This is a genomic window from Thiohalorhabdus sp. Cl-TMA, assembly GCF_041821045.1.
GTDB lineage: Bacteria > Pseudomonadota > Gammaproteobacteria > Thiohalorhabdales > Thiohalorhabdaceae > Thiohalorhabdus > Thiohalorhabdus methylotropha.
Map to the genome: position 1 here is coordinate 111,607 of NZ_JBGUAW010000011.1, position 43,124 is coordinate 154,730.

Below are 43,124 nucleotides of genomic sequence, written 5' to 3' on the forward strand. Positions count from 1 at the left end.
CGATCGCGGTGAGCGCCGTGGCAATGAACAGCGCGTTGCCGAGGCCCCAGAGGGCGCGGAAGCCGATGACCCCGCCGATGGTGCCCTGCACCCCGGCGAGGCCGGCGCCGGCGATGATTATGACGAGTCCGAGCAGCAGGGTCCGCTTGACCCCGAGCCGGCTGGAAACCACCCCGGTAACCAGCATGGACACGCCCATCACCGCCATGTAGCCGGTGAAGAGCAGCGCCGTCTGGGAGGGCGAGGCCCCCAGGGAGTGGGCAATGGATTTCAGGATCGGGTCCACCAGGCCGATGCCCATGAAGGCGATGATACAGGCGAAGGCCACCGCGAGTACGGCCCGGGGCTGGCGCCACAAGGTCACTTTTCCTCCTGTTCATCCGTGCCATGCGGAACCGGGCCGGCCGCATGGAGCAGATTGGTGAGTGTGTCCAGCGCCGCGCGGATCTGCAGGCGCTCATCCTCGGGGAGCTTCTCGATCAGCGGGGTTATGACCGCGGCCCGGGCCGCGCGCACGTCATCGAGCAGCCCCCGGCCCCGAGCGGTAAGGGAGATACGCACGGCCCGGGCGTCGTGCGGGTCCGTTCGCCGGTAGACCAGGCCGGCAGCCTCCAGCCGCCGAACCTGGGTGGTCATGGTCGGCTGGCTGCAATGGTCGGCTTGCGCCAGGTCGCCGATGCGGGCTGACTGGAGGGCATCGATCTGGGCCAGCAGCCTGGCCTGCGCCACCGGAAGCGCCAGGTCCGCGTTGCGGGTGGCCCAGCGGTTGAGGCGGGCGATAACGCTCAGCAGCTCCGCGCCCAGCGAGGGATCCGTGCTGTTGTCTTGGGGAGGCATGGCGTCAATTTACATTTATTTTCTATATAAAAAAAACCGGCAATGCTTTCGGGGGGTCACCCGGACCGGACACCAATGGTAGGGTTCCCGCCGAAACGAATTCGGGGACAGGGCTTCCATGGAGATCCGGATACCGGGCAAACAATGGGTGGCGGGCGCGGCAAGGCGCTCTGGACACCGACTGCCGGCGGCGCTGGCGGTTCTTGCGGTCCTCGGCCCCGGGTGCGGCACGGAGGTGACGGAGGACGAGGAGACGGAATCCGTCACCCCCGTGGCGCTCGTTACCCATGAAACCGATCTGGCGGACTACACCGAGCAGGCGGTCAATGCGCTACCCAGGGAGGACTCGGAGGGCTACCGCCCCCCGGATGCCGGGGAGCAGGCCGCCTGGGTGGAGGCGGTGGCTCGCTTCGGGGAGGGGAGCATCAAGGACGCCGAGCGTTACCTGCGCGACCGGCTGCCCGCCTACCGGGCCGCCTGGATCGAGGTCCCGGGGGCGGAGCGCTACGCGGTCCTGGAGCCCCGGGATGCGGCTGACCCGGGCTGGGGCCGCGTGGTCGCCGACCCCGACGGGGAGCGCCCCCTGGTGCTGGAGGTCCCGCACCCCGATTTCGACCTCCATACCGCCGCGGAGGGGACCACCCTGTTCACGGAGACCGACGCCCGGTTCCTGCTGCTGGCCGGCACCCACCGCTGCGCCAACGGTGCCGCCAGTACGTGCGACGGGAAGACTGGGGTCTGCACCGATGACGACAGCTCGGAAGCCTTCCGGGTTTCGGACATGGCCCACACCGTGGATACCCCCTTCGACCTCGCCCACCGCACCCTGATGCAGGGGGCCTCTGGGCGCATCGCGGTGAGCCTGCACGGCAACGGCCGCTCAAATAGCTGCGGGGGCCTGTTCCTGAGCGGCGGCATAACGGGCTCCGCGCCACCGCTTGTCGACGACATCGCCGCGGCCATTCCGGGCACCAGCGGCCTGTCCGTGGACACGGAGGATTCGGCGGCTTCTTGTTCCCTGGTGGGATCCACCAACGTCCAGGGGCGATTCACCAACGGCGCCGACGCGCCCTGCACCCGGAAGGCCGATACCGCCTCGGGGCGGTTCGTGCACGCCGAACAGAGCCTGGAGATGCGGGAGGACCACGCGGCGGTGCTCGCCGACGCCCTGAAGGCGGCGGTACCGCGCCGATAGGAACGAGCCTCCCCCGGCCCACCGCGCGGGGCAGCAAGCCCGGAGCCCGGGGAAGCGTCGGGATTCCCGACGACTCAGGACAGATGGGCCTCGGGTCCGCGTGGCGGATCGCCCTCGCGGGCCAGGGCCGCGCTCTCCTCGTCGGTGTAGAGGCGGGATCGGGTGAGGAAGCGCACGCCTTCGGGAGCCTCCAGGGAGAACCCGCTGCCGCGGCCGGTCACCACGTCGATGATCAGGTGGGTATGCTGCCAGTACTCGAACTGCGGGCCGCTGATGTAGAAGGGCTCCCCGGCCACCTCGCCGAGCAGGACGTCCTGCTCCCCCACCTTGAAATCGCCCCGGGGAAAGCACATGGGGGCGCTGCCGTCGCAGCAGCCGCCGGATTGGTGGAACAGCAGGGGGCCGTGCATCTCGCGCAGCTGATGGATGAGCTGTTCGGCGGCCTCGGTAGCCGTTACCCGTTGTACCGTCATGGCCGTTTCCTCCTTCAAGGAGCGGGGGCGGCACCCGCCGCCCCCGCTAACCGCTGGTTGGGCCCGTGCGGTCTAGAACAGGCCCAGCGCCTTGCTGGAATAGCTCACCAGCAGGTTCTTGGTCTGCTGATAGTGGTCGAGCATCATCTGGTGGTTCTCCCGGCCGATGCCCGACTGCTTATACCCACCGAAGGCGGCGTGGGCCGGATACTGGTGGTAGCAGTTGGTCCACACGCGGCCAGCCTGGATGCCCCGTCCCATACGGTAGGCGGTGTTCATGTCGCGGGTCCAGACACCGGCGCCCAGCCCGTACAGGGTATCGTTGGAGATCTCCAGGGCGTCGTCCATGTCCTTGAAGCTGGTCACGGAGACCACCGGGCCGAAGATCTCCTCCTGGAAGATCCGCATCCGGTTGTTGCCCTCGAAGATGGTCGGCCGCACGTAGAAGCCGCCGGCCAGATCGCCCTCGCCCTCGAAGGGCTCGCCGCCGGCCAGCACTTTGGCGCCTTCCTCCTTGCCGATGGCCAGGTAGGACAGGATCTTCTCCTGCTGGTCGCGGGAGGCCTGGGCCCCCACCTGGGTATCCGTGTCCAGGGGGTTGCCCTGCTTCAGCGCCTGCGTACGGGCCACGGCGCCTTCCATGAACTGGTCGTAGAAGCGCTCCTGCACCAGTCCCCGGGACGGGCAGGTACAGACCTCGCCCTGGTTGAGGGCGAACATGGCAAAGCCTTCCAGGGACTTGTCGGCGAAATCGTCCTGCTCGGAGAAGCAGTCGGAGAAGAAGACGTTGGGCGACTTGCCGCCCAGCTCCAGGGTGACCGGGATCAGGTTCTCCGAGGCCGACTGCATGATCAGGCGCCCGGTGGTGGTCTCGCCGGTGAAGGCCAGCTTGGCCACGCGCGGGCTGGTGGCCAGGGGCTTGCCCGCCTCGGCGCCGAAGCCGTTCACCACGTTGACCACGCCGGCCGGCAGCAGGTCCTGGAGCATCTCCATGAGGAGGAGAATGGAGGCGGGCGTCTGCTCGGCCGGCTTCAGCACCACGCAGTTACCGGCGGCCAGCGCCGGAGCCAGCTTCCAGGTGGCCATCAGGATCGGGAAGTTCCAGGGGATGATCTGCCCCACTACCCCGAGCGGCTCCTTGAAGTGGTAGGCCACGGTGTCGTTGTCCAGCTCGCTGATGCCGCCTTCCTGGGCGCGGATGGCGCCGGCGAAATAGCGATAGTGGTCGATGGCCAGGGGAATGTCGGCGGCCAGGCACTCGCGCACGGGCTTGCCGTTATCCCAGGTCTCCGCCACCGCCAGCTGCTCCAGATTCGCTTCCATGCGGTCGGCGATGCGGTTTAGCAGGTTGGCCCGCTCGGCGGGGGAGGTGATGCTCCAGGACGCCTTGGCGGCGTGGGCGGCATCCAGGGCCCGCTCGACGTCATCGGCGGTGGAGCGCGGAATCTCGCAGAAGGTCTGCCCGGTTACCGGGGTGGGGTTGCCGAAATAGTTGCCCTTCGCCGGCGCCACCCACTCGCCGCCGATGAAGTTCTCGTAGCGGCTCTTGTAGGAAACGACGGCATCGGCCGATCCAGGTGCCGAGTAGAGCATGGCTTCTCCTCCTTGGTATTTCAGCTATGATGGGGACTTCCGGAACAACCGGGGCAAGAAGCGTTCCAAAGCTTTCGGAACCCGGGAACAACGATCCAATCTCCTGATTTTTCGGGCCCTGAGAAAGCACCCTGCATTCGGTTTGCCGACCGAAGGGCCGCCATGCCGCTTCCAGGTGTTGCAAATTGCGATAGCGGCGTTGCGGCACGCGACAGCCGGAAGGAGAGAGGCCATGGGAACGCTGAACGGTACCTACGGTTCGGGTCGGAAACCCTTTCGGAAACGGGACGAGACCGCCGGCCTCGAACCGGTTATCGAGCGTTCCTGGCGGCGCTGCGCGGCGGACGGGCTGGATATGGCGGGCCGGGCCGACGACGCGGTGTACGGCGGCACCGAGCTGAAGCAGCGGCGGGAGCGGCAGGAGCACCTGGTGGCTTACGCCCTTCCGGAGCTGGAGAACATCCGCCAGCAGATCGCCCACACCAACAGCACCGTGATCCTCACCGACGCCGAAGGCGTTCTGCTCCAGCGCCTGGGTGACGCGGAGTTCCACCGCCGGGCCGAGACGGTGGCCCTCCAGCCCGGCGCCTGCTGGAACGAGAGCGCGCGCGGCACCAACGCCATCGGTACCGCCATCACCGAGCGCCTTCCGGTGAACGTGCACCGCGGCGAGCACTACCTGGAATGCAACGCCTTCCTCACCTGCGCCGCCTCACCCATTCTGGATCCCGCCGGCTCGCTCATCGGGATTCTGGACATCTCCGGGGACCAGGATGCCCGGCAGATGCACAGCCTCGGTCTGGTGCAGATGTCCACCACCATGATCGAGAACCGTCTCCTGGAGGAGCACTTCGACGAGGCCCTTTACCTCTATTTTCACCCGCGTCCGGAATTCCTCGGCACCCTGGGCCAGGGCATCGCCGCCTTCGCCGGTGACGGCCGACTCCTGGCCACCAATACCTGCGCCCGGCGGCTCCTCGACCTGACGAGCACCATCCACGGATGTACGGGCTTCGAGGACCTGTTCGGCGTGCCCCTCGAGTGGATATTCCGGTGCCCGGGCGAAACGGGGCCGAACCTGGAGACCCCTTCCGGAATCCGCCTCCACACCCGGACCCGTCTCCGCCAGCCCCATGCCCGACCGACTCCCATTCCCTCGCCCCTTCCCACCACCGGCCGCATCGAGCACGGCGATCCGACCGTGGCCACCGCGGCGGAGCGCGCCCATCGCGTACTGACCCGGGATATCCCCGTTCTGATCGAGGGAGAGACCGGGACCGGCAAGGAGCATCTGGCCCGCATGCTGCACGACTACGGACCCCGCGCCGACGGCGCCTTCGTGGCCATCAACTGTGCCGCCCTGCCGGAATCGCTCATCGAATCGGAGCTGTTCGGCTACGTGCCGGGGGCGTTCACGGGGGCCAAGCGCGAGGGGCAGACCGGCAAGCTGGTGGAGGCGGACGGCGGGACGCTCTTCCTGGACGAGATCGGCGACATGCCCCTTCCCCTGCAGAGCCGTCTGCTGCGCGTTCTGCAGGACAAGCAGGTGGTTCCCGTGGGGGGCAACCAGCCCCGGCCCGTGTCGTTCTCCCTGGTCAGCGCCACCCACCGCGATCTGCGTGCACTGGTGGCGGCGGGCGAGTTCCGCTCCGACCTTTACTACCGGCTGAACGGTCTCCAGGTGGAGATGCCGCCCCTTCGCAGGCGCCGCGACCTCTCCCGGCTCATCCACGCGCTACTGGCGGAGGAGGATCCCGAGGCCCGCATCTGCCCGGAAGCCCTGGAGCTGATGCTCGGCCATCCGTGGCCGGGCAACTGCCGGCAGCTCTCCTTCGTGCTGCGTACCGCGCTGGCCCTGCGCGACGACGCCGAGCCGCTGGAACCGCGGCATCTGCCCGGTGATTTCCACAAGGATCTGACCGGCAGGGACGAGGAGTGCGGCAGCAGCCTGCAGGCCGTAACCGATCAGGTCATCCGGGAAGCGGTGGAGGCAAACGGCGGCAATGTCAGCGCCGCCGCGCGCGCCCTGGGCATCAACCGCAGCACCATCTACCGGCGGCTGCAGCGCTGATCCGGAAGCACCGAATATCCGACCCGGGCTGGCGGGGAAGGGAGGAAAAAGCCGGCGGCCCGGGCGCACCCGGGCCGCTGGCGAACGGCCTCAGACGAACAGCGGAAGGGCCTTGAGGATGGTGTTGTAGATGCCGTAGGCCAGTGGAACCAGCACCACCGTCCAATACAGGATCAGCTTTCCCGTGGCCGGATTCACCATTTCCGACGTGGACGCCTGCTGCTTCGGCTGCTCGGTGGCAGTCGTGCTCATGGCGACACTCCTTGCTTTCGCGGATTTGCCTGCGAAGCCGGCTCACTCGTAGGCCAGCTCGCCCTCTTCCATCAGGTGCTTGTTGTGCATGGCGCCGATGGCCAGATTGCACAGCAGTCCCACGCCCAGCAGTCCGGCCATGATGTACATGGTCAGCATGTAAGACTCCGAGGGAGCCACGCCGGACTGGATCTGGAACTCGCGCAGGTAGTTGATGAGCACCGGGCCGAGGACGCCGGCCACCGACCAGGCGGTGAGCAGGCGGCCGTGGATGGCGCCCACGTGCGCCGTGCCGAACAGATCCCGGAGATAGGCAGGAACCGTGGCGAAGCCGCCCCCGTACATGCTGATGATGATCAGGTAGGCGAGCACGAACAGGCTGGCCACACCCCAGGAGGCCACCGTGGGCACCAGGGCGTACAGGGCGATGCCGAGCAGGAAGAACGCCGTGTAGGTGTTCTTGCGGCCGATGTAGTCGGACAGGCTCGCCCAGAAGAAGCGGCCGGCCATGTTGAAGATGCTCAGCAGGCCCACGAAGCCCGCCGCGGCCGAGGCCGAAATGCCCACCATTTCCTGGCTCATGACCGAGGCCTGGCCGAGCACGCCGATGCCCGCCGTTACGTTCAGGCAGAGCACCGCCCAGACCAGCCAGAACTGCGGGGTCTTCAGCGCTTGGTTCACATGGACGTGGCCATCGGTCTGCAGCTTGCCGCTGGCCGCGGTGCTCGGATCGTAGCCCGCCGGCGCCCAGCCCTCCCGCGGAACGCGCACGATCAGGGCGCCGAACATCATCAGCAGGAAGTAGAAGATACCCATGGTGGCGAAGGTGGCGCCCACGCCTACCGTTTCGGGTCCGGAATAGAAGCTCATGAGATTCACCGCCAGCGGCGAGCCGATCATGGCGCCTCCGCCGAAGCCCATGATCGCCATGCCGGTGGCCATGCCGGGCTTGTCCGGGAACCATCGCATGAGCGTTTTCACGGGTGAGATGTAGGCGAAGCCTAGGCCGATTCCGCCGAATACCCCGTAGCCCAGATACACCAGCCAGACCGAGTGAGCCCATACCCCCACGGCGGACAGCAGGAAGCCGCCTCCCCAGGCCAGGGCAGCGACCACCATCCCCTTGCGCGGGCCGACCCGCTCCAGCCAGCGACCCCCGAAGGCGGCGGTCACACCGAGCACGGCGATGGCGATACTGAAGATCCAGCCGAGCGTCGTAAGCTTCCAGTCTCCCGGGGCGGACTCCGTAACGCCCAGGATTCGGGTCATGGGCTCGTTGAAGACACTGAAGGCGTACACCTGACCGATGGACAGGTGGATCGCAAGCGCCGCGGGTGGGATAAGCCACCGGTTGAAGCCCGGCTCGGCAACAATCTGCTCCTTATCGAGGAAACCGCTCATGTGGCACCTCCTGGTCGCGCGGATTTCCCGGGCATGGCCGTTCGGCCGCCCGGACGCGGGTTGAATCAGTACCACGCACCGCTCGGAGCCGCTTCGGCGGCGAAAACGGGCGCGCGGTACCGGACGAGCGGACAGCGTCTGTCCGCGGATGCGAAGTCCCGTTGCAACCGACCCGGAAACGGCGGAGTGCACTGGCTTCCAAGGCCGAATCCGCTCCGGCACAACGCTTCAAGAGGCATAGCGAGGGAATTGCGAGCCAGCGCCCGGACCCTGGGAGAGGAACGAACAACAACGCGGTATGGGTCCCGTGAAAGAGGGCGCTTCCCCTTTTTCAAAGACAGTCCAGTTCGGCGCGAATGTCTTCCGCTGGACCTACTCTGCCCCTTTTTCTACTGGATACGCGCAGGCATAGAGCCATAAATATTAGACTTAACGAATATGGTTATATTTATTTAAGCACTCCCCTTTTTGTCCTTATTTATTAGTACCTCCATTTGCATAAATATCCCGTTTAAACGCATGGGTCAACCGCAGGCTTTCCTGCCACCTCCTCGCATTACCCCCTGTAAAACCGCTTGGCTCCCTGTGGCCCGCCTCTGCTCAATAGGCGGCCACCCGCCAATTTTCCCCAACCTCTTCATGGACGGGTGTCCTCCATGGGTACTTTGTGCGCTCTCTCTAAACTGGACCGCCGGTAGCGGGCTTCATGCCCGCTCTCCCAGGGGAATCAGCCAGCAATTGCGGCATAGAGGCGCCTGTCCACCGACAAAGCGGACCGGAACCGCCCCCCGTACTCGGCTCCGGTTTCGACAGTCGGGGGGAGGCCACCTTTCGGGCGGCGGGGAATTCGGATTCCGTCGGAGACGGAAACCGCAGTGGCGCTTTCACGGAGGGGGATAATGGCTCGCCGCGTCTGCTTTTCACGCGGCTTCCCGGACAAGGTGTGCATGGGAGCGCAATTTCCGCCGAACCATTCACATGCGCGCGAAGGCGTGATCAGGAGGCTTCCATAAAAGCACTGACCTGGACGGCACCCATGACGTTCGGGTGGAGAACGTCGCCGACCCTGAGATTCGGGATGCCCGCAATGCCATCGTCAAGGTCTCGGCCACGGCCATCTGCGGGTTCGACCTGCACCTGTACAACGGCCTCATGCCCGCCATGGAACCGGGCAACGTACTGGGCCACGAGCTCATGGGCGAGGTGGTGGAGACCGGCTCGGAGGTGGGCGGTTTGCGGCGGGGCGACCGGGTGGTCGTGCCCTTCACCATCGCCTGCGGCGAGTGCTTCTTCTGCAACAACCGGCTGTATTCCCTGTGCGACAGCAGTAATCCGAACGCTTCCGACTCCGCCGGTGTCATCGGCCATTCACCGGCCGCCCTGTTCGGGTATTCCCACCTGCTTGGCGGTATTGCCGGCGGCCAGGTCGAGTACGTGCGCGTACCCTTTGCCGACGTGGGGCCGTTGAAAGTGGACAGCGGCTTCTCCGACGAGCAGCTGCTGTTCCTTTCCGATATCTATCCCACGGGCTATATGGCGGCGGCCAACGCGGAGATCGAGCCGGGCGACGCCGTCGCGGTCTGGGGATGCGGTCCGGTGGGTCAGTTCACACCATCCGCAGCGCCTGGATGCTGGGGGCCGGTCGCGTGGTGGCCATGGACCGGGTTCCGGAGCGGCTGAAGCTTGCCCGGGACCAAGCCGGCGCGGAGGTGATCAATTTCGAGGAGGAGAACGTCTATCAGGCCCTGCAGGAGCGCACGCGCGGCCGCGGCCCCGACTGCTGCATCGATGCGGTGGGCGCCGAGGCCCACGGCGCGGGCGATCCGGAAGCCATCGAGCGGGCTCCGGATGCGAGCGAGGTGAACCACCCACAGGCCTTCAACGAGATGGTCCTGTGCTGCCGCAAGGGCGGCCGGCTGTCGGTGCCCGGGTGTAACACCAACATGGTAGACGGCGTGGCCCTGAACGGGGTGATGAACAAATCCCTGTCCCTGAAGACCGGGCAGACGCACATGCAGGCCTACATGCCGGCCCTTCTGCGCACCATCGAGCAGGACCTGATCGACCCGTCCTTCATCATCACGCACCGCCACCGGCTGGAGGAAGCTCCGGAAGCCTACGCCGACTTCAACGCCAAGCGGGACGGCTGCATCAAGGTGGTGATGACGCCCTGACCGGCCGGGCACCTAGAAGCCGGGGACGCTTTTCCCCTCGGGGGTGCTCAGACGGTATCCGGCCTTCAGGACCACGGTCCCGCCGGCGGGAATGGTCCGCTCCCAGGCATGGATTCCCCGACGGGAATCCACATCCGATCGGTCAGGCTCCTCGGGGAACCAGGGCTCCACGGTGATCTCCTCGTCGCGCGGTACGGGAACGCGAAAGCGCACGGAGCCCTCCAGGGGCCGCTGGTGGCGGTTGGTGAGCTCGATGCGGTAATGGCGGGTACGGACGCTCCGCTTGCTGATGAGCCCGTCCTCCCCCGCCAGGTCGGTGACGGGGCGGAAGGCCACCTCGAAGCGCGGATCGATTCCGAAGGCCAGATGGCGCGCATCGCCCGGTGCCCACGCCGACCAGCGCCCCCGGCCCACGAAGGACCCGTCGCGGTAGCGGCTCACCCGCCCAGGGGGCAGGGCACCCTGGCCGTTCCAGGTCACGCGGGCGGTCATCCAGGCCCGTTCGCTCCGCTGGGGAACCACGCGGACGGCCATCTCGGAGGCGAGCTGGCGACGGCCCAGGACCACGGTCCGGGGCTGGTTGGCGCCCGGCACGGTGACCGCCCCCGAAACCCGGTAGGTGGGGGTGAACGCCCCGTGCACGGTCCGGGACCGCGCCTCCTTCCCACCCGAAATCGGGGGGGCCGCCTCCCTGGCCCGCGCGCCGTCCGCTTTCCCGGCCAGGGGGCGGGGCTGCCCGAAGTCCACCCACCAGATGGGAAGCTCCGGGTAGGAGCCCGAAACCGGGGCGACCGTGGCCAGGGCGAGGCGGATGCCGGACCAGTCCTTGCCGGTGCGCTGCCGGACCCGCGCCTTGCGCACCAGCTGCACGGCACCGCCGTTCGTATCGAGATGGGCCTCGTATTCGGGCCGCCATTCCGCCCCGCGCACCCGGTAGCGCAGGGAGAGCTCCGCCCGGGTGGCCGCATCCGCCTCCAATCCGATACGAATACGGATACGGGCCTTCTCCCCCTGCCCCAGCTGCTCCAGGGAGTCGCGCACCGCCTCGATCTCCGCCTGCAGGCGCTCCTGCTCGCGCCGGGCCTCCCGCATCACTTTCCGCGCCTGCCGGGCGCCTTCGCCGATGCGCCGCCACAGCTCCGGCCATCGCTCGGCGGCCCCGCCGCCGGTCAGGGCGGACCCGGCGCCTTCCCGCTCAGGCAGCTCCGCCAGTCCCTCCACGAAGGTCAGCTGGGTCCGGGCCGTCTCCATCCGGTCGGTAACGGCGACCCGGTCGGCCTGCAGGCGCTCGAGCTTGGCCCGCAGCTGCCGCTCGCGCTCCCGGGGCGGCCCGCTCACCGGCTGGCGGTCCACCTCCACGGTGCCCACCCGGACCGCCGCCTGAGCCCCGGAAACCTCTGCCCGTACGGAGCTTCGAACAAGCTGCGCGGGCAGATCGCCGACCACCAGCTCCCGGGCGCCGGCCTGGAGGTCCACTTCCGCGGAGCGGTGGATCCGGGCCTGGTCATTGGGGTACACGGTTACTGCGCGGATTGCGGTATCGAGGGGGGTGACCGCCCGGACGGATCCGCCGGAGAGCGCGGGAATTCCCCAGGCGATGGCGAGCATCACGAGACGGAGGCGCATACGCATCCTTCCTTTCGGGAAACGGGACCCTGACTGCCCGCGACCATAGCATGAATCCCATGGGCGCCCGTCGGTCCCTGCGTCCCCAATGCGCGTATCCGCCCCTGCCGTGCCGCCGCCGGGAACGGGCCAGACGGCCCGTCCCCGTTCTGTTGTCTTCTCACCCGCCCGGCGGCGATAATGGGCAGGCTGAAGCGCGTTGCCCATGCCGGAGCGACGCGATCGTCGCCCCGTTCACCACAGGAGGTTCATATGGCGAGTGGTTGGGCAAAGGAAGGCGCCGTCCAGCAGCAGATCGATGACAGCATCAACGACGAGCTGCAACGGGTTCGCAGCCAGCTCCCGCAGGGCGAGAGCCTGATGCACTGCGAGGAGTGCGGCGACGAGATCCCGCAGGCACGCCGGGAGGCCATCAAGGGCGTGCGCCTGTGCGTCACCTGCCAAAGCGAGCAGGACGCCGAACAGAAGCCGTACAGCTATTACAATCGGCGCGGCAGCAAAGACAGCCAGCTTCGGTGAGAATCAGGCTCGCCTGGGAGGCATGGCCTCCGGCTACTGCGTCCCTCCGCCGGAGCCTCCGCCCTGCGGTTCACCCTGCCGCTGCTGACCGGGCGATTTGCCATCCTTGGGCTGGATCCCCAGGGCGAACAGCGTCGGGTTATCGAGATTCCCGGTGGGCTTGATGCCCATATCCTCCTGGAACTGCACCAGCGCGGAAGAGGTCTTCTTGCCCATCTTCCCGTCCACTTGGCCAACGCTGTAGCCCTCGTCATTCAAGGCCTGCTGGACCTTCCGGACCACCTCCGGGCCCAGCTTTTCCTTCTGGTACCCCATCTGCTCCCATTTCTTCTTGGTCTTATCGGGAGCGGGGCCCTGACCCTGCATACCGGCCATCGCCGGCCCACCGGCCAGCAACGCCGCAGTGGCCAGTACGGTAACGAGCTTGTTCCCTTTCATGACGCTTACCCTCATCGGAAATGAAATTTCCCGATATGAATAATATGCCCCGATTTGTTCCACAATGCGGTTTCAACCCAACCTTAACAGGGAAACCGTGAACAATTCCGGTAAGCGCCTGAAAATATTGAAACAACCGCCATTTTACCGCAACCAAACCCATAGTTTTCGGTATTTAAAGGAAAAAACGAGGAACCTCTCGGAGGTTTCCCATGCCCGCCACCGGCATCTAGAAGTCCCACCGCTCCGGGGGCATCGACCGCAGATGGACCTGGTGCGCTAGCCGGATCATGGGCCGCACCAGCAACTGGGCGCTCCCCAACACGAACAGCCAGATCCCCGTGTCCTGCCAGGTGTGCCAGAAGAATGCGATGCTACCCAGCAGAAACCACAACCCGATCAGGAAGTCGTTGAGAATGCTGGCCGCCTGATACCGCTGCCGGATGATGAGCTCTTCCCGGCCCATGCGGATCACCAGCTGCTCGTCGCCGTCATTTCTGTCAACGCGCTCAATATGCTCGCGAGTCACCGCAGATCTCCATTGCCCTGCCCACGTGAAATGCCCCGGATACCGTGGGCACTGCCCGTTATTCCGGTGTATCGCGCAGAATCGTGCAGATCACGGATCGGCGCGTCCGCGGGCCGTCGAATTCGCAAAGGAACAGGCCCTGCCAAGTGGACAGACCGAGCCGCCCTTCCATGAGAGGGATGGTCTCGGAGGGCCCCACCAGTCCGGATTTCAGGTGTGCATCCCCGTTGCCGTCCTGGGCGTCGTGCTCCCATACCCCGCACGGGGCCAACTCCCGGAGAAGATGCACCACGTCGCGGGGCACGCTCCGGTCCCAGTTCTCCTGGATCATGATCCCCGCAGTGGCGCCCTGCACATAGACGGAAACCAGCCCGTCGGCCACACCGGAACCTCTTACCGCATCCTCCACCTGCGGCGTGATGTCCACCAGTTCTTCCCGCTCGTGCGTGGCCACCTCCAGGGTCCGGCGCATGGTCCACCTCCTCCGCATTGGCTCCCGGGCCCGACAGGATAGCAAGCGGCCCAGTCGCCGGAACCCGTCACGGCAGTCAATCCCCCGCCAGCTCGCGGTCCAGCTCCCGCTGCGCCTGGCGAGCCCGGAACTCCTCGTACAGCGCGGCCTCCCGGGCGGGCTCCAGGTGCTTGCCGCTAGCCTCCAGCAGATCGGTGAACAGACCCTTAAGGCGCTCCGGATCCATGCCGACCATGGCGCATAGATACTGCCCGTCCTCGCCGAGAACCACATAGCGGAGCTTCCGGATCTCGGAGCCCATCAGGTACGTCTCGGTCACCTGCCGGGACACGGATTCGAAAGTGCCTCCGGCCACGGTGCCGCCGCGGGCCTGGACCTGGCGCCGATAGGCCTTGTCCATGGCCTGAATCTTGACCCGGATCTGCTTGGCGAGATTGGCCCGGGCGAGGGCCACGGCCTCGGCCTTGTCCAGGCTGAGCTCGCCGCTCGCGCGGGTACACTCCGTGGCCGCCATGCCGCCTTTCACCTCCGGATCCACCACCCAGTCGGGTACCTGAGGTCCACCGCCGTCCGCGTGCAGGGCGGTTTCCGTTTTCTCCGCCGTGCCGCAGCCGGCAAGGCCGGCCAGAACGGTCCATGCCAGACACGTCCACAACGCATTCCGCCGCTTACTCATCGCCACCGCCTTTCCGCTCCCATGTTCGGGTTCGGGATACTCGGGATTTTCTTCCATTGTGGCGGGGGACCAACCGAACCGAACCTCCCGGCGCCGGGGAAGTTGACTCCTGTCAGATCCGCCGGTGGGGCACTAGCGGGTGAGTGTCCCGCTGTCCCGGGAAGGGGCGGATTCCGGCGGCGTCTCTTGCAGCGATTGGTGGATGGCGCGCCGGGTGTCCTCCAGCGCGGCCTGGCTGACGGTGAAGAGCCGCTGACGGGGCTGGTCGAGGTCGACGATGAGCAGCATAACCGCCGCGAAGGCCACCACCAGGGCAGTGGTGGCCGGAAGGTTGCGGGTGCCGCCCAGGCCGAATTGATAGCCCATGACGCCCATGGACAGGAAGGCCACCAGATACAGCGTCCACAGCAGGCTCGGCGGCACGCGGTTGCGCAGGGCTACGGTGACACGCTCCTCGTGCAGATCGATGGTTTCGTTCAGCGCATCTATGAACAGACCCACCGGCTCCGAGCGCGGCCGCTGGGCCGCCATCCGGTCCGCGATCTCCCACAGGGCGGTCTGGATTGCCACCGGCCGCTTGAGCCCCTCCTGAAGGGTCTCCCTCCGCTGAGCCGCCTCCAGGCGGACATCCACGTACTCGGCGAGCAGAAGGCGTGCCCGGCGCCGCTCCGGCGGGGACAGGAAATCCGTGCGCAGGAACGTGGTGCCGATGGCATTGGCCTCCTCCAGCACCAGCTGCTTGCGGGTCATGAAACGGTTTTCGGCGATACTGAAGCTGATAGCAAGAAGAAACCCCAGCAGCGCCAGAATGGCTGCCAGAGCCGTACCTGCCTGGGACTTGGCCTCCGGGTCCGCCTTACCCCTGCGCCGACGGCCGAGGAAATGGCCCGCCTCCACCATGGCCAGGAAAAGCAAGATGGTGCCGATATAAAAGACCCACCAGAAATACTCCGCGGCCAGCACCCAATCCATTATTCACGCTCCCGTTTGCAGGCACGCGGGTACGTAGAAGCATCAAACGGCACCCGACCCGATGGGTTCCAAACTAGGGCGGCGGATAGGGTGGGGTAAATGCGGAATAACGGAAGGCGCTTATGAAATAGCCCCAAAAGGAGAGTGACACAGACTTCCCGGGTGCAACCTTTCGGTCGGACCCCGGAAAAACCGAGATACGCCTAGCAAGTGCAAGGCAGCCCCGGGCGCTACTATTTCAAGAATAGAAACTTCCTGATAATTCCTATACATATAAACTATAAAGGAGACAAAAATGAAAAGATTTAACGACCAGAACCTGAAGATCGCTGAAATCCGTATGGAGAAAGGCAGCCGCGCCGCCCGGCAGATTGCCGCTCAATCAAGGCTCTCCAAGGGGGTCATGCTGAGCAGGGCCGGTGAAATTTTTGAAAAATACAAGGACAGCGTACCGGTATCCAGCCTGTTCATCCTATCCAGGGCAAACCTGGATTTCGGGAATTATTCCGAGGCGATCTACTACGCAACCCGGGCCTCGAAACTCTCCGAAAACAGAATGTTCCGACCCGAAGCCCTGCGGTTCAAGGCCCAGGCCCTGTTTTATTAAAATAAGGAAAACGAAACTGCCACCCGGCGGGCCCTCCGCCGCTCCATAAAGGAATCCGAAAAGATTCAGGGCCCCCTCGGGGCCCGGTTAACCGTCGGGACCTATGCGGAATGGATCATCATGGAATCCATACGCGGCAACTGCTCGAAAGGGGAGGAAATACTCCAGAAGCTGCGCAGCAGGATCGCCCGGCTGAAAAACCCCGAGCCATTGAAAGTACTGGCCCGATCCCGCTTGCAACAGGGTCCTTACAAGCGCAACCCCTGTGAATTGAATATGTAGCTCTTATTCTGAATGCGCTCCCCGGAGGCTTCGGGCTACCGGGCACTCGAAACCGCCCGGTACCGCTCCGGTGGCATACTCCTGTTGGGGTCAAACCCGGCCGGTGCTACGGTCGGAGCATGTGCATTCCCGCCTGGGGGAAGCCCCCGGTGCAACCACACGGAGAATGGCCCATGGCCCAGGAAGCGGACGCGGAGAACCAGGCGGTGGTCGACGAGGCCCCGGCCCTGGCCGAGAACATCACGGAGCACCTGCAGGCGGCCCTGAGCTCGGTGACGGAAACCCTCGGCATCGGCATGCAGCAATGGAGCGCCGGCGACGACGAGGTGATCCTCGGGGTCCTTACCCGGTACACCGAGTTCGTGGCCCATTCCAAGGGCTTCCGGCCCGGCGGCAATTTCCACGCCGGCCTCCTCTACCACACCTTCGAGCGGGCCTTCTATGACGACGGCACCCTGATCCAGCAGGTGGAGGACTACATGAACCGGGAGGAGCGCCCCGAGCACTTCGAGAAGGGGCTCAACCTCGGGGAGGCTACCGTTCGCACCATCCTCCGGAACAAGGAGGAATCCGTGGAGGCTCCCGTCCGCTCCGCCTTCACCAGCAACATGACGGAATACTTCCAGGCCCGGGCCTGAGCCGGTCCGCTTCCGCCCGGGTCCGGGATACCCGTTTCCAGGCGGTTCTTCATCAGCCAGCGAGATACGGATGGACCGATTCCTTCAGGCCGCTTTGGAAGAGGCGGAGAAAGGCTACCGCGAAGGCGGGATTCCCAACGGCGCGGTGCTCGTGCGCGGGGGCCGTACTGCTCTATGGCATTCCCAGGGTGGTGATTGGCGAGAACCGGACCTTCCTCGGCGAGGAGGAGCTGCTTCGCGCCCGGGGCGTGACGGTGAGGGTGGCGCAGGACGCCGCTCCCGCGCTCTGGAACGAGGATATCGGGGGATAAGGGGGCCGGTTGCGGCGACTCGGGGACTCAGCCCACTCCTTGCTCCAGCCCGGGCATCCAGGGCAGATCGGTCACGCCGGGGTCGTAGCCGAGCTGCATCATCAGGGTGGTGACCTGGCCCCGGTGATGGGTCTGATGATTGAACACGTGCGCCGCCAGAATCCAGGCCGGACGCGATCGCGTCGCCCCGTCGATCCCACTGGTCCAGGACACCTCCCCGCGCAGCCACGCCGCATCCACCCCCTCGGCCCACGCCAGGATCTCGCCATCCAGCGCCTCGCGCGCCGTCCGCAGCGCCCGGAAGTCCGAGAACTGCTCGTCGGCCGCCCCGCCTTCGGGTCTCGGCCGGTCCGTGAAGCGGCTCATCCAGACGCCGTCACCCCACAGCAGGTGATTCAGCGTGCCGTGGATGGAGCCGAAGAACGCGCCCAGGTCCCGCCGCCGGTCGGCCTCCGGAATCTCCGTGCAACGCTCGTAGATCCGCTCGTTCATCCAGCGGTTGTAGCGCGCCATGGTCAGGCAGTATTCCCGGTCGATCACGGCGGGCTCCTCCATGGGTGCGGTGCGGCGACTCGAATCAGGTACCGCAGAAGGTCTGCGTCACCACCTCTTCCGGACTCGGCGGCTCGGCCAGGTGGGCGTAATCCGGGTGGTCGGCGTAGGGCTCGGTAAGCACCGTGAGCAGATCATCGATGGGCCGGAGGTCCCCCTCGTTCATGGCCGCCTCGATGGCCTGTTCCACCCGGTGATTGCGCGGTATATAGGCGGGATTCACCGACCGCATGTCGACGCGCCGGGAGGCGTCGTCCCTTTCCTCGGCGGCAAGGCGCTCGCGCCAAGTGCGGGCCCAGGCATCGAAGTCCGATGGATCCTCGAACAGCGCGCGCACGGCCTCGTCAGCCCCGTCCGGTTCCCGTTTCAGGTCGGCGAGACGGCGGAAGGTCAGGGTGAAGTCGGCCCGCTGCTTGGCCATGCGCCCGAGCAGATCCAGGGCCAGGTCCGCGTCGCCCTCGCGCTCCTCCGCCAGACCCAGCTTGCGGCGTAGGCCGGCGTGGTAGCGGGCGTTCAGCCGCTCCTCGAAGGGATCGAGCACCTCGTGGGCGGCGGCCAGCGCGGTATCGGCATCGTCCGAGATCAGCGGCAGCAGGGTCTCGGCGAAGCGCGCCAGATCCCAGTGGCCGATCCGCGGCTGCTGGTCATAGGCATAGCGGCCATGGCGATCGATGGAGCTGAAGACCGTGGCCGGGTGGTAGTCGTCCATGAAGGCGCAGGGGCCGTAGTCCAGGGTCTCGCCGGCGACGGAGATGTTGTCCGTGTTCATCACGCCGTGGATGAAGCCCACCAGCAGCCAGTCGGCGATGAGGTCGGCGGTGCGGTCGGCAACGGCGCCGATTAGCGCCTTGTAGGGCTGCCCCGCCTCCGCCAGCTCCGGATAGTGGCGCTCGATGACGTAATCGGCGAGCGCCCGCACCGTTTCCAGTTCGCCGCGCCGGAAGAAGTACTCGAAGGTCCCCACCCGCACGTGGCTGGCCGCCACCCGCGCGATCACACCGCCCGGCTCCATCCGCTGGCGCAGCACCGGGTCGCCGGTGGACACCATGGCCAGCGCGCGAGTGGTGGAAACGCCGAGGGCGGCCATGCCCTCGCTCACCAGATACTCCCGGATCACCGGGCCCAGGGAAGCCCGTCCGTCACCGGCGCGGGAAAACGGGGTCTGGCCGGCACCCTTGAGCTGAATGTCGCGCCGTACGCCGTCGCAATCCATCACCTCGCCCAGCAGCACCGCCCGGCCGTCACCGAGCTGGGGCACGAAATTGCCGAACTGGTGCCCGGCATAGGCAAGCGCCAGGGGCGCGGCACCTTCGGGCACATGATTACCGGCAAGCACGGCCACCCCGTCCGAAGCACCCAGGGCTTCGGGATCCAGCCCCAGATGCCGGGCCAGCTCTACATTGAGGCGCACCAGCTGTGGCGCGGAGACCTCGGTGGGCGCCACCCGCGCGTAGCAGGCCTCCGGAAGACGCAGGTAGCTGTTTTCGAGGGTCAGCGGCTCGGCGATCGGCGTTTCGGCTTCGTTCAACGTTATTACCTGTCCCCAGCGCCGCCGGAAGGTGGGCCGGGCGAAATTCCGAGTGTATCGGTGAGGAAATTTCGGGGATTGTGCGGGTTCGGTGCGGCGGGTTCAACGGGGACCTGTCGCCGGGCCCGGAGGGGTGGCCTTCGGCCCAAGACCCCGGGAGGGCCTACGGCGGCACATGCCAGGTCGTACTTGACAGGCCACAAGCCGGTCAAATTTCGATAGGGTGTCGCTCCGCCACCCCACCTCAGCCGGAGGACGCTATGCGCCACAACATCGCCCACGCCCTCGTCCAGGATCAGGACATCAACTTCGCGGTGGTATCCGTGGTGGATGCCGCCATCTCCGAGCCCGTCCAGGCCCAGAAGCTCATCGAGACCTTGCAGGCCGCCTACGGCTGCCCCGTGGTCCTGATGGGCGAGGAGAACCACCAGCTTTTCGGCCGCCAGGACATCGTGGACTTTCTCAACCAGTTCGAGCCCGCCCAGCTTCCCTGGGAGGAAACCCAGATCGATATCCCGGACCCATCCCGGGGCGAGGCGTAATCCCAGTTCGAGTTGAAGCATCGTCCCTCTAAGAGCGTCTCCTATTAGTATTAGGAGTCAGGTCTTGTTTTTTGCACATTCACTGGCATCTCGCCGGGATCAGTGAAGCAAAAAGCAAGACCTGACCCCTTTCGCTCGTTTGCATTCCCCATGCAGCCCGGAGAGACCACGAGGCCCCTGCTGGAATCCAGCCCAGAGAACCGGTAACCTCCCGGACGGCCCGGATTTTCCGCGGGCGACCCGAATACGAGGGCGCGGGTTGGCACCAGACGCCAGGACTTTTCATCGGTGGAGACGGCGTGGGGCGCTGCACGGTGCCGTGGTCGTCCTGCTGCTGGTCCTGGTGCCGGGCTGCGGTTTCCGGGACTACGAGCCCAAACCTCTCTCGACCGACGCGTTCCCGGCGCAATTTCGCACCCGCGATCTGGATTCGCAGGAGCTACGGCGCTACCTCGAGCGGGTCGGCTACGCCGAGCCCGGTCAGCCGATCAGGGAGTGGGGCCTGACCGGGCTCACCCTGGCGGGCTTCTACTACAGCCCCGAGCTGGCCGTCGCCGAGGCCGACTGGCATCTGCGCCGGGCGGGAGAGATCACCGCCGGCCAGCGCCCCAACCCCTCCCTGAGCTTCCCGGCGGAATACCACACCGACCCCAGCGGGGACGAGGGCTCCCCCTGGGTATTCGGCTCGGTGGTCGACGTATTGTTCGAGGCGCCCGGCAAGCGCGATGCCCGCCGTGACCGCGCCGACGCCCTGAGCCTTGCCGGCCGCATCGAGCTCGAGCACGCCGCCTGGCGGCTGCACAGCCGCGTGCGCCAGGCGCTAATCGAGCTACGCGCCGCCCGCCGGCGCCGGGACCTGCTGCGGGAGGAAGCGGAGCTGAACGAGAAGACCCTTCGGCTCCTCGAAGAGCGGGCCCGGGCCGGGCAGGTCAGCACCTTCCGGGTCACCACCCTGCGCATGGACCGGGCGCGCACCCGCATGGAGCTGGCCCGCCAGCGGGGGCGGATCGCCGAGGCGCGTCACGCCCTCGCCGAGGCGGTGGCCGTGCCGGAGGAGAAGCTCCGCGAAGTCAGCCTCGCCTTTCCCGAGGTGCAACCGGGGCCCGGCGGGCAGCTGGACATGGAGCGATTGCGCGGCTTGGCACTGCGCCGCCGCTACGACATCCGCCGGGCGGTGGCCGAGTACGCCGCCCGGGAAGCGGCCCTGCGCCGCGAGATCCGCGCCCAGTATCCCGATCTCAGCCTCTCCCCGGGGCTGCTGTTCGACCAGTCGGAGCTGGTCTGGATGCTGGGGGCCTCGTGGACGGTTCCCCTGTTCAACCGCAACGAGGGCCCCATCGCCGAGGCGCTGGCGCGCCGCCGCCTCGCGCGCAAGCGCTTCCTGAAGCTGCAGACGCGGGTCCTGCAGAAGCTGGCCGAGCGCCGTGACCGCTATCGGGCGCGGAATTCGGCGCTGTCGGAGGCGCGCTCGCTGCTGCGGGACGCCCGGGAGCGCCAGACCAGCCGCCGCAAGCAGTACAAGGCGGGCTACCTGGACCGCCTGGCACTGCTGCGCGGCCGCCGTGAGCTGGTCCGGGCCCGGCGCACCGTGGCCGAGGCGGAGACGGCACGCCGGCTCGCCCTCGCGGGCGTGCGCGACGCCCTGCAGCGGCCCCTGTCCGGGCGCCTCGCGCTCGACCGGGCACTGCAGCCCCTGATCGAAGAGACCGGAGCGGACCCATGAAGCGCCTGCTCGGCACCGCCGCCCTTCTTCTGCTGCTCGCCGCTGCGGGCTTCCTGGCGGCCCAGGCCCTGGCACCCGGCGCCGGCGGCCTGCGCTCCGGGCTCATCGCCCTACTGGGCGGGTCGCCCCGGGAAACGGTTACCGCGGAAGGCGGGGGCGAAGATGAGGCGGAGGAGGAGCCTGGCGGCCGCCGCCTGGTGGTGCGCGACGGCGCCGTGGCGGTACGGCTGAGCACGGAAGCGCAGGAGCGCGGCGCCCTCCGCACCCGGGCCCTCGAAGCGCGCGACCGCCCCCTGGAGACGGTGGCCTACGGCCGGGTGGTGGACATCGCGCCGCTGGTGGATCTGCGCGGCCGCTATCGGCAGACCCGCACCGAACTGCAGGCGGCGGAGGCCCGACGCCGGGAAGCGGCCGCCGACTACCGGCGGCTGGAGTCCCTCAGCGAAGGCGCCGGCAACATCTCCCGGCGCCAGCTCCAGAGCGCCCGCACCCGGCTGGCCGAGGCCCGTGCCAAGTTGGACGGGCTGCGCCGCCGCCTCGCCGGCCTGCGCACCCAAGCCGAGCTGCGCTGGGGCCCGCTTCTGGCAGAGACGGCCCTGACCGGCGGGGAGCGCTTCAGGGCCCTGGTGGAACGGCAGCAGGTACTGATCCGGCTGACCCTGCCCCCCGCGCAACGGCTCCCGGAGGGGACGCGCTCCGTACCCGTGCATCCCGGCGGGGAGCGGGCAGCGGCGCGCTCCGCCACGCTGGTGGGCCCGGCCACGGAGGTGACGCCCGGCCTGCCGGGGGAGACCTATTACCTGCGAACCGGGGCCGGCGGTCTGCGCACCGGCATGCCCGTCCAGGCCTGGGTGCCCCAGGGCGGTTCCGGGCTCCGCGGCGTCCGGGTGCCGGCCGAAGCCGTGGTCTGGTACGGCGGCAGCCCCTGGGTCTACCGCCGCGCCGGCAAGGAGCTGTTCGTACGGCGCCCGCTGCGGGGCGAGGCGCAGGGCGGCTCCTGGTTCGTCACCAAGGGCCTGCAGGCGGGCGACCGGGTGGTCACCGCCGGCGCCCAGATGCTGCTTTCCGAAGAGCTCCGGGCGCAGATCCCGGAAGAGGACGGGGACGACTGATGGCCGCCCCGGGGACCTCCTAGCCCATGCTGGCCCGGACCGTCCGCTTCTCGCTGCGGTTCCGCGGAGCCATCCTGGCCCTCGCCGCGATCCTCATGGCCTACGGCGGCTACCAGCTGTCGCGGGCCGGCCTTGACGTATTCCCGGAGTTCGCCCCCAAGCGCGTGGTCATCCAGACGGAGGCCTCGGGGCTGTCCGCCAAGCAGGTGGAAGCCCTGGTGACCCAGCCCATCGAGCAGGCGCTTTCCGGCGTGATCGGCCTGGAGCGGCTGACCTCCGAGTCTATCCAGGGCCTGTCGGTGGTGACCGCCGTATTCGAGCAGAGCACCGACATCTACCGCGACCGCCAGCTCGTGGGCGAGCGCCTGGCCGGGATCACGGAGCGCCTGCCGCCGGGCGTCGGCCAGCCCACGCCCATGCCCCTGTCGTCCTCCTCGGCCACCGTGCTCACCATCGGCGTCACCTCCGAGCGCAAGGACCTGATGGCCCTGCGCGACATGGTGGACTGGACCCTCGTGCCCCAGCTTCTGGGCGTGGACGGCGTGGCGGACGTGAACGTCTTCGGCGGCACGGTCCGCCAGCTCCAGGTGCAGCTCCGCCCCGAGGCGCTGCGCCGCTACGGGCTCGGCATCGACCAAGTGGCGGCCGCCGCCGGCAAGGCGAGCGGCATCCACGGCACCGGCTTCGTCGCCACCCCGAACCAGCGCCTTACCCTGCAGGTGACCGGCCAGCCGGCCTCCCCCGAGCGGCTCGAGCAGGTGGTAATCGAGCGCCGCGGCAGCGTACCCGTCACGCTCGGCGACGTCGCCGACGTGGCCTACGGCGCCGCCCCCCCCATCGGTGCCGCCCAGATCATGGGCGACGACGGCATTGTCATGATGGTCATCGGCCAGTACGGCGCCAACACCCTCAACGTTTCCCGCCGCGTGGAAAAGGTCCTGGAACGCTTCGACCCCATCCTGGCCTCGAAGGGCGTGGAGCTCTATCCGGACCTGTTCCGCCCCGCGGACTACATTTACGCCTCCCTGGACAACATCCTGCATCACCTCCTGATCGGCGGCGCGCTGGTGGTGCTGGTGCTGCTGTTGGTGCTGTTCGATGTCCGCACCGCCCTCATCTCCGCCCTCGCCATCCCGCTGTCGCTGCTGGCGGCGACCATGGTGCTGCTGGAGGCGGGCGTGAACATCAACATCATGGTGCTGGGCGGTCTGGCCATCGCCCTGGGCGAGGTGGCCGACGACGCCATCATCGACACCGAGAACATCTACCGACGATTGCGCGAGAACCGCCAGGCCGGCTGGCCGCGATCCGCCTTCGAGGTGGTCTATCGGGCCTCCATGGAGGTGCGCGGCTCGGTGGTCTACGCCAGCTTCATCGTGGCCCTGGTGTTTGTGCCGCTGCTCACCCTTGGTGGGGTGGCGGGCCGCCTGTTCTCGCCGCTCGGGGTCGCCTACATCCTGGCCATCCTGGCCTCCCTGGCGGTGGCGCTGACGGTGACCCCGGCGCTGTGCTACCTGCTGTTGGCCCGCTCCGGGCTGAGCGACCGCGACCCGCCGCTGATCCGGGCCGTGCAGCCGGCCTACGCCAAGGCGCTCCGCGGCATCTCCCGGGCGCCGCTGCTCGCCTTCGGGCTCACCGTGGCCCTGTGCGGCGCGGGCCTGGCGGTGCTGCCGGGGCTGGGCGGGCAGTTCCTGCCCAACCTGCGCGAGGGGCACTACATCGTCCACACCACCGCCAAGCCGGGCACCTCCCTGCAGGAATCGCTGCGCATGGGCAGGCAGCTCACCGAGGCGTTCCTGGACGTGCCCGGCGTGGTCTCGGTGTCGCAGTGGGCCGGGCGCGCCGAGCGGGGCGCGGATACCTACGGCAGCCACTACAGCGAGTTCGAGGTGGACCTGGAGCCCATGTCGGGCAGCGAGCAGGAGCGGGTCCTGCAGGAGCTGCGGTCGATCCTGGCGGATTTCCCCGGGATCCGCTTCGAGGCCAACACCTTCCTCCTGGAGCGCGTGGGCGAGACCATCGCCGGCTACGCCTCGCCGGTGGTGGTTAACATCTACGGCCACGACCTCGACTACCTCGACCGCAAGGCCAACCAGGTGGCGTCCATGATCCGGGAGATGGAGGGCGCCACCGACGTCCAGGTGCGCTCCCCGCCGGGCACGCCCATGCTCCGCGTGCGCCTGCGCCTCGGGCAGCTCAAGCGCCTCGGCGTGCGGCCCGACGACGCCGTCCAGGCCCTGCGCACCGCCTACGAGGGCCGGGTGGTGGGGCGCATCGCCCGCGACAACCGCCTGCACGATGTCTCCGTGGTGCTCGGCGAGGAGGCGCGCGGCCGGGTCTCGGAGGTGGGCCGGCTGCCGGTGCGCAACGCCGAGGGCCAGCTGATCCCGCTGGAGCGCATCGCCCACATCCGCCAGAGCGGCGGCCGGTACAACGTGCTACACCGCGGCGGCCAGCGCCTGCAGACGGTCACCGCCAACGTCGCCGGCGCCGACGCGGTGTCGTTCATGCAGCGCATCCGCGAGCGCCTGCACGAGGAGGTGGACTTTCGCACCAGCGTCTACCCGGAGATCACCGGCCCCGCGGTGGAGCAGGCGCGCGCCCGCCAGGACCTGATCCTGCATTCCCTGCTCGCCGGCGCCGGCATCCTGGTGCTGATCTTCGTGGCCCTGGGCAGCCTGCGCCACACGGCCCTGGTGCTGGTGAACCTGCCCTTCTCCCTGGTAGGCGGGGTTGCCGCCGTCCTGATCACCGGCGGCACGCTGTCGGTGGGCGCGCTGGTGGGCTTCGTGACCCTGTTCGGGATCACCGTGCGCAACTCCATCATGCTGGTGGCCCACTACCAGCACCTGGTGACCCGGGAGGACCAGCCCTGGAACCGGGCGACGGCCATCCGCGGCGCCCAGGAACGCCTGCCGTCCATCCTCATGACCGCGCTGGTGACCGCACTGGCCATGCTCCCCATCGCCGTGAACAGCGACAACCCGGGCCGCGAGATCATGGGCCCCATGGCCGCCATCATCATCGGCGGCCTGGCCTCCTCCACCGTGCTCAACCTGCTGATCCTGCCCAGCCTGATGCTGCGCTTCGGGCGCTTCCGGAAGGAGGATGAAGAAGATCTGGCGGAAGCCTGATAGAGCCCGTAACGACAAGAAATAAGGCAGAAAGACTGGGGCCAGGTCTTGCTTTTTGCTTGTTCGTATCCGCTAGAAGCAAAAAACAAGACCTGGCCCCAATACCCATGACCCCAAGGCCCTCGTTAAACCCCTTGATTCCAAGCCCTCTTGGACACCGCGGCTTCGACCCCTGGCAGCCCCCGGAAGGAACTTGTTCCTTGCTCGCCCATCTTACCTAATATAATTTCTCTTATATGGGGAATGGAGGGAAGCCATGGGACAGGTCACCATTTACCTGGACGACGAGACGGAGAAACGCCTCCGGAAAGCTGCGGAAAGTGCAGGAGTACCGGTAAGCCGCTGGATCGGCCGGCTCATTCAGGAGGAAACGCGTACCCAGTGGCCGGAATCCGTGCGGAAACTGGCGGGGATCTGGCCGGACTTCCCCGAGGCCGGGGAGCTACGCAAGGAGCAGGGAACGGACACCCCGCGCGAGGCCCTGTAGGTGTTCGCGCTCGACACCAACACCTTGATCTACTTCTTCAAGGGGCAAGGCCGGGTGGCCGAACGGCTCCTGGCCCAACCACCCGCCCAAATCGCCATTCCCATGCTGGTGGTGTACGAGCTGGAGGTAGGCATCGCCAAGTCGACGTCTCCGGAACGGCGCCGGGCCCAGCTCGGTGAGCTGCTTGATGCTGTCACCCTCCTGCCCTTCGACCGGCAGGCCGCCTCCGCGGCCGCCGACATCCGGGCCGCGCTGGAGACAGCCGGCCAGCCCATCGGCCCGCTCGACACGCTCATTGCCGGCACCGCCGTGGCCCACGGCGCAACTTTGGTAACGCGCGACGTGAATGAATTCGCTCGGGTACGCCAGCTGTCCATTGAGAACTGGTATGACTGAGCGATCCGGCAGGCCCATCCCGCTCCGGTAGGGACCTGGTTCCGGTCTTTCCCTCCATCGATCTCAGCGGTGCCGCCGGTAGGATCCCGGTATTCGGCCTGCCCAAGCTCGACAGCTACAAGAAGCACTTCCGGCTGCGCGTGCGGGAGAGGAAGTTTAAGGAGGCTATCCCTGCCGGTTGCGCAGCACCACCAGCGGACGCTCCTTCCGGAGGCCGCGCGTGGCCGCCAGGCCGGCCGCCGTGATGCCCAGCGCCCCACCGCCCATGCCGAGCACCAGCAGCCAGGGGTTGAAGGAATAGGGCAGCTCCAGGACCTGAGTGCTCACCGCCCAACCGATGAGCCCGGCCCCGCCGGCGGCGAGCAGCCCGGCCAGGACCCCGATCGCGGCGAACTCGGCGGCGAGGATGGCCCGCAGGCGGCGGCTGCTCGCGCCCAGGGTACGCAGCAGGGCGACCTCCACCCGCCGCTCGTCGCGGCTGGCCTGGATGGCCGCCACCAGGACGATGATCCCGGCAAGCAGGGAGAAAGCGAATACGTACTCCACCGCCCGCGCGCCCTGGGCGATGGTGGTGCGCAGCCGGTCGAGGATGGAGCCCACATCGAGGACAGTGATGCCCGGATTGGCGCGCACCAGGCGGGCAATGGCGCCGGCGCTGTCGGGTGGGGCCCAGTAGCTGGTGATCCAGGTGGTGGGGGCGTCCTCCAGCGCGGCGGGGGTGGCGATAACGAAGAAGTTGACCTTGAAGCTCTCCCAGTCCACGCGTCGCAGGTTGGTCACCTTGCCGGTTACCCGCTCCCCGGCCACGCGGAAGGTCAGGCGGTCCCCCAGGGCGATGCCGAGGTCCTCGGCGATGCCCGTCTCCACCGAGAGCTGCCGGTCCGAGGAGGCCTCTTGGGGGGTCCACCAGTCGCCGGCCGCCATCTCATAGTCCGGGCGCGGCGTCTCGGCCCAGGACAGGTTAAACTCCCGCTCCGCCAGGCGCCTGGCGCGGCCCGCCGCGAAGTCCTCAGGGGACACGGACTCGCCGTTGACGGCCACCAGCCGGCCGCGGGACATGGGGTAGAAGCCCTCGGGCCGGATCCCGGCCTCCTGCAGCCGCTCCCGCACCTCCGTCACCTGGTCCGGCTGGATGTTGATCATGAACTGGTTCGGCGCCTTGGGCGGGATGTCCCGCTCCCAGGCACGCAGCACATCCACCCGCACCACGGCGAGCAGGAGCAGGGCCAGCAGGCCCAGGCCGAAGCCCGCCAGCTGCACGGTGCTCGCCCCGCGCCGGCGCGCCAGGTTGGCCAGACCGAACCGCCAGCCGCCCACCGCCCGGCCGCGAAACCGGCCCACCACCCGCAGCAGCAGCCAGGCCGTGCCGCCCAGGGCCCCCAGCAGGCTCAGGATGCCGGCCAGTACCCACCCCGCCAGCGCGGCATCCCCCGCCTGGTAAAAGATCAGCCCGCCCACCGCCACCACCGCCAGCAGGGCGGCGGCGATGGCGGAAGGCTCGGGCGCGGAAGCCTCCCGGCGCAGGACACGCAATACCGGCACCCGCCGTATGCGCAGGGCCGGCACCAGACCGAAGCCCACCAGGGTCGCCACCCCGGCGGCGAGTCCGGTGAAGGCCGGCGCCGGGGAAGGGGCCGGCAGACGGTCGCCGAACCAGGCGCCCACCAGGGCCACCAGCCCGTTCTGGGCCAGCCAGCCCACCCCTACCCCGATTCCGCTCGCCAGCAGTCCCACCACCAGCAGGCGCAGCAGCAACGAGCCCGCCACCAGCCGCAGCGGCGCGCCGAAGCAGCGCATCAGGGCGGCGCTGTCCGCCTCGCGGACGCTGAAGGCGTGCACCGCCACGGCCACCGCCGCCCCCGCCAGCATCACCGCCATCACCGCGGCCAGCCCCAGAAAGCTCTCGGCCCGGTCCAGGGCGGCCCGCATCTCCGGACGGGCCGACTCCACGCCCTGCAGCTCGACCCCCTTCCGGTCGCGGCCCTCGGCCCATTGCCGGAAGGCAGCCACGGCGTCGGGCGGCCCCGCCACCAGCAGGTGATGGGCCACCCGGCTGGCAGGGGTGATCAGCCCCGTATCCGGCAGGTCGGCCCGGTTGAGCATCACCCGCGGCGCCAGCTGGAACAGGTCGCCGCCGCGGTCCGGCTCGTAGGCCAGGGAGGCAGCCACCTCCAGCTTGGCCCGCCCCAGGGGTAGACGGTCGCCCACTTCCACGCCGAGGCGGCCGAACAGGCGCGGGTCCAGCCACAGGGTCCCGCGCTCGGGGATGGCGGCGGTAGGCGTGCCCCGGCCATAGGGCACCTCGCTCAAGCGCGCCGCCCCGCGCAGGGGGTAGCCCGGGCCCACCGCCTTCACGGCGACCAGCTCCGTGCGCTCGCCGGCCACCACCACGCTGGGGAAGGTCAGGTAGCCGGCGGTACGCAGGCCCAGGTCCGTCGCCTTCTCCCGCCAGTCCGCGCCCAGCGGGGCATCCGCCTCCACCACAAGGTCGGCACCGAGGAGGTCGGTAGCGCGCTGCGCCAGGGCCCGGTCCACCCGGTCTGTGAAGAAGCCCACCGCCGACAGGGCACCCACCGCTACGACCAGGGCGGCTGCGAGCACCCGCATCTCGCGGCTGCGCAGGTCGCGCGGCAGGGCCCGCAGGGCGAAGCGCAGGGCCCGGATCACGACCCGGGCTCCAGAGTACCGTCCACCATACGCAGGCGTCGGTCACAGCGCCCCGCCACCGCCTCGTCATGGGTAACCAGCACGAGGGTGCTGCCGCGCTCGGCGCGCAGGGCGAACAGCTGCTCGATCACCTCCGAGCCAGTGCGGCCATCCAGGTTGCCGGTGGGCTCGTCGGCGAACAGCAGGTCCGGGTCGGGCGCGAAGGCGCGGGCCAGGGCCGCCCGCTGCTGCTCCCCGCCCGAAAGCTGTCCGGGCAGATGGCCGACGCGCTCCCCCAGGCCCACCCGCTCCAGGGCCCCCAGCGCGGTCTCCCGCACCCGCGCCCGCCCCGCCAGCTCCAGGGGCAACATGACATTCTCCAGGGCGGTCAATCCGGGCACCAGCTGGAAGGACTGGAAGACGAACCCGACACGCCCCGCCCGCAGGGCGGCCCGGCCGTCCTCGTCCAGGGCGCCCAGCCAGCTTCCGAACATCCGCACGTCGCCGCTGGTGGGGGCATCCAGGCCGGCGAGCAGTCCCAGCAGGGTGGACTTTCCGGCGCCGGAGGGCCCGAGCACCGCCACCGCCTCCCCGGGGGCGACCGCCAGCTCGATTCCGTCCAGAATGGTGAGCCACCCGGCCGGCCCGCTCACCCGGCTGCCCAGCCCCTTGGCCCAGAGAATCGGATCGGAGGAATGCTGCATGCGCTGGCTCCTGCGTTGGATCCTGGTATCCGCAATCGGTCTGCTCGTGGTCGCTCCCGTCGCCTCCGCCGCCCCGCCCGCCATCCTGGTGGTGGGCGACAGCATCAGCACGGGCTACGGGGTGGCCGTGGAGGAGAGCTGGGTGGCCAAGCTGCGCAAGCGGCTCGCGGCCCGCGGCTACGCGCACCGGGTGGTGAACGCCAGCGTCAGCGGCGACACCACCAGCAGCGGACTCGCCCGCCTGCCGGATGCCCTCGCCCAACATGATCCGGCGGTGGTCATCATCGAGCTGGGCGGCAACGACGGCCTGCGCGGGCAACCGGCGTCCGCCATGGCGGATAACCTCGCCGAAATGGTGGAGCAGTCGCAGGCCGCCGGCGCCCGGGCCCTGCTGCTCGGCCTGCGGCTGCCGCCCAACTACGGGCCGGCCTACACCGAGCAGTTCGCCGAAGTCTACCGGAAGGTGGCCGAGCGCTCCGGAGCGGCCCTCGTACCGCGCATGCTGGAAGGGGTCGGCGAGCGCCGCGACCGCATGCAGGGGGACGGCATCCACCCCAACGCCTCCGGCCATTCCCGCATCCTGGACAACATCTGGCCCCACCTGCGCCCGCTGCTTGAGGGGAGCGGAGGCCATTGACCGGAAGCCGTCCTCCGGCCCTCCGGGAGATTGGACAAGGCGATGCCGCTTCGGTGCGAACGGACGGGAAAGAAAGGACACCCCCTTTCCGTTTCCAAGTGGGTGTCCCTTGTGGATTTGGTCGCCTTCCTCCCGCCTTTGCCCGCGGGCATAATGAGCCTCGAGCCCGTGCGACGGGCCCACCGGCCAAGGGGATGATCCGGGCGTGATCGGCAGTGCTGGACGTTTGATCGAGGCGGGCGTGACGCCGGCGCGGTGGTCCGCCCCCGGTGCCGCCCTGCGCGGCTTCCTGCTGATCGTAGCGCTGTTGCACCCGCTCCCGGTGCCCGCCCAGGACGCGCCTGCCCCGCTGCCGACGATCCCCATCGATGACCTCACCTCGCGCACCCTGCGCGCGCCCGCGGAGCTCCAGGTGGCCCCCGGAAGCACGGCGCTCGATCAGCTCCCGACGGCGGATTTCCGACCGCTCACCAGCGGGCAGGCCAACCGCGGCATTACCGGCCAGGACCACTGGGTCCGGGTACGCCTGTCGAACGCGAACGGGACCGAGCCCCAATCCTGGGTGCTGCACCACGAGACCAGCTACCTCGACCGGCTGACCATCCACTACGCCGACAACGGCGGGCCCCTGCAGCGGGTGTCCCTGTCCGACCGGGCCCCGTTCGAGGCACGCCCCGTGAATTACCGCACGCTGGCCCTCCCACACACCACGCCGGCCGGCGGCCATACCGACCTGTACGTGCACCTGGGCTTCGACAAGGCCGATTCGCTCACCCTCAATCTGCGGCTGACCCGGGCGGACCTGTTCCACGACGCATCGCGCCGCGAGAACCTCGTCTACGGCGCGTACTTCGGGGCGATGGGGATGTTCCTGCTGATCGCCTTCATCGGCTCGGTAATCCTGCGCGAGTCGGTGTATCTGCACTACGCCGCGTTCCTCGGCGTGAGCATGGCGATGTGGGCCATGCTCAACGGCTTCGCCTACCAGTACCTGTGGCCGGATTCGGTGTACTGGCACAACGAAGGCTTCCACATCGTCTTTCTGCTCATGGCGATCACCGCGCTGCAGTTCTCGCGCGGATTCCTCAAGACGCCCCGCTACTTCCCCCGGGTGAACCGGGCCCTGGTAGCCGCCCAGTGGGTTTTCGCGGCCGGCATCGTGCTGCGTTTGGCCGGCGTGTACGTCCCGGTGCTGGTGCTGTCCTACCTTGGGCTCACGCAGCTGGTGCTGCTATCCGTACTCGGACTGATGGCCTACCGGCGGGGCATGCGCTACGCGCGCTGGTACAGCGTCGCATGGCTGGTCTATGGCGTCGGCCTCGCATTCAGCGTGATCAGCGCCGGAAGCGGCTTTTTGGAATGGGGGATGAAACCGCTGGACTTCGCCCAGGCCGGCGGGGTGCTGGAGTCCGCCTGCCTGCTCATAGCACTCGGCGAACGGCTGGTGGGCTGGGATCGCGCCCGGCGCCGGGCCATCGCCATCGCCAACCAGGACCCGCTCACCGGCCTCGGCAACCGCCGGGCCCTGGAGGAGGCCTTCGACCGGCTCGAGGAACGGGTTCAGACCACGGGGGTCCCCGTCTTCCTCGCGTTCATCGATCTGGACCACTTCAAGGCCATCAACGACGAGCACGGCCACGACGCCGGCGACGCGGTGCTGATCCACCTCGCCCGGATACTGCGCAACGCCTGCCGCCCGGAGGATATCTGCATCCGCTACGGCGGCGAGGAGCTCGCCCTCCTGCTCCAGGTGCCGCACCAGGAGCAGGCCATGGAGGTCACCGAGCGCATCCGCCAGCGCTTCGCCCGCGAGTCCACCCGCTTCGAGGGCACCGAGATCCGGCACACCCTGACCGCGGGCATCGCCCTGGCGCTGGCCAGGGACCGGGAGCCGGACCGCGCGGAGGCCATCCGCCGGGCCGATAGGGCGCTGTACGAAGGCAAGCGATGCGGGCGCAACCGGTGCACCGCCCACCTACCGGAGGAGCAAGCCGACGCAGCGCCGAGCCTGCAGGGCGAGGGCACGTAGCCTTCGGGGGCATTCCCACCTGTCACCCCGGCGGGATCAACTCCTCCATATCCACCGCCAAGGCCTCGGCCGGGGTGCGCATGAAGCGCAGGGAGCCCGATTTCTTGCCGGCCTCAAGCTGGGAGATCCAGGACTTACCCACCCCCGAAGCTTACGCCAGATCTTCCTGGGTTAGCCCTCGGTTCTCCCGCTATACCCGCACCGGATGCTCTTCGGCACTGAGCAGGCGATGCGCCACCTCTAGCGGTACCGTCTCGTCCGCACCCGGCGCCAGTTCGGCCATGGCTTGATCGAAGGCCTGAATATCCTTTGCTTCCTGGGGTATTCGGCTCATAGAGCCTCCAGGGAATGGCGGATCCAGGGGAATAGTACCTCAAAGGGCCTATCCTCCCCTTCAAGAGCGGCAATGATGGTGTCGTAACCTTCCTGGGTTTCTACTGCTAAGCGCCAGCCATTCATGCGTAAGAAGGTATCGGTACCGAAAAACGCCACGCGCTTGTTGCCGTCCGTGAATGGATGGTTGACCAATAGGGACTCGAACAAGGCCGCCGCCATTTCCGAAAGATCCGCGTAATAGCCCGTTTGCGGACGGAACAGGGCACTCTCCAGCGCCCCCGCATCGGCCAGTTCCCCTCCCCCGCCGAAGGCCTCCACTACCCGCTCATGGATGGCCACGGTTTCGTCCATGGAGAGGAACCGTACCCGTTCATTCGGCAAGCCGCCGCCCCAGCTCGTCATTCTCCCGCATGGACGCTTCAAGGTGGTCCATTACTTCTGGACGGATGCGGTGCTTGCGCACGTAATCGCGGATCGCCTCCGTCAGCAGGCCGGATAGGCTACGGTCCGTCTCCTCCGCCAAGGCGTGCAGATCCGCCCACACCTCTTCTTCCACCTTCGAGCTAATCTTGATGGCACTCATGGGCTCCCCCGGTATTGAACAGACAAATCAAGACTAATCCTGACGCCTAGCTTGGGCAAGCATCCGGGCCTTGCGTTCCGCCCCATTTCGGAGCCCACCCCTTAGGGCGAACCCGCGGCCTCCCCCGCCGTATTGAAAATTCCGCATAACCGGTCCATAGATATGTAATAACCCGCCTGATCCGGGCCCGGATTCCGGGAGGTTGCGGCCGGGAGGCCGCTCCTACAGATCCTGATCATGCTTGGCGTTTCTTTTTGGGCGGGAGCCGCCCCCTGCTTGGTATTCCGTATGTGAAGACGCTGCCGCACCACCGGCCCACCGCGCCGGAAAAACCGGTCTCCCGGGCCGCCCTCCCCGACCAGGAACGCGAGCCACGGGCCTCCCCGGGCCGCGGATCGGTCTTCATCGTCATGGACGAGGCGGAGGTGGTGGGCGAGCTGCGGAGCCTGCTCGCCGAGGACGGCTACGCGGTGGCGACCGCCGGCAGCGGCCCGGACCTCCTCCCCACCATCACCGCCGCCGCCCCCAACGTGGTCCTGCTGTGCGCCCACCTGGAGCGCGCCAGCCCCTTCGACCTCCTCGACACCATCAAGGCCAATCCCCCCACCCGCGACGTGCCGGTGCTGTTCGTCACCACCGAGGACGACGCCGAGACCCGGGTGAAGAGCCTGCAGGCCGGCGACGATCTGGTCCTGCACCCCCTCGACGAGCGCGAGGTGCTGGCGCGCATCGAGCGCCAGGTGACCGTCTCCAAGGTGCGCATGGCGCTGCGCGAGTCGGAGGCGAAGTTCCGCTCCGTGATGGAGTCGGCCATCGACGCCATCATCTCCGGCGACGTGTCGGGCCGCATCCGCTCCTGGAACCTGGCCGCCTCCGGGCTGTTCGGCTACACGGAGGAGGAGGTCATCGGCCGGCCCATCGAGATCATCATCCCCGAGCGCTTCCGCGAGGCCCACCGCCAGGGCATGGCCCGCGTCAGCTCCGGCGGGCCGAGCCACGTCATCGGCAAGACCGTGGAGCTGGCGGCGCTGCGCAAGGACGGCAGCGAGTTCCCGGTGGAGCTGTCGCTGGCCACCTGGTTCCTCGACGACAACCGCTTCTACACCGGCATCCTCCGCGACATCAGCGAGCGCAAGCAGGCCGAGCAGAAGTTCCGCTCCGTCACCGAATCCGCCATCGACGCCATCATCTCCGCCGACCACACCGGCTGCATCATCACCTGGAACAAGGCCGCCACCAACATCCTCGGCTTCACCGAGGAAGAGGCCGTCGGCCAGCGCCTGGAGATGATCATCCCCGAGCGCTTCCACGAGGCCCACCGCAACGGCATGGCCCGCTTCACCCGGACCGGCGAGGCCCACGTCATCGGCAGGACCGTGGAGCTGGCCGCGCGCACCAAGTCCGGCGCCGAGGTGCCCATCGAGCTGTCGCTGTCCACCTGGACGGTGCGCGACGAGCGCTACTTCACCGGCATCATCCGCGACATCGGTGAGCGCAAGCGGGCCGAGGAGGCCCTGCGCAAAAGCGAGCAGGCGCTGCGCGAGAAGACCGTGGAGATGGAGCAGAAGAACGCCGAGCTGGAGGAGACGCTGCGCAAGCTCAACGAGATGCACGACCAGCTCATCATCCAGGAGAAGATGGCCTCCCTCGGCAAGCTGAGCGCCGGCATGGCCCACGAGCTGAACAACCCGGCCGCCGCCGCCCAGCGCGGTGCCGACCAGCTCCGGACCGCCTTCGAGGGCTGGCAGAACCTCCAGCTGCGCATGCGCGACCTCGCCCTCGATGAGGGGCAGCGCGAACAGGTGGCCGAGCTGGACGAGCTCGCCAAGCAGCGCGCCCGCATCCCCGCCCAGCTCTCTGCGCTCACCCGCAGCGACCGCGAGGCCGCCGTGGAGGACTGGCTACTCGACCGCGGCCTGACACCCGACGGCGACCTGCCGTCCGCGCTGGTGAGCCTCGGCCTCGACGTCCCCGACATCGAGGCCCTCGCCCGGGTCTTCGACGCCGACCAGCTTCCCGTGGTCCTCGACTGGCTGGGCTTCAAGTACGCCATCTACTCCCTGGTGGGCGAGATCGGCCTGTCCACCGGGCGCATCGTCTCGCTGGTGAAGGCCCTGAAGACCTACACCTACATGGACCAGGCCCCCGTGCAGTCCGTGGACGTGCGCGAGGGCCTGGAGAACACCCTGATCATCCTCCACAACAAGCTGAAGCGCGGCGTCACGGTGGTCCGCGACTACGCCGCGGACCTGCCGGTGATCGAGGCCTACGCCAGCGAGCTGAACCAGGTGTGGACCAACCTCATCGACAACGCCGTGGACGCCATGCAAGGCAGCGGCACGCTCACCGTCCGGGCGCGCCGCGAGGGCCGCTGGGTGGTGGTGGAGGTGGAGGACGACGGACCCGGCATCCCCCGGGAGCACCAGTCCAAGATCTTCGATCCCTTCTTCACCACCAAGGGCCCCGGCCAGGGCACGGGGCTGGGGCTGAACATCAGCCGCAACCTCATCGTGCAGAAGCACCAGGGACATATGCACGTGCGCTCGGAGCCGGGGCACACGTGCTTTTCGGTCTGGCTGCCCATGGACCTCCATCCCGGCGAGCCGACCCAGCAGCAGAAGCGAGACGAATAATGGCCAAGCCCATCATCATGACCATCGATGACGAACTGCACGTCTTGAACGCCGTGGCGCGCGACCTGCAGGCCCACTACCGCAAGGACTTCCGCATCGTGAAGGTGGGCTCCGGCGAGGAGGCCTGGGAGACGGTGCAGGAGTTCAAGCGCCGCAACGACCCCATCGCCCTGTTCCTGGTGGACCAGCGCATGCCGGCCATGAGCGGCACGGAGTTCCTGGAAGAGGCCATCAAGCTCTACCCGGAGACCAAGAAGGTCCTGCTCACCGCCTACGCCGACACCGACGCCGCCATCGCCAGCATCAATGCCGTGGGCCTGGACTACTACCTCATGAAGCCCTGGGACCCGCCGGAGGAGCGCCTCTACCCGGTCCTCGACGAGCTGCTGGACGACTGGTTCGCCAGCGTCCCCCTGCCCTACGAGGGCATCCGCGTGGCCGGCACCCAGTGGTCGCCGCACTCCCACGACATCAAGGAGTTCTTCGCCCGCTGCCAGATCCCCTACCAGTGGCTGGACATCGAGCGGGACAGCCAGGCCAAGGAGCTGGTGACCGCCACTGCCGGGGCGCACCCGCGCCTGCCCATGCTGTTCTTCCCCGACGGCTCCACGCTCATGGACCCGGACCGCGCCACGCTGGCCGACAAGGTGGGCATGAAGACCCACGCCCAGCAGCCCTTCTACGACCTGGTCATCATCGGCGCCGGCCCGGCGGGCCTGGCCGGGGCGGTCTACGGCGCCTCCGAGGGGCTGCGCACCATCCTCATCGAGCGCGAGGCCGCCGGCGGCCAGGCGGGCACCAGCGCCCGCATCGAGAACTACCTGGGCTTCCCGCAGGGCATCAGCGGCGCCGACCTCACCCGCCGCGCCACCACCCAGGCCAAGCGCCTCGGCGCCGAGCTGGTCACCGCCCTGGAGGTCACCGACGTGCGCGCCGAGGACCCCTACCGTTACGTGACCCTCTCCGACGGCACGGAGCTGAGCTGCCACGCCCTGCTGCTCACCACCGGCGTGCAGGTGCGCCGGCTGCCGGTGCCGGGCATCGAGAAGTTCGAGGGGGGCTCGGTGTACTACGGCGCGGCGGCCAGCGAGGCCGCCTACTACCAGGGCAAGAAGGTGTTCGTGGTGGGCAGCGGCAACTCCGCCGGCCAGGGGGCGATGTTTTTGTCCCGCTTCGCCAGCCAGGTGGGCATCCTGGTGCGCGGCGACTCGCTCAAGGCCACCATGTCCGCCTACCTCGTCGACCAGATCCACGGCACCGAGAACATCGCCGTGCTGGCCAACACCGAGGTCACCGGCGTGGAGGGCGGCGAGCGCCTGGAGGGCGTGACCCTGACCAACAACGTCACGAAGGAGCGCGAGACCGTGTCCGCCGACGCCCTGTTCATCTTCATCGGCGCCGTGCCAGCCACCGGCATGGTCGGCGACTTGGTGGCGCGGGACAAGGCGGGCTTCATCTTCACCGGCCCTGACCTCAAGCAGGACGGCCAGCGGCCCAAGGGCTGGCACCTAAACCGCGACCCCTTCCTGCTGGAGACCAGCGTCCCCGGCATCTTCGCCGCCGGCGACGTGCGCCACGGGGTGATCCGGCGGGTGGCCTCGGCGGTGGGTCAGGGGGCGGTGGCGGTGAGCCTGATTCATAAGTATTTGGAGACGGTCTGACCCGCCCCGCGCGGAATCAGGCCTGGAGCCCATTTACGGGTCCGGGCTCCCTTCCCGCCTGCCTCCCCCGCGGGGTACTTTGCCAAGAGAGCGGGTCCTAAACGGACTCGCCCCTTGCGCCAGGAGGATGTGCACCATGGTTACTGACGGCCAGACCGGCACCCGGATCGACGAGGTCGGCCGCGAGATCTACCGCATCAGCACGCCCATTTCTGCCGAGGCTATGCCGCCCCACGGCTTCAGCTTCAACCGCTACCTGATCAACGACGACGAACCGATGCTGTTCCATGCCGGGTTGCGCAAGCTGTTCCCCCTTTCCCGGGATGCCATCGCCGCCGTGATTCCCCCGGAAAAGCTGCGCTACATCGGCATCTCGCACATGGAAGCGGACGAGGTCGGCGCCCTCAACGAGCTGCTCGCCATCGCCCCCCCACGCCGAGCCCGTGTGCGGCAAGATAGCGGCCATGGTCAACATCGACGACATCGCCGACCGCGGGCCGCGCGCCCTGGCGGACGGCGAAACCCTGGCCACCGGGCGGCGCACCTGGCAATGGCTCGACGCCCCGCAAATGCCCCACGGGTGGGATGCCGGCTACTTGTGCGATACCAGCGGCGATGCCCTGCTCTGCGGCGACCTGTTCACCCAGGGCGGCGCGGACACTCCGCCGTTGACGGAGTCCGACATCCTCGGCCCCAGCGAGGACTTCCGGAAAGGAATGGACTACTACTCCCATACCCGCAACGCCCCCGCCCTGATGGAGAAGCTCGCCGCCACCGAGCCCAGGCTGCTCGCCTGCATGCACGGCAGCGCCTGGGCCGGCGATGGCGGCGCCCTGCTGCGGGCGCTTGGCCGGGAGCTGGAAGAGAGCGAAGCCGGTTGAACAACGCCTCCACCTCGAACCGCCCCGTGCTAGCAACACCGGCGCCACCGGCATCTTCGCCGCCGACCTGCGGCACGGGGTGATCCGGCGGGTGGCCTCGGCGGTGGGTCAGGGAGCGGTGTCGGTGAGCTTGATTCACAAGTATTTGGGGACGGTTTGAGCCACGACGTTGCCCCCGTCGCAGGAGCGAAAAGCAGGAGGAAAGGCCGGCTGGGGCGGCTGCTACGACCTCTCTCCCTGGGTCAGCTTCTGGTATATCCCCAAACTGATTACCAGCAGAACAGAGGCAATCAGCAGGAAAGTCGGATACACCAGCAGACTGATATCCTTTTTGGCCGCCGAGAAGACGAAAACCAGCGCCTCCATAAGCATGGCAATGTTGATCACCACCAGGAACTTGATCAACGTGGTTCGCTGGCTTCCCGGCGTTTTTTGCTCCCTGGCGAGAAAGACCTCTTCCTCGACCAGGAATTTCGCCACGTCGAATACCGCCATGCCGATTACGACCAATGCGATGCCGTCGAGAAGAGAGGGGACAAACAATGCGGCGTCCCCCCAAGAAAGCCATACCTCGTAAATCGCTCCAGCCATCAGCAAGAGCGAAATCAAGCTGAGAAACAGGCTAATGAGGGCGTACACGCCCCGCCCAAGCTGTTCCGATACGTCCCTCGCCTTAACCACAATTTTTCCTGTCTTCTGCTTGAATCCCGTTGGTTGGCCCTCCGGTTCGCTCCGGAGGGATGACGGAATCGCCTGTGCGCCCCTGCGGTAGCGGTCAGGGGGGGTACGATGGTATTAGCCGCCGAGGCCGCAGGGTATTTCGGTGCGTCGGCCAATGGTGAACCCCGCGGAAATCTCCGCCAAGGCCCGCTGTCCATGCCGGGCCACGCCCGGGTCTGCGGACGGTCGGGCGGAGCAATCAAAATGGCTTCCTTATTTCCCGTCCATCGTCTCCTGTATATGGTGGGTATGGCCGTGGTCCCGATGACCACCGCCCCGATGATGATCCCATCCGGCGCACCCGCTCAGGACCACCGATACGGCCATCAAAGCGAGAAAGATCCGAGCGCTATACCCTAGTCCATTTCGCGGCATGATTCCCTCCCAATTCCCCTATTGCTGGGGCGACCCTTCCACCTTTGCCAGTTTTGCCCGGGCACTCAATCCCGTAATCCAATCCCCGAGCGCCCTACTTCCTTTCCGCAGTTTGCGGTCGGGCACGCCGGGTATAGGTTGATCGAATAACCGCTAGCACCGGGAAGGCGAGAGGCATGGACGGGAATTCGACCGTCCATTCATTCGGAGCAGCCGATAGGCTGCGGAGGGTAAGGGAGATGACCACCAATACCGTAGTAAACGGCGTCGATGTCGACCAACTGGTGGAAACCGTGGGCGCCATCCAGGCCGAGCCGGAGATAGCGAATTTCCGCTTCCGGGCACACAACGAATGGATCAACGGCGGCCATTCCAAGACCACCATCCAGTCCTTCTACGGCGCCGGGCAAGAGGACGAGTCGCGGAACGAGCCCATCGTGCTGGAATCCGATGAGCCGCCCGTGCTCCTGGGAGAAGGCAAGGGGGCCAATGCCGTGGAGAGTGTGCTCCATGCCCTGGCCTCGTGCCTGAGCGTAGGCTTCGCCTACAACGCCGGCGCCAAGGGCACCCAGGTGGACGGGATGGAGATGGACCTGGAAGGGGACCTCGACCTGCACGGCTTCCTCGGGCTCTCCGAGGACACCCGGCCGGGCTACGACAACATTCGGGTAACCTGCAAGGTCAGCACCGACGCTTCGGAGGATCAGCTCGCCGAGCTGAGCGACCACGTGCAGAAGACCTCCCCCGTCCTGGACCTGCTCCGCAACCCGGTGCCCACCTCGGTCCACCTGGAGAAAATGGCCTGAGCCGGGGAAGGCCCGCCCCCTGCAACCTAAAAAAGGACACCCACTTTCTATTCAAAGTGGGTGTCCTCTAGGTCTTCTTCCTGGCCTTGTCGAACTTGGCCTGGATATCGGCCGCAATCACATCCCCCGCCCGCTCGCGCCAATCCACCCCGGCCAAGAACTCCGTCCAATCGTCCCCCGGCCCCAAACCGGCTTCCCGGGCCTCTTCCCAGGCGGACTCGCACAACTTATCTATCAGCTTGTCGCTGGCGTCGGCTCCGAGGCGATTCTCAATCACCTCCCGAAGCTCGGCGCGGGACTGAATGATGCCGTTCATGACCTTTCCCCTGAAGAAGTGGGTGTCCCATAGGTTTACTATTCCGGCCCCATGAGGAATTCCTCCGGGGTCATCACCTCGACCGGCGAACCCGGGAAGTCCTTCACATTCCGGGTCACGATGGCACCACACCCCTCCGCCTCGGCGGAGGCGGCAACCACCGCGTCCTCGAAATCGGGCGAGCCCAGGGCCCGAGTCCGGAGGAGCTCCGCCCGTCCCACCGCCGCGACCGAAAAATAGCGCAGCAGCCAGTCCACCACCCCCTCGGCCGCTTCCCGGTCCCTGTACCGGCCCACGATGTAATACAAGGTGGTAACCGCATGAGCAGGTAAAGCCGCGGTTGTCTTGCCGTGGATGACCTCCTCCACCACCGCCGCCGAGGCGCGGTAATAGGGCTCGCGCTGCTGGATGACATCCAGCAGGACGTTGAGGTCGACCAGGATCATCCGCTGTGCTTTTCGTGGAGATGGCGCCGGTACTCCTCCTCCACGTCCACGTCCCCGGGCACCAGGCCGGTAATCGCCTCCAGCTCCGGAGAAGGCGAGCGCTCATCGGCCGCCCGCAGACGGCGCAGGTAGCGGTCGATGACCTCCGTGACCGTCAGACCGTGGGCCCGGGCGTAGGCCTTGGCGTATTCGACATCTTCACGGGGCAAGCGGACGGTGAGCTTAACGGTATCGGAGGGCATAGAGGCTCCAAGAGGTAGTACGGCTCAATTTCTCGGATTGTACGGCAAGGGGAAGGTTGCGCAATATGAAAGGAAAGGCGGAAACGACGTGGGTGTCCTTCAGGTTTGGCGAACGGGAACCAAGATTCCACGCCCTGGGTCGGACTGATGAAGGCCGTAGACTACACCTGCCCTTCACCCTCAGGGCCCAAGGCAGCCTGATCCGCGTTATTTCGGCCCGGGATATGCACCGAAAAGAGAGGGCCATTTATGAGCAAGCGTAAGACTCCTCCCGAGTTCCAGACAGAGGCCGAAGAGCGGGCTTTTTGGGAGAGCCACGACTCCACGGACTACGTGGATTGGGAGCAGGCCCAGCCCGCCTCTTTCCCCAACCTGAAGCCCTCCACCAAGACCATCTCCCTTCGACTTCCGGAAGGGCTGCTGGAACGGATCAAGATCGAGGCCCATAAGCGGGATATGCCTTATCAATCTCTGATCAAGGCTTGGCTCGCGGAAGACATAGAACGGACCCGGGACTGATCCTCCCGCCCTGGGTACGGCCTCTCATTACCTCTCTACCCGCCGTCCCTGCACCCACCGGTCAACCACCGGAATCACGATCAACGTCAGGATGGTCGCGGTCACCATTCCCCCACCCTGGGCACGGCGATGCGCTTCATCCCCTGCGAGCCTGGGCGGGGCAAACGGGGTGGGTGTCCTTTAGTTTATACTCACGCTCCTGGAGGCGGCCGGGCTGATCTGAAGGCCGGGGCCGCCCGTCACCGGAACACCCCCTCGGCCTCCCGCGCCCCGCAGAAGGCGCGCAGGAACAGCCCCGTGCCCAGCCCCCAGGCGCCGTTGACGGCCAAGCCCGTGACCAGGGCGCTGGCCCGGAAGCCCCCGGCCATGGCCATCCCCTTGAGGGGGAACACCACGAACCAGGCCACCAGGGTGGGGAAGATCGCCCCGAACAGGACGGCGACGATCCAGTAGCCCGCGCCCCGGGGGAACCAAACCTCGGCGGCGACGAAGATCAGGCCCCACACCCCGCCCCAGAATGCCAGCGACCAGATGGCCGGCACCCCGAAGGGCGCGGTGGGCTGCTGGGGAAAGGTGGTGGCGTCGATGTAGTGGATGCCGGTCAGCAGGGCCAGGATGCCCTGGTGGAACACCAGGGTGGCGACAAAGCCGGCGGCGAAGCCGCCCAGGTACCGCAGCGCGCCGTTGCCTTCCATGGGCTCCCCCTTCCGTGAGCGGAAAAAGAACGGGCCGGGGCGCGTCCCCGGCCCTCCCTCCAGGAGAACATACCGCGGGCGATTTTTGGGGCTGCGGCCGCCCGCCGCAACCTAGGCCGGGGTCGGCTGCACCGCCGGGAAGTAGGCGCTCAACTGGCGACCGTTCTTCTTAGCGTAGGACGTGGCAGCGTACCAGCATCTTCGCTAGCGGGGTTGTGCGAGACTGAGCAGAACGGGGCTGACGCCCTTTACATTCCAGCTGCTTCCACGGTTGGTAACTGTAAGGACTCGGGTGATTGTCTCCCTCCCCGGAGCCTGATGTATTTTGAGGCGCGGTCGGTGATTGAATACCTAC

General features: G+C 67.6%; 44 protein-coding genes and 2 pseudogenes (1 of these 46 running past the window's edge). 21 read left to right on the forward strand and 25 right to left on the reverse strand.

Going from position 1 to position 43,124, the window contains the following annotated elements:
* Positions 1-358, reverse strand: the 5' end (the start) of a protein-coding gene (locus ACERLL_RS15445) for an MFS transporter (RefSeq protein WP_373657045.1). Its footprint begins 848 nt before the window's first position; 358 of the gene's 1,206 nt are visible here — the first part of the coding sequence; the start codon lies at positions 356-358; its stop codon lies off the left edge, out of view.
* A gap of 2 nt (positions 359-360) precedes the next feature.
* A complete protein-coding gene (locus ACERLL_RS15450) occupies positions 361-837 on the reverse strand; it encodes a MarR family winged helix-turn-helix transcriptional regulator (RefSeq protein WP_373656999.1) in 477 nt (158 codons plus the stop codon).
* 118 nt (positions 838-955) lie between these two features.
* Between ACERLL_RS15450 and ACERLL_RS15455 the strand changes: the two genes are divergently transcribed.
* Positions 956-2,032: a hypothetical protein gene (locus ACERLL_RS15455; RefSeq protein WP_373657000.1), complete on the forward strand. Its 1,077-nt coding sequence runs from the start codon at positions 956-958 to the stop codon at positions 2,030-2,032.
* A 74-nt stretch (positions 2,033-2,106) separates the two neighbouring features.
* On the opposite strand, the gene ACERLL_RS15460 is transcribed toward ACERLL_RS15455, so the two are convergent.
* Positions 2,107-2,505 carry a DUF779 domain-containing protein gene (locus tag ACERLL_RS15460; protein ID WP_373657001.1) on the reverse strand — a complete coding sequence of 133 codons (399 nt, stop codon included), beginning with the start codon at positions 2,503-2,505 and terminating at the stop codon, positions 2,107-2,109.
* Positions 2,506-2,577: 72 nt separating this feature from the next.
* Positions 2,578-4,098, reverse strand: coding sequence for an acetaldehyde dehydrogenase ExaC (gene exaC, locus ACERLL_RS15465; RefSeq protein WP_373657002.1), 1,521 nt, complete (start codon positions 4,096-4,098; stop codon positions 2,578-2,580).
* 232 nt (positions 4,099-4,330) lie between these two features.
* Here exaC and ACERLL_RS15470 point away from each other — a divergent pair, with 232 nt between their 5' ends.
* The gene (locus ACERLL_RS15470; RefSeq protein ID WP_373657003.1) at positions 4,331-6,169 is read left to right on the forward strand and encodes a sigma-54-dependent Fis family transcriptional regulator; all 1,839 of its coding nucleotides are present in this window, start codon (positions 4,331-4,333) and stop codon (positions 6,167-6,169) included.
* 90 nt (positions 6,170-6,259) lie between these two features.
* On the opposite strand, the gene ACERLL_RS15475 is transcribed toward ACERLL_RS15470, so the two are convergent.
* Entirely contained in the window at positions 6,260-6,421 is a 162-nt protein-coding gene (locus ACERLL_RS15475) for an MFS transporter small subunit (protein WP_373657004.1), read from the reverse strand.
* A 42-nt stretch (positions 6,422-6,463) separates the two neighbouring features.
* Positions 6,464-7,822, reverse strand: coding sequence for an L-lactate MFS transporter (locus ACERLL_RS15480; protein ID WP_373657005.1), 1,359 nt, complete (start codon positions 7,820-7,822; stop codon positions 6,464-6,466).
* Between the two features lie 1,009 nt (positions 7,823-8,831).
* On the opposite strand from ACERLL_RS15480, the pseudogene ACERLL_RS15485 reads away from it, so the two are divergent.
* Positions 8,832-9,996 (forward strand): annotated as a pseudogene (locus tag ACERLL_RS15485) (zinc-dependent alcohol dehydrogenase).
* A gap of 12 nt (positions 9,997-10,008) precedes the next feature.
* Here the strand turns inward: ACERLL_RS15485 and ACERLL_RS15490 are convergent.
* The gene (locus tag ACERLL_RS15490) at positions 10,009-11,622 is read right to left on the reverse strand and encodes a mucoidy inhibitor MuiA family protein (RefSeq protein WP_373657006.1); all 1,614 of its coding nucleotides are present in this window, start codon (positions 11,620-11,622) and stop codon (positions 10,009-10,011) included.
* 252 nt (positions 11,623-11,874) lie between these two features.
* Between ACERLL_RS15490 and ACERLL_RS15495 the strand changes: the two genes are divergently transcribed.
* Complete coding sequence (locus tag ACERLL_RS15495) at positions 11,875-12,141, forward strand: DksA/TraR family C4-type zinc finger protein (RefSeq protein ID WP_373657007.1); 267 nt, start codon at positions 11,875-11,877, stop codon at positions 12,139-12,141.
* A 33-nt stretch (positions 12,142-12,174) separates the two neighbouring features.
* On the opposite strand, the gene ACERLL_RS15500 is transcribed toward ACERLL_RS15495, so the two are convergent.
* From ACERLL_RS15500 to ACERLL_RS15520, 5 genes are all read right to left on the reverse strand, one after another.
* The gene (locus tag ACERLL_RS15500; RefSeq protein WP_373657008.1) at positions 12,175-12,579 is read right to left on the reverse strand and encodes a peptidoglycan-binding domain-containing protein; all 405 of its coding nucleotides are present in this window, start codon (positions 12,577-12,579) and stop codon (positions 12,175-12,177) included.
* Between the two features lie 229 nt (positions 12,580-12,808).
* Positions 12,809-13,108 carry a YrhK family protein gene (locus ACERLL_RS15505; protein WP_373657009.1) on the reverse strand — a complete coding sequence of 100 codons (300 nt, stop codon included), beginning with the start codon at positions 13,106-13,108 and terminating at the stop codon, positions 12,809-12,811.
* Between the two features lie 58 nt (positions 13,109-13,166).
* Complete coding sequence (locus tag ACERLL_RS15510; protein ID WP_373657010.1) at positions 13,167-13,580, reverse strand: secondary thiamine-phosphate synthase enzyme YjbQ; 414 nt, start codon at positions 13,578-13,580, stop codon at positions 13,167-13,169.
* A gap of 76 nt (positions 13,581-13,656) precedes the next feature.
* Positions 13,657-14,256 carry a hypothetical protein gene (locus tag ACERLL_RS15515; RefSeq protein WP_373657011.1) on the reverse strand — a complete coding sequence of 200 codons (600 nt, stop codon included), beginning with the start codon at positions 14,254-14,256 and terminating at the stop codon, positions 13,657-13,659.
* 132 nt (positions 14,257-14,388) lie between these two features.
* Positions 14,389-15,228, reverse strand: a complete 840-nt coding sequence (locus ACERLL_RS15520; RefSeq protein ID WP_373657012.1) for a bestrophin-like domain — start codon at positions 15,226-15,228, stop codon at positions 14,389-14,391.
* Between the two features lie 295 nt (positions 15,229-15,523).
* Between ACERLL_RS15520 and ACERLL_RS15525 the strand changes: the two genes are divergently transcribed.
* The 3 genes from ACERLL_RS15525 to ACERLL_RS15535 all read left to right on the forward strand — a co-directional run bounded on the left by ACERLL_RS15525 (position 15,524) and on the right by ACERLL_RS15535 (position 17,066).
* Entirely contained in the window at positions 15,524-15,835 is a 312-nt protein-coding gene (locus ACERLL_RS15525; protein ID WP_373657013.1) for a hypothetical protein, read from the forward strand.
* Between the two features lie 455 nt (positions 15,836-16,290).
* On the forward strand, positions 16,291-16,755 hold the full coding sequence (locus tag ACERLL_RS15530) for a hypothetical protein (RefSeq protein ID WP_373657014.1): 465 nt from the start codon (positions 16,291-16,293) through the stop codon (positions 16,753-16,755).
* A gap of 188 nt (positions 16,756-16,943) precedes the next feature.
* Positions 16,944-17,066, forward strand: coding sequence for a hypothetical protein (locus ACERLL_RS15535; RefSeq protein ID WP_373657015.1), 123 nt, complete (start codon positions 16,944-16,946; stop codon positions 17,064-17,066).
* A gap of 27 nt (positions 17,067-17,093) precedes the next feature.
* On the opposite strand, the gene ACERLL_RS15540 is transcribed toward ACERLL_RS15535, so the two are convergent.
* Positions 17,094-17,606 (reverse strand): DinB family protein, encoded by a 513-nt coding sequence (locus ACERLL_RS15540; protein ID WP_373657016.1) that lies wholly within the window; start codon positions 17,604-17,606, stop codon positions 17,094-17,096.
* A gap of 37 nt (positions 17,607-17,643) precedes the next feature.
* Positions 17,644-19,125 carry a protein adenylyltransferase SelO gene (locus ACERLL_RS15545; RefSeq protein ID WP_373657046.1) on the reverse strand — a complete coding sequence of 494 codons (1,482 nt, stop codon included), beginning with the start codon at positions 19,123-19,125 and terminating at the stop codon, positions 17,644-17,646.
* A gap of 281 nt (positions 19,126-19,406) precedes the next feature.
* On the opposite strand from ACERLL_RS15545, the gene ACERLL_RS15550 reads away from it, so the two are divergent.
* From ACERLL_RS15550 to ACERLL_RS15575, 6 genes are all read left to right on the forward strand, one after another.
* A complete protein-coding gene (locus ACERLL_RS15550) occupies positions 19,407-19,688 on the forward strand; it encodes a hypothetical protein (RefSeq protein ID WP_373657017.1) in 282 nt (93 codons plus the stop codon).
* Between the two features lie 319 nt (positions 19,689-20,007).
* The gene (locus ACERLL_RS15555) at positions 20,008-21,411 is read left to right on the forward strand and encodes a TolC family protein (RefSeq protein WP_373657018.1); all 1,404 of its coding nucleotides are present in this window, start codon (positions 20,008-20,010) and stop codon (positions 21,409-21,411) included.
* Positions 21,408-22,523, forward strand: coding sequence for an efflux RND transporter periplasmic adaptor subunit (locus ACERLL_RS15560; protein ID WP_373657019.1), 1,116 nt, complete (start codon positions 21,408-21,410; stop codon positions 22,521-22,523). Before ACERLL_RS15555 ends, ACERLL_RS15560 begins: the two co-directional genes overlap by 4 nt.
* A gap of 26 nt (positions 22,524-22,549) precedes the next feature.
* The gene (locus tag ACERLL_RS15565; RefSeq protein WP_373657020.1) at positions 22,550-25,657 is read left to right on the forward strand and encodes an efflux RND transporter permease subunit; all 3,108 of its coding nucleotides are present in this window, start codon (positions 22,550-22,552) and stop codon (positions 25,655-25,657) included.
* Positions 25,658-25,913: 256 nt separating this feature from the next.
* Positions 25,914-26,144 (forward strand): CopG family transcriptional regulator, encoded by a 231-nt coding sequence (locus ACERLL_RS15570; protein WP_373657021.1) that lies wholly within the window; start codon positions 25,914-25,916, stop codon positions 26,142-26,144.
* Positions 26,145-26,540: a type II toxin-antitoxin system VapC family toxin gene (locus ACERLL_RS15575; RefSeq protein ID WP_373657022.1), complete on the forward strand. Its 396-nt coding sequence runs from the start codon at positions 26,145-26,147 to the stop codon at positions 26,538-26,540.
* A 165-nt stretch (positions 26,541-26,705) separates the two neighbouring features.
* Here the strand turns inward: ACERLL_RS15575 and ACERLL_RS15580 are convergent, their stop codons facing one another.
* Together ACERLL_RS15580 and ACERLL_RS15585 are read right to left on the reverse strand one after the other, a co-directional pair.
* Positions 26,706-29,207 (reverse strand): ABC transporter permease, encoded by a 2,502-nt coding sequence (locus tag ACERLL_RS15580; protein ID WP_373657023.1) that lies wholly within the window; start codon positions 29,205-29,207, stop codon positions 26,706-26,708.
* Positions 29,204-29,890 (reverse strand): ABC transporter ATP-binding protein, encoded by a 687-nt coding sequence (locus tag ACERLL_RS15585; RefSeq protein ID WP_373657024.1) that lies wholly within the window; start codon positions 29,888-29,890, stop codon positions 29,204-29,206. Before ACERLL_RS15585 ends, ACERLL_RS15580 begins: the two co-directional genes overlap by 4 nt.
* Here ACERLL_RS15585 and ACERLL_RS15590 point away from each other — a divergent pair.
* Entirely contained in the window at positions 29,889-30,527 is a 639-nt protein-coding gene (locus tag ACERLL_RS15590; protein ID WP_373657025.1) for an arylesterase, read from the forward strand. The genes ACERLL_RS15585 and ACERLL_RS15590 overlap by 2 nt on opposite strands.
* A gap of 205 nt (positions 30,528-30,732) precedes the next feature.
* Positions 30,733-32,556 (forward strand): diguanylate cyclase, encoded by a 1,824-nt coding sequence (locus ACERLL_RS15595; RefSeq protein WP_373657026.1) that lies wholly within the window; start codon positions 30,733-30,735, stop codon positions 32,554-32,556.
* Between the two features lie 190 nt (positions 32,557-32,746).
* Here the strand turns inward: ACERLL_RS15595 and ACERLL_RS15600 are convergent, their stop codons facing one another.
* The 3 genes from ACERLL_RS15600 to ACERLL_RS15610 are packed head-to-tail and all read right to left on the reverse strand — an operon-like array spanning position 32,747 to position 33,475.
* Positions 32,747-32,890 (reverse strand): hypothetical protein, encoded by a 144-nt coding sequence (locus ACERLL_RS15600; protein ID WP_373657027.1) that lies wholly within the window; start codon positions 32,888-32,890, stop codon positions 32,747-32,749.
* A complete protein-coding gene (locus tag ACERLL_RS15605; protein WP_373657028.1) occupies positions 32,887-33,273 on the reverse strand; it encodes a type II toxin-antitoxin system death-on-curing family toxin in 387 nt (128 codons plus the stop codon). Before ACERLL_RS15605 ends, ACERLL_RS15600 begins: the two co-directional genes overlap by 4 nt.
* Complete coding sequence (locus tag ACERLL_RS15610; protein ID WP_373657029.1) at positions 33,263-33,475, reverse strand: hypothetical protein; 213 nt, start codon at positions 33,473-33,475, stop codon at positions 33,263-33,265. Before ACERLL_RS15610 ends, ACERLL_RS15605 begins: the two co-directional genes overlap by 11 nt.
* A 290-nt stretch (positions 33,476-33,765) precedes the next feature.
* Between ACERLL_RS15610 and ACERLL_RS15615 the strand changes: the two genes are divergently transcribed.
* Together ACERLL_RS15615 and ACERLL_RS15620 are read left to right on the forward strand one after the other, a co-directional pair.
* A complete protein-coding gene (locus ACERLL_RS15615) occupies positions 33,766-36,108 on the forward strand; it encodes a PAS domain S-box protein (protein ID WP_373657030.1) in 2,343 nt (780 codons plus the stop codon).
* Positions 36,108-37,769, forward strand: coding sequence for an FAD-dependent oxidoreductase (locus ACERLL_RS15620; RefSeq protein WP_373657031.1), 1,662 nt, complete (start codon positions 36,108-36,110; stop codon positions 37,767-37,769). Before ACERLL_RS15615 ends, ACERLL_RS15620 begins: the two co-directional genes overlap by 1 nt.
* A gap of 97 nt (positions 37,770-37,866) precedes the next feature.
* On the opposite strand, the gene ACERLL_RS15625 is transcribed toward ACERLL_RS15620, so the two are convergent.
* Positions 37,867-38,235, reverse strand: coding sequence for a hypothetical protein (locus tag ACERLL_RS15625; protein ID WP_373657032.1), 369 nt, complete (start codon positions 38,233-38,235; stop codon positions 37,867-37,869).
* On the opposite strand from ACERLL_RS15625, the gene ACERLL_RS15630 reads away from it, so the two are divergent.
* On the forward strand, positions 38,234-38,650 hold the full coding sequence (locus tag ACERLL_RS15630) for an MBL fold metallo-hydrolase (RefSeq protein WP_373657033.1): 417 nt from the start codon (positions 38,234-38,236) through the stop codon (positions 38,648-38,650). The genes ACERLL_RS15625 and ACERLL_RS15630 overlap by 2 nt on opposite strands.
* A gap of 222 nt (positions 38,651-38,872) precedes the next feature.
* Here ACERLL_RS15630 and ACERLL_RS15635 read toward each other — a convergent pair whose 3' ends face one another.
* A complete protein-coding gene (locus tag ACERLL_RS15635; RefSeq protein ID WP_373657034.1) occupies positions 38,873-39,289 on the reverse strand; it encodes a general glycosylation pathway protein in 417 nt (138 codons plus the stop codon).
* Positions 39,290-39,984: 695 nt separating this feature from the next.
* On the opposite strand from ACERLL_RS15635, the gene ACERLL_RS15640 reads away from it, so the two are divergent.
* Positions 39,985-40,551, forward strand: coding sequence for an OsmC family protein (locus tag ACERLL_RS15640; protein WP_373657035.1), 567 nt, complete (start codon positions 39,985-39,987; stop codon positions 40,549-40,551).
* Between the two features lie 67 nt (positions 40,552-40,618).
* Here the strand turns inward: ACERLL_RS15640 and ACERLL_RS15645 are convergent, their stop codons facing one another.
* Genes ACERLL_RS15645 through ACERLL_RS15655 form a run of 3 tightly spaced genes read right to left on the reverse strand, consistent with a single transcriptional unit; the run spans position 40,619 to position 41,555 of the window.
* Positions 40,619-40,867 (reverse strand): hypothetical protein, encoded by a 249-nt coding sequence (locus tag ACERLL_RS15645; RefSeq protein WP_373657036.1) that lies wholly within the window; start codon positions 40,865-40,867, stop codon positions 40,619-40,621.
* Positions 40,868-40,905: 38 nt separating this feature from the next.
* A complete protein-coding gene (locus ACERLL_RS15650) occupies positions 40,906-41,313 on the reverse strand; it encodes a PIN domain-containing protein (RefSeq protein ID WP_373657037.1) in 408 nt (135 codons plus the stop codon).
* Positions 41,310-41,555, reverse strand: a complete 246-nt coding sequence (locus ACERLL_RS15655) for a DUF6364 family protein (protein WP_373657038.1) — start codon at positions 41,553-41,555, stop codon at positions 41,310-41,312. The genes ACERLL_RS15650 and ACERLL_RS15655 overlap by 4 nt, the downstream gene beginning before the upstream one ends.
* Before the next feature lie 116 nt (positions 41,556-41,671).
* On the opposite strand from ACERLL_RS15655, the pseudogene ACERLL_RS15660 reads away from it, so the two are divergent.
* Both ACERLL_RS15660 and ACERLL_RS15665 read left to right on the forward strand, forming a co-directional pair.
* Positions 41,672-41,818: pseudogene (locus ACERLL_RS15660) on the forward strand (BrnT family toxin); the annotation flags it as partial.
* A complete protein-coding gene (locus tag ACERLL_RS15665) occupies positions 41,805-42,074 on the forward strand; it encodes a BrnA antitoxin family protein (RefSeq protein WP_373657039.1) in 270 nt (89 codons plus the stop codon). The pseudogene ACERLL_RS15660 and the gene ACERLL_RS15665, both read left to right, overlap by 14 nt.
* A gap of 239 nt (positions 42,075-42,313) precedes the next feature.
* Here the strand turns inward: ACERLL_RS15665 and ACERLL_RS15670 are convergent, their stop codons facing one another.
* Positions 42,314-42,769: a hypothetical protein gene (locus ACERLL_RS15670; protein ID WP_373657040.1), complete on the reverse strand. Its 456-nt coding sequence runs from the start codon at positions 42,767-42,769 to the stop codon at positions 42,314-42,316.
* Between the last annotated feature and the right edge of the window lie 355 nt (positions 42,770-43,124).

Coding starts and splice junctions, on each gene's coding strand:
- ACERLL_RS15475 (WP_373657004.1), bottom strand. CDS start 6,421: ATGAGCACGACTGCCACCGAGCAGCCGAAGCAGCAGGCGTCCACGTCG.
- ACERLL_RS15610 (WP_373657029.1), bottom strand. CDS start 33,475: ATGAGTGCCATCAAGATTAGCTCGAAGGTGGAAGAAGAGGTGTGGGCG.
- ACERLL_RS15490 (WP_373657006.1), bottom strand. CDS start 11,622: ATGCGCCTCCGTCTCGTGATGCTCGCCATCGCCTGGGGAATTCCCGCG.
- ACERLL_RS15590 (WP_373657025.1), top strand. CDS start 29,889: ATGCGCTGGCTCCTGCGTTGGATCCTGGTATCCGCAATCGGTCTGCTC.
- ACERLL_RS15525 (WP_373657013.1), top strand. CDS start 15,524: ATGAAAAGATTTAACGACCAGAACCTGAAGATCGCTGAAATCCGTATG.
- ACERLL_RS15470 (WP_373657003.1), top strand. CDS start 4,331: ATGGGAACGCTGAACGGTACCTACGGTTCGGGTCGGAAACCCTTTCGG.
- ACERLL_RS15460 (WP_373657001.1), bottom strand. CDS start 2,505: ATGACGGTACAACGGGTAACGGCTACCGAGGCCGCCGAACAGCTCATC.
- ACERLL_RS15530 (WP_373657014.1), top strand. CDS start 16,291: ATGGCCCAGGAAGCGGACGCGGAGAACCAGGCGGTGGTCGACGAGGCC.
- ACERLL_RS15455 (WP_373657000.1), top strand. CDS start 956: ATGGAGATCCGGATACCGGGCAAACAATGGGTGGCGGGCGCGGCAAGG.
- ACERLL_RS15655 (WP_373657038.1), bottom strand. CDS start 41,555: ATGCCCTCCGATACCGTTAAGCTCACCGTCCGCTTGCCCCGTGAAGAT.
- ACERLL_RS15620 (WP_373657031.1), top strand. CDS start 36,108: ATGGCCAAGCCCATCATCATGACCATCGATGACGAACTGCACGTCTTG.
- ACERLL_RS15550 (WP_373657017.1), top strand. CDS start 19,407: ATGCGCCACAACATCGCCCACGCCCTCGTCCAGGATCAGGACATCAAC.
- ACERLL_RS15650 (WP_373657037.1), bottom strand. CDS start 41,313: ATGATCCTGGTCGACCTCAACGTCCTGCTGGATGTCATCCAGCAGCGC.
- exaC (WP_373657002.1), bottom strand. CDS start 4,098: ATGCTCTACTCGGCACCTGGATCGGCCGATGCCGTCGTTTCCTACAAG.
- ACERLL_RS15625 (WP_373657032.1), bottom strand. CDS start 38,235: ATGGCCGCTATCTTGCCGCACACGGGCTCGGCGTGGGGGGGCGATGGC.
- ACERLL_RS15560 (WP_373657019.1), top strand. CDS start 21,408: ATGAAGCGCCTGCTCGGCACCGCCGCCCTTCTTCTGCTGCTCGCCGCT.
- ACERLL_RS15480 (WP_373657005.1), bottom strand. CDS start 7,822: ATGAGCGGTTTCCTCGATAAGGAGCAGATTGTTGCCGAGCCGGGCTTC.
- ACERLL_RS15585 (WP_373657024.1), bottom strand. CDS start 29,890: ATGCAGCATTCCTCCGATCCGATTCTCTGGGCCAAGGGGCTGGGCAGC.
- ACERLL_RS15520 (WP_373657012.1), bottom strand. CDS start 15,228: ATGGATTGGGTGCTGGCCGCGGAGTATTTCTGGTGGGTCTTTTATATC.
- ACERLL_RS15500 (WP_373657008.1), bottom strand. CDS start 12,579: ATGAAAGGGAACAAGCTCGTTACCGTACTGGCCACTGCGGCGTTGCTG.
- ACERLL_RS15645 (WP_373657036.1), bottom strand. CDS start 40,867: ATGAACGGCATCATTCAGTCCCGCGCCGAGCTTCGGGAGGTGATTGAG.
- ACERLL_RS15640 (WP_373657035.1), top strand. CDS start 39,985: ATGACCACCAATACCGTAGTAAACGGCGTCGATGTCGACCAACTGGTG.
- ACERLL_RS15670 (WP_373657040.1), bottom strand. CDS start 42,769: ATGGAAGGCAACGGCGCGCTGCGGTACCTGGGCGGCTTCGCCGCCGGC.
- ACERLL_RS15565 (WP_373657020.1), top strand. CDS start 22,550: ATGCTGGCCCGGACCGTCCGCTTCTCGCTGCGGTTCCGCGGAGCCATC.
- ACERLL_RS15600 (WP_373657027.1), bottom strand. CDS start 32,890: ATGAGCCGAATACCCCAGGAAGCAAAGGATATTCAGGCCTTCGATCAA.
- ACERLL_RS15510 (WP_373657010.1), bottom strand. CDS start 13,580: ATGCGCCGGACCCTGGAGGTGGCCACGCACGAGCGGGAAGAACTGGTG.
- ACERLL_RS15495 (WP_373657007.1), top strand. CDS start 11,875: ATGGCGAGTGGTTGGGCAAAGGAAGGCGCCGTCCAGCAGCAGATCGAT.
- ACERLL_RS15450 (WP_373656999.1), bottom strand. CDS start 837: ATGCCTCCCCAAGACAACAGCACGGATCCCTCGCTGGGCGCGGAGCTG.
- ACERLL_RS15630 (WP_373657033.1), top strand. CDS start 38,234: ATGGTCAACATCGACGACATCGCCGACCGCGGGCCGCGCGCCCTGGCG.
- ACERLL_RS15665 (WP_373657039.1), top strand. CDS start 41,805: ATGAGCAAGCGTAAGACTCCTCCCGAGTTCCAGACAGAGGCCGAAGAG.
- ACERLL_RS15515 (WP_373657011.1), bottom strand. CDS start 14,256: ATGAGTAAGCGGCGGAATGCGTTGTGGACGTGTCTGGCATGGACCGTT.
- ACERLL_RS15570 (WP_373657021.1), top strand. CDS start 25,914: ATGGGACAGGTCACCATTTACCTGGACGACGAGACGGAGAAACGCCTC.